General features: G+C 60.9%; 37 protein-coding genes and 2 pseudogenes. 20 read left to right on the top strand and 19 right to left on the bottom strand.

From position 1 onward, the window contains the following. From EK16_RS12605 to ccoS, 10 genes and pseudogenes are all read left to right on the top strand, one after another. A pseudogene (locus tag EK16_RS12605) lies at positions 1-279 on the top strand (hypothetical protein); the annotation flags it as partial. A gap of 718 nt (positions 280-997) precedes the next feature. Next, positions 998-2,599 carry a cytochrome-c oxidase, cbb3-type subunit I gene (gene ccoN / locus EK16_RS00335; protein WP_038033446.1) on the top strand — a complete coding sequence of 534 codons (1,602 nt, stop codon included), beginning with the start codon at positions 998-1,000 and terminating at the stop codon, positions 2,597-2,599. Between the two features lie 20 nt (positions 2,600-2,619). Then, the gene (gene ccoO, locus EK16_RS00330; RefSeq protein WP_038033445.1) at positions 2,620-3,378 is read left to right on the top strand and encodes a cytochrome-c oxidase, cbb3-type subunit II; all 759 of its coding nucleotides are present in this window, start codon (positions 2,620-2,622) and stop codon (positions 3,376-3,378) included. Positions 3,379-3,388: 10 nt separating this feature from the next. Next, positions 3,389-3,562: a cbb3-type cytochrome c oxidase subunit 3 gene (locus EK16_RS11765; protein WP_081910100.1), complete on the top strand. Its 174-nt coding sequence runs from the start codon at positions 3,389-3,391 to the stop codon at positions 3,560-3,562. After that, on the top strand, positions 3,555-4,466 hold the full coding sequence (gene ccoP, locus EK16_RS00325; protein ID WP_038033442.1) for a cytochrome-c oxidase, cbb3-type subunit III: 912 nt from the start codon (positions 3,555-3,557) through the stop codon (positions 4,464-4,466). Before EK16_RS11765 ends, ccoP begins: the two co-directional genes overlap by 8 nt. 719 nt (positions 4,467-5,185) lie before the next feature. Beyond that, positions 5,186-6,712 (top strand): cytochrome c oxidase accessory protein CcoG, encoded by a 1,527-nt coding sequence (ccoG, locus tag EK16_RS00320; RefSeq protein WP_038033439.1) that lies wholly within the window; start codon positions 5,186-5,188, stop codon positions 6,710-6,712. A gap of 380 nt (positions 6,713-7,092) precedes the next feature. Further along, positions 7,093-7,434, top strand: a complete 342-nt coding sequence (locus EK16_RS12085; RefSeq protein WP_156098395.1) for a hypothetical protein — start codon at positions 7,093-7,095, stop codon at positions 7,432-7,434. 395 nt (positions 7,435-7,829) lie between these two features. Beyond that, positions 7,830-8,321: a FixH family protein gene (locus EK16_RS00315; protein ID WP_051928696.1), complete on the top strand. Its 492-nt coding sequence runs from the start codon at positions 7,830-7,832 to the stop codon at positions 8,319-8,321. Positions 8,322-8,354: 33 nt separating this feature from the next. Continuing rightward, on the top strand, positions 8,355-10,646 hold the full coding sequence (locus EK16_RS00310) for a cation-translocating P-type ATPase (protein WP_081910099.1): 2,292 nt from the start codon (positions 8,355-8,357) through the stop codon (positions 10,644-10,646). Continuing rightward, complete coding sequence (ccoS, locus tag EK16_RS11760) at positions 10,643-10,801, top strand: cbb3-type cytochrome oxidase assembly protein CcoS (protein WP_081910098.1); 159 nt, start codon at positions 10,643-10,645, stop codon at positions 10,799-10,801. Before EK16_RS00310 ends, ccoS begins: the two co-directional genes overlap by 4 nt. Positions 10,802-10,825: 24 nt before the next feature. Here the strand turns inward: ccoS and EK16_RS00305 are convergent, their stop codons facing one another. From EK16_RS00305 to aprB, 4 genes are all read right to left on the bottom strand, one after another. Then, positions 10,826-11,347 (bottom strand): SH3 domain-containing protein, encoded by a 522-nt coding sequence (locus tag EK16_RS00305; protein WP_081910097.1) that lies wholly within the window; start codon positions 11,345-11,347, stop codon positions 10,826-10,828. A gap of 308 nt (positions 11,348-11,655) precedes the next feature. Then, complete coding sequence (locus EK16_RS00300; protein WP_051928695.1) at positions 11,656-12,714, bottom strand: YkgJ family cysteine cluster protein; 1,059 nt, start codon at positions 12,712-12,714, stop codon at positions 11,656-11,658. A gap of 1,617 nt (positions 12,715-14,331) precedes the next feature. Further along, entirely contained in the window at positions 14,332-16,335 is a 2,004-nt protein-coding gene (gene aprA, locus EK16_RS00295; protein WP_051928694.1) for an adenylyl-sulfate reductase subunit alpha, read from the bottom strand. A 158-nt stretch (positions 16,336-16,493) separates the two neighbouring features. Next, positions 16,494-16,952 carry an adenylyl-sulfate reductase subunit beta gene (aprB, locus tag EK16_RS00290; protein WP_051928693.1) on the bottom strand — a complete coding sequence of 153 codons (459 nt, stop codon included), beginning with the start codon at positions 16,950-16,952 and terminating at the stop codon, positions 16,494-16,496. 440 nt (positions 16,953-17,392) lie between these two features. Here aprB and EK16_RS00285 point away from each other — a divergent pair, with 440 nt between their 5' ends. Continuing rightward, a complete protein-coding gene (locus EK16_RS00285; protein WP_231573545.1) occupies positions 17,393-17,839 on the top strand; it encodes a nucleotide pyrophosphohydrolase in 447 nt (148 codons plus the stop codon). 120 nt (positions 17,840-17,959) lie between these two features. Then, complete coding sequence (locus EK16_RS00280) at positions 17,960-19,483, top strand: tetratricopeptide repeat protein (protein ID WP_038033427.1); 1,524 nt, start codon at positions 17,960-17,962, stop codon at positions 19,481-19,483. Positions 19,484-19,814: 331 nt separating this feature from the next. On the opposite strand, the gene EK16_RS00275 is transcribed toward EK16_RS00280, so the two are convergent. After that, complete coding sequence (locus EK16_RS00275; RefSeq protein WP_051928692.1) at positions 19,815-20,627, bottom strand: metallophosphoesterase; 813 nt, start codon at positions 20,625-20,627, stop codon at positions 19,815-19,817. 141 nt (positions 20,628-20,768) lie between these two features. On the opposite strand from EK16_RS00275, the gene EK16_RS00270 reads away from it, so the two are divergent. Further along, positions 20,769-21,326 (top strand): hypothetical protein, encoded by a 558-nt coding sequence (locus EK16_RS00270; RefSeq protein ID WP_038033425.1) that lies wholly within the window; start codon positions 20,769-20,771, stop codon positions 21,324-21,326. 73 nt (positions 21,327-21,399) lie between these two features. On the opposite strand, the gene EK16_RS00265 is transcribed toward EK16_RS00270, so the two are convergent. Beyond that, a complete protein-coding gene (locus tag EK16_RS00265) occupies positions 21,400-21,732 on the bottom strand; it encodes a hypothetical protein (RefSeq protein WP_038033424.1) in 333 nt (110 codons plus the stop codon). A 634-nt stretch (positions 21,733-22,366) separates the two neighbouring features. Between EK16_RS00265 and EK16_RS00260 the strand changes: the two genes are divergently transcribed. The 4 genes from EK16_RS00260 to EK16_RS00245 all read left to right on the top strand — a co-directional run bounded on the left by EK16_RS00260 (position 22,367) and on the right by EK16_RS00245 (position 27,040). Further along, on the top strand, positions 22,367-22,987 hold the full coding sequence (locus tag EK16_RS00260; protein WP_038033423.1) for a hypothetical protein: 621 nt from the start codon (positions 22,367-22,369) through the stop codon (positions 22,985-22,987). A gap of 612 nt (positions 22,988-23,599) precedes the next feature. Further along, the gene (locus tag EK16_RS00255; RefSeq protein ID WP_051928691.1) at positions 23,600-24,283 is read left to right on the top strand and encodes a rhodanese-like domain-containing protein; all 684 of its coding nucleotides are present in this window, start codon (positions 23,600-23,602) and stop codon (positions 24,281-24,283) included. Further along, positions 24,280-25,005 (top strand): LysM peptidoglycan-binding domain-containing protein, encoded by a 726-nt coding sequence (locus tag EK16_RS00250; protein ID WP_038033419.1) that lies wholly within the window; start codon positions 24,280-24,282, stop codon positions 25,003-25,005. Before EK16_RS00255 ends, EK16_RS00250 begins: the two co-directional genes overlap by 4 nt. A gap of 148 nt (positions 25,006-25,153) precedes the next feature. Then, positions 25,154-27,040 carry a LysM peptidoglycan-binding domain-containing protein gene (locus tag EK16_RS00245; RefSeq protein ID WP_038033415.1) on the top strand — a complete coding sequence of 629 codons (1,887 nt, stop codon included), beginning with the start codon at positions 25,154-25,156 and terminating at the stop codon, positions 27,038-27,040. 46 nt (positions 27,041-27,086) lie between these two features. Here the strand turns inward: EK16_RS00245 and EK16_RS00240 are convergent, their stop codons facing one another. The 4 genes from EK16_RS00240 to EK16_RS00230 form a co-directional block, all read right to left on the bottom strand. Next, a complete protein-coding gene (locus EK16_RS00240; RefSeq protein ID WP_038033463.1) occupies positions 27,087-27,314 on the bottom strand; it encodes a FeoC-like transcriptional regulator in 228 nt (75 codons plus the stop codon). 87 nt (positions 27,315-27,401) lie between these two features. Beyond that, positions 27,402-27,752 (bottom strand): hypothetical protein, encoded by a 351-nt coding sequence (locus EK16_RS12600; protein ID WP_369793064.1) that lies wholly within the window; start codon positions 27,750-27,752, stop codon positions 27,402-27,404. Between the two features lie 167 nt (positions 27,753-27,919). Then, complete coding sequence (feoB, locus tag EK16_RS00235; protein WP_369793063.1) at positions 27,920-29,812, bottom strand: Fe(2+) transporter permease subunit FeoB; 1,893 nt, start codon at positions 29,810-29,812, stop codon at positions 27,920-27,922. A 31-nt stretch (positions 29,813-29,843) separates the two neighbouring features. Next, on the bottom strand, positions 29,844-30,248 hold the full coding sequence (locus EK16_RS00230; protein WP_038033410.1) for a FeoA family protein: 405 nt from the start codon (positions 30,246-30,248) through the stop codon (positions 29,844-29,846). 753 nt (positions 30,249-31,001) lie between these two features. On the opposite strand from EK16_RS00230, the gene EK16_RS00225 reads away from it, so the two are divergent. Next, positions 31,002-32,108 (top strand): efflux RND transporter periplasmic adaptor subunit, encoded by a 1,107-nt coding sequence (locus tag EK16_RS00225; protein WP_081910096.1) that lies wholly within the window; start codon positions 31,002-31,004, stop codon positions 32,106-32,108. Next, complete coding sequence (locus tag EK16_RS00220) at positions 32,105-35,452, top strand: efflux RND transporter permease subunit (RefSeq protein ID WP_081910095.1); 3,348 nt, start codon at positions 32,105-32,107, stop codon at positions 35,450-35,452. Before EK16_RS00225 ends, EK16_RS00220 begins: the two co-directional genes overlap by 4 nt. A gap of 3,059 nt (positions 35,453-38,511) precedes the next feature. Here the strand turns inward: EK16_RS00220 and EK16_RS11225 are convergent. From EK16_RS11225 to EK16_RS00175, 8 genes are all read right to left on the bottom strand, one after another. Further along, positions 38,512-39,252 carry a DUF302 domain-containing protein gene (locus tag EK16_RS11225; RefSeq protein WP_051928689.1) on the bottom strand — a complete coding sequence of 247 codons (741 nt, stop codon included), beginning with the start codon at positions 39,250-39,252 and terminating at the stop codon, positions 38,512-38,514. 168 nt (positions 39,253-39,420) lie between these two features. Next, positions 39,421-40,395 carry a hypothetical protein gene (locus tag EK16_RS00210; RefSeq protein ID WP_156098393.1) on the bottom strand — a complete coding sequence of 325 codons (975 nt, stop codon included), beginning with the start codon at positions 40,393-40,395 and terminating at the stop codon, positions 39,421-39,423. Positions 40,396-40,562: 167 nt separating this feature from the next. Beyond that, positions 40,563-40,958 carry a hypothetical protein gene (locus EK16_RS00205; RefSeq protein ID WP_038033408.1) on the bottom strand — a complete coding sequence of 132 codons (396 nt, stop codon included), beginning with the start codon at positions 40,956-40,958 and terminating at the stop codon, positions 40,563-40,565. Between the two features lie 638 nt (positions 40,959-41,596). Continuing rightward, positions 41,597-42,922 carry an OmpP1/FadL family transporter gene (locus tag EK16_RS00195; protein ID WP_051928688.1) on the bottom strand — a complete coding sequence of 442 codons (1,326 nt, stop codon included), beginning with the start codon at positions 42,920-42,922 and terminating at the stop codon, positions 41,597-41,599. A 609-nt stretch (positions 42,923-43,531) separates the two neighbouring features. Continuing rightward, a complete protein-coding gene (locus tag EK16_RS00190; RefSeq protein ID WP_038033402.1) occupies positions 43,532-44,848 on the bottom strand; it encodes an OmpP1/FadL family transporter in 1,317 nt (438 codons plus the stop codon). Between the two features lie 428 nt (positions 44,849-45,276). Next, positions 45,277-45,510, bottom strand: coding sequence for a sulfurtransferase TusA family protein (locus EK16_RS00185; protein WP_038033395.1), 234 nt, complete (start codon positions 45,508-45,510; stop codon positions 45,277-45,279). Between the two features lie 119 nt (positions 45,511-45,629). Further along, positions 45,630-46,142, bottom strand: a complete 513-nt coding sequence (locus tag EK16_RS00180) for a sulfur carrier protein DsrE2 (RefSeq protein WP_197059554.1) — start codon at positions 46,140-46,142, stop codon at positions 45,630-45,632. A 341-nt stretch (positions 46,143-46,483) separates the two neighbouring features. Continuing rightward, a complete protein-coding gene (locus tag EK16_RS00175; RefSeq protein ID WP_038033392.1) occupies positions 46,484-47,566 on the bottom strand; it encodes a YeeE/YedE family protein in 1,083 nt (360 codons plus the stop codon). A gap of 435 nt (positions 47,567-48,001) precedes the next feature. Between EK16_RS00175 and EK16_RS00170 the strand changes: the two genes are divergently transcribed. Then, entirely contained in the window at positions 48,002-48,346 is a 345-nt protein-coding gene (locus EK16_RS00170; RefSeq protein ID WP_038033390.1) for an ArsR/SmtB family transcription factor, read from the top strand. Between the two features lie 141 nt (positions 48,347-48,487). On the opposite strand, the pseudogene EK16_RS12595 reads toward EK16_RS00170, so the two are convergent. Beyond that, positions 48,488-48,760, bottom strand: a pseudogene (locus EK16_RS12595) (hypothetical protein); the annotation flags it as partial.

The following is a 48,760-nucleotide window of genomic DNA, read 5'->3' as shown; positions in this document are numbered from 1 at the left end:
TTCAAGTGGTTGAAGCAAAATCTGAAGGTCAAGCGTTTCATGGGCGAAAGCCGCAACGCCATTCTTGTACAACTGTGGGTGGCGGTGATCGCCTGGCTTCTGCTGCGTGAATATCACCGCCTGGTCACGAAAGCAGATACCGCAAGTGGTGCAATGAGGCTCAAGGACATCCGCGTGCTCGTGGCCGCACCCTTTTTTCCCCCGCCGCCAAAACCGCCACGCGCCACACCCCACCCCACCACTTCCCTGCCCCTTTTCGAGGAGCTCCTCCCATGCTGAACTTTCCTTGGACACCAGTGGGCTTTCGCCGGTATGACGAAGCAGGTGTCGTGTAGTGCGTCCTTATTGCAAGGTGAAGTTGGTTGTATTTGTTCTTGCTACCCCACTGCGTCATGGCCTTATCTTGTATTGGTTATCTAAAGAGGGCTGGCCTGAAGGATGAATGCCCCCCTGACAGGGGGAGGTCGGCCCCGCAGGGGCCGGGAGGGGGCGGGCCACAGGCGCATAAGCCAAGTTGCCTGGCAACGCCTGAACGGCCCGGACCTTTACGGGAAACAGCCCGGCATTTGCGGAAAGTCTGGCTCATGATCGAACGCAGGGACCGGAGCCGAAAGCTGCTTCGGAGCTGATCTGGATCAATCTGGCGGGGGCAGACGCGCCGAAAAATGTGGACAAGGTGCGCAAACTGTCGCAGGACAAGATGATCCAGGTCAATGACCAAAAATTTATGTTAAAGGAATGATCTGGATCACGGACGGAGATTCCGCCCGGTCTGCGTTCGCCCGGGTCGGGCCGCGGTGCAGGCGGCCCCGCACCCACCGGCGGACGGAAAAAGGCGGCCCCGGCATGCCGGCCTGACACATCAGCGTGAAGGGCGCATGCAGGAGCCGCAACGGAAGAGACAAGATGACACAAAAAGGGCCTCCGCCCTTTCGGGGAAACGGGGCGGGCGGCCGCAGAACCTTAAGGGCAACCATCTAACGCGAGAGAGGGAAAGATGGGGGTTTCAGTCAGACTGGCACAGATGGGTGTGCTGGGGCTGTTCGCCATCCTGTCCATCATCATGATGGCCAACGCGGCGGACACCAACTACGCCATCCATGCTGGCATCTTCCTGATCGCCACCGTCCTGGGCCTGATTTACCTGGCCCGCTCCGCCTTCAAGGAGAAGCCGGCGGACGAGGGCGAATACATGGATTCCGTCGTCCGGGCGGGTGTGATCGCCACGGTCTTCTGGGGGGTGATCGGCTTCTTCATGGGCGTCTATGTCGCCTCTGAGCTGGCCTTCCCGTGGCTGAACTGGGATCTGCCGTGGACGAACTTCGGCCGTCTCCGCCCGGTGCACACCTCGGCGGTGATTTTCGCCTTCGGCGGCAACGCGCTGATCGCCACCTCCTTCTACGTGGTGCAGCGCACCAACCGCGCGCGGCTCGCCTTCGGCAACCTCGCCTGGTTCGTCTTCTGGGGCTATCAGCTCTTCATCGTGCTGGCAGCCACCGGTTATGTGCTGGGTGTGACGCAGTCGCGCGAGTATGCCGAGCCGGAGTGGTATGTCGATCTCTGGTTGACGGTCGTGTGGGTGGCCTATTTCCTGGTGTATTTTGGCACCATCGTCAAGCGCAAGGTCTCTCACATCTACGTGGCGAACTGGTTCTATCTTTCCTTCATCGTCACCATCGCCATGCTGCACATCGGCAACAACCTTGCCGTGCCGGTGTCCTGGTTCGGAACCAAGAGCTATTCGCTGCTCTCCGGCGCGCCGGATGCCATCACCCAGTGGTGGTATGGTCATAACGCGGTGGGCTTCTTCCTCACTGCCGGCTTCCTCGGCATGATGTACTACTTCGTGCCGAAGCGCGCCAACCGGCCGGTCTACTCCTACCGGCTGTCCATCGTGCACTTCTGGGCGCTGATCTTCACCTACATCTGGGCCGGCCCGCACCATCTGCACTACACCGCCCTGCCGGACTGGGTGCAGACCCTGGGCATGGTCATGTCGGTCGTCCTGTGGATGCCCTCCTGGGGCGGCATGATCAACGGCCTGATGACGCTCTCCGGCGCCTGGGACAAGCTGCGCACGGACCCGGTGCTGCGCATGATGGTGATTGCCGTGGCCTTCTACGGCATGTCCACCTTCGAGGGTCCGATGATGTCCATCAAGTCCGTGAACGCGCTGTCGCACTTCACCGACTGGACGGTCGGTCACGTGCACTCCGGCGCCCTTGGCTGGGTGGGCATGATCACCATGGGCTCCCTCTACTACCTGGTGCCCAAGCTGTGGAACCGCGAGCGGCTGTATTCCGAGACGCTGGTGAGCTGGCACTTCTGGCTGGCCACGCTCGGCATCGTGCTCTACGCGGCGTCCATGTGGGTGTCCGGCATCATGCAGGGCCTGATGTGGCGCGAGTATGACGATCAGGGCTTCCTGGTCTACTCCTTCGCCGAGACGGTGGAGGCCATGCATCCCTACTATGTCATCCGCGCCCTCGGCGGTGTGCTCTATCTGACCGGCGGCATCATCATGGCCTACAACTTCTGGCAGACGATCCGCGGTCGCATCCGCGCGTCCGAGCCGGTGCTGGAAGCCGCCAAGGCCTGACGTGAGGGAGGTGAGTGACTATGGGACTGATCAACAAGCATGACAAGGTCGAGCGGAGCGCCACGCTCCTGCTCATCCTGTCCTTTCTCGTCGTCACGGTCGGCGGTCTGGTGGAGATCGTGCCGCTCTTCTGGCTCGACAACACCATCGAGAAGGTGAAGGGCATGCGGCCCTACACCCCGCTGGAGCTGGCCGGGCGCAACATCTACATCCGCGAGGGCTGCTATCTCTGCCACTCGCAGATGATCCGCCCCTTCCGTGACGAGGTGGAACGTTACGGCCACTATTCCCTGGCGGCCGAAAGCATGTACGACCACCCCTTCCAGTGGGGCTCCAAGCGCACGGGGCCGGATCTTGCCCGCGTCGGCGGCAAGTACTCCGACAAGTGGCACGTCCAGCATCTGGAGGATCCGCGCTCCGTGGTGCCGGAGTCGGTCATGCCCGGCTATCCGTTCCTGGCCAAGACCGAGCTGAAGTTCGACGACATCGCCGATCATCTGCGCACCAACGCCCTGCTTGGCGTGCCCTATGACGAGGACATGATCAAGCACGCCAAGGAGGACCTCATCGCGCAGGCGACGGGCGAGAACACCGAGGGCCTGATCAAGCGCTACGGCAAGGAGCGCTGGGGCAGCGCCACCGAGGTGAAGGCCCGTGACTTCGACGGCAATCCCAAGAAGATCACGGAGATGGACGCCCTCATCGCCTACCTGCAGATGCTCGGCACGCTTGTCGACTTCAAGACCTTCGACGAGACCGACGTCGAGAACCTGAGGTAAGGAGCGGACGATGTCCTATGAGAGTGTGGCAGGCTGGGCCGGCACCATCGCCACGGTGCTTTTCGGGCTCTTCTTCCTGGGCATGCTGATCTTCATCTTCCGCCCGGGCTCGACGAAGACCTACGAGGAGCTGGCCCGCCTGCCCCTCGAGGACGAGGAGGACAGGGAAAGGAACAATGGCTGAGCGTGAACGCGACGAGGTGACCGGCACGGAAACGACCGGTCACGAATGGGACGGCATCAAGGAGCTGGATACGCCCCTGCCGCGCTGGTGGCTGTGGACCTTCTACGGCACCATCATCTGGGGCATCATCTACATGATCCTCTATCCGGCCATCCCGCTGGTGAGCACCAACACCAAGGGGCTGCTCAACACCACCAACCGCGCCGAGCTCAAGGCGGAGCTCGCCGCCGTGCGCCAGCAGCGGGCGGAGAAACTGGCGAAGCTGGAGAAGCTCTCTCTCGACGAGATCTGGAAGAACGACGATCTCCGCCAGTTCGCCATCCGCATGGGCGCCACGTCCTTCAAGCTCAACTGCGTGCAGTGCCACGGCTCCGGCGCGCAGGGCGGCTTTGGCTACCCCAACCTGAACGATGACGACTGGATCTGGGGTGGCGGCCTGGAGGACATCCACTACACCATCACCCATGGCATCCGTTACAACCCGGATACCAACGAGGAGACCCGTCAGTCCGACATGCCCACCTTTGGCGGGCCGGATGGTCAGTTGACACCTGAGCAGATCGACGCCGTCTCCGAATACGTCCTCAAGCTGGCCGGGCTGCCGCATGATGCCAAGAAGGCGGAAGAGGGCCAGAAGATCTACATGGAGGACGCCGGCTGCAACGGCTGCCATGGCGACAAGGGCGAGGGCATCAAGGACGTGGGTGGCCCGCGTCTGGCCGACAAGATCTGGCTCTATGACGTCGGCGGCGATCCCAAGGCCATCAAGAAGATGGTCGTGGAGCAGGTGACCAAGCCGCGCCATGGCGTCATGCCGGCCTGGAAGGGCCGTCTGGACGAGGCCACCATCAAGGCGCTGACCATCTACGTCTACTCGCTGGGTGGCGGTGGCGCCAAGTCGTGACGGAAAGGGGGATTTCAGGCCGCCCAATCCCTTGCCTGGCGGCGTGAAGCCCACCGATCCCGAAAACGTAATGAAAAGACACACGAAAGGGAATGGCGCTTCATCAGGGCGCCATTCCCGCCCTTCTCCGGCCGTGCCGCCGGCAGCGGGAAAGCCCCGGGCAGGGCAGAAAACCTGTGCGGTAGCATCCGCCCGTCTTGCCCGGCGCTTTTTGCAGGCATCGGGCCTTGCGCACGGGCAGGGCCGGATGGCGCCAAAGGAAGAAGGCATGGCGCGCTGCGTGATCGGCGATGCGTCCGCCGGGAAGTGTACCCGTTGCGAAAGGGCCTGGTGATCATGCCTCGCCACATGGCGAAATTCCCGTTCGTGAAAATGCTTTTAAGTGACATGATCACGGACTCTTCCATAAATTGAAGACTAACAGGACAAACGGGCAGAAGGCCCTTGCAACAGGCGCCGTTTGGCAAGGGCGCACAGCTTTGGGCGCTGCATGCGCAGGAACATGCGCAAGAACAAGCAAGGCGTTGAAAAAGCCGTGCCTTTGATTGGGTGATCCGATTTGATGAGGTGATCCGAAAGGCGAAACCGGCCTTACACGAGGATAAGGGCAGGGACGCTGACAAGAACTTCAAGCTGCGGCGATCAGGCGCGATTGAAAGGTTTTGCAGGCATCAGCGACCGCTTCATGCGCGGTCGGCACAGGTGAACAGGGTCGAACGATGGTGGAAGTGCTCAACACCGTGGACAAGGCGGCCAGAAAGGCTTCCGATGACAACCGCGACACCTCTGCTCAGGCAGGCGGCGGCAGGCCCAAGAAGCTCTATGCCGCCCGCAAGAAGGTGTACCCCAAGGCCGTGACCGGCCGGTTCCGCCGCCTGAAGTGGATTCTCGCCACGATCTTCCTCGGCATCTATTTCATCACCCCCTGGATCCGCTGGGACCGCGGCCCCGGCCTGCCCGATCAGGCCGTGCTCGTCGATCTCGCCCATCGCCGCTTCTACTTCTTCTGGATCGAGATCTGGCCGCAGGAGTTCTATTACGTCGCCGGCCTGCTCATTCTCGCCGCCATCGGCCTGTTCATCGCCACCTCCATGTTCGGCCGCGCCTGGTGCGGCTATGCCTGCTGGCAGACGGTGTGGACGGACCTGTTCATGCTGGTGGACCGCCTGGTCGAGGGCGACCGCAATGCCCAGATCAAGCTGGACAAGGCGCCCTGGACGGCGGAGAAGATCTTCAAGCGCGCCGTGAAATTCGGCATCTGGGCGCTGATCGCCTTCGCCACCTCCTTCACCTTCATCCTCTATTTCGGCAACGCGCCCGATGTCGCCTACTGGTTCTTCACCGGCCAGGCGCCCTTCGTGGCCTATTCCACCGTCGCCATCATGGGCGCCATCACCTATATATTCGCCGGCCACATGCGCGAGCAGGTGTGCATCTACATGTGCCCGTGGCCGCGCATTCAGGGCGCCATGGTGGACGAGGACACCCTCATCGTTACCTACAACGACTGGCGCGGCGAACCCCGCGGCTCCAAGCGTGACCGCAAGAAGCACCCCGAGATCCAGTATGGCGACTGCATCGATTGCGGCCTGTGCGCCGCCGTCTGCCCCACCGGCATTGACATCCGCGACGGACAGCAGCTCGCCTGCATCACCTGCGCCTTGTGCATCGATGCCTGCAACAGCGTCATGGAGAAGATCGGCAAGCCGCAGGGCCTGATTTCCTATTCCAACGTCAACACCTACAACGCCCATGTCACCGGTCAGGCGGTGAACTTCACCTGGCGCAGCTTCATCCGGCCGCGCACCATCGTCTATCTCACCTTATGGACGCTGATCGCCGCCGCCATGTTCCTGCACCTCACCTTCCGTGACCGGCTGCAGATCAACGTGGTGCACGACCGCAACCCGCTTTACGTGACGCTTTCCTCCGGCGAGATCCGCAACGGCTACACCTTGCGCCTGCTCAATATGGATCTGGAGCCGCGCACCTTCCGCGTCTCCATGGAAGGGCTTGAAGGCGCACGCATGCGCGTGGTCGGCATCAAGGCGCCGGAGGGCCGCAGTGTCGAGATCGAGGTGCCCGGCAACAAGGCGCGCACCGTGCGCGTGTTCGTCACCGCCGATCCCGCCAAGCTCAAGGAGCGCCGCGAGACCTTCTACTTCCGCATCGACGCCCTGGACAAGGACGGCAAGGTGACCGAATCCGCCCGCAAGAAGGCCGTCTTTGAAGGGCCGAAGAAATAAGCCGGATACCGGGCCCGCCCGGTATGCTGAAGGGGGCAGAGGCGAAAGCCCCGGCACACGCCCGTGCCGGGCTTTCGCTCCCTTCCTCCCCGGGTGTGAGCAGCCTCTTAAGGCTCAAATGAGCAGAAGGCGCCATTCCGCGAAACATGCATCGTCATACCGTAGATCAGCCGGTATCTCAGGCCATTGACGCATGCGTTTGTGGCCCGAGACTGGCTTTCGCCCAGTCGTGTCCAAGTAAATTCAGGAAGCGTGCTGTAGTCGTCAAATCGACCGAGGAAAATAGACTTTCCATGAGCTAGGGGTTTGTTATTTAACTCATTGATAAATCACAAGAAAACGTCATTGCCGGGCCTTGTCCCGGCAATCCAGGACCAAGGATGAGGCGTTTTTGGTGGGCGGTGATGCTCACCAGCAGGCTTGATCTGAGCCGTATGCAAAAAAATGCCGGAACGGGATTGTATCCCGTTCCGGAACATTTTGGCGGGGTATGTTACCCCGCCGGTCATGCCTTAGGCGGGGTAGAAAACCCCGCCGAAAGGTTCCGGAAGGATATACAATATCCTTCCGGCGGTAAGAGCTTGAGCCCCGAAGAACCGCTTTTGACCGCCATTACTGCATGCTTAAATCGCCCCTGGATGCCCGGGACAAGCCCGGGCATGACAAAAAAAGTGTGCGAACTCAATGCTTTAACAATGATCTCCTTTCTTGTTGCAAGATGAGATTAGTGGTGTTTGGCATTACTCTCCCACTACGTCACGGCCTTGTCTTGTCTTGGTTGTTGAAGGGAGGGCTGGCCTGAAGGATGAATGTTCCCATCCTCTCCCTGATAGGGCAGGATCGGCGCGAAGCGCCGGGAGGGGGGTCGGGCCACGAACGCATGCATGCATTTCCCGATCTCCACCCTGCCTCTTGTTTGTTTAAATTGGGCCATGTTTGCAAGGATGCAGCCCAAAAGGGCAGGGGGCTGCGGCCTGATGCGCAAGCGGCAAAAGACCTCATGACAGCGCCCGCCGTGGCCTGATACATTAAGCAAGAGGGGAGGGACTGCCGTGCTGTTGGGAAAAGGCCGGCAGAGGGTGCCGGTTTTGAGGCAACGAGCGAAAGAGCACGGACCATGAGCGACAGCAAGAGCGAATTTCGCCTGACAGGCTGGCATGTGCTGGCCATGCTGGTGGCCTTCTTCGGCGTCGTGTTCGCCGCCAATTTCTACATGGCCTATCTCTCCCAGAAGAGCTGGACCGGCCTGCTGCCCGGCAACGGCTATGAGGCCTCCATCAAGTACGACAAGGAAGCCGCCAAAGTGCGGGCCATGCTGGCCAAGGGCTGGAAGACCCATCTCCTCGTGCGCTCAAACGGCATGGTCGCCATCAAGGTCGAGGACAACAAGGGCCGGCCCGTCACCGCCCTGAAGGCCACCGCCCAGCTCGGGCGCCCGGCCAGTGACCGGGAGGACCGCACCGTCATGCTGAAGGAGACGAAGGTGGGCGTTTATGCCATCGACGAGCCCCTGAAATCCGGTGCCTGGCGCATGCTGGTCACCTTCACGCGCGACGGCAAGGAAGTCTGGCGCGCCCATGCGCGGTTCATGATCGCACCAAAGGGCTGATCGGAAAGACAAGCGACAGGGAGGGTCGCCGGCATGGGCTGCTGTGGCATCCGCGGCGAAAACGAATGCATCGCGCCGGGCAGCGCCGCCCTCTGGATGCGCGAGGACGGCGAGGGCGGCTATGTACTGCATCTGCTTGTCCCCGGCATGGAGGGGCTTGAGGACATCCGCGCCATCGAAAAGGGCCTGAAAGCCCTGCCGGGGGTGACGGAAGCGCGCGTCAACTATACCCTCAAGCAGGTGAAGGTGCGCTGGCGCGATCCCGCCTTCGATCCCGATGCCATCATCGACACCCTGGAGGGCCTGGGCTTTTCCGCCCGTCCCTTCGATCCGGATGAGGCCGGCGTTGGCGCCGAGGACAGGGAAGGGCGCGAACTGCTGCTGGCGCTCGCCGTGGCCGGGTTCGCCGCCGGCAACATCATGCTGCTGTCCATTTCCGTCTGGGCCGGGGCCGAGGGCGCCACCCGCGATCTCTTTCACTGGATCTCCGCCGCCATTGCCCTGCCGGCCATCGTCTTCGCCGGCCGGCCCTTTTTCCGCTCCGCCTGGGCGGCGCTCTCCCGCGCCCGCCTCAACATGGACGTGCCCATTTCTCTGGCTGTGCTCACCGCGGCCATGATGAGCCTTTATCAGACGGTCAACCATCAGCAGCATGCCTATTTCGACGCCGCCGTCTCCCTGCTCTTCTTCCTGCTCATCGGCCGCTATCTCGATCATCGCATGAAGGTGCGCGCCCGCTCCGCCGTCTCCCAGCTCATGTCGCTGACCGCAACCGGCGCCACCGTGCTCGATGAGGAGGGGCGCCGCCGCTTCCTGCCCATGGAGAATCTGCAAAAGGGCATGAAGGTTCTGGTCGCGCCCGGCGAGCGCATCCCCGTGGACGGCACGGTCATTGAGGGCGCCTCCGATGTCGATCTCTCCCTGATCACCGGCGAGAGCACGCCCGAGCCGGTCAAGGAGGGCAGCCGCGTCTATGCCGGCGCCATGAACCTCACCGGCCCCCTGATCTTGCGTCTGGAGGCCCACGGCGAGGACACCTTCCTTTCCGAAGTCATCCGCCTGATGGATTCCGCCGAGAAGAGCCGCCATGCCTATGTGCGCATTGCCGACCGGCTCGCTGCCCTTTACGCCCCGGTGGTGCATGTCCTCGCCGGCGGCACGCTCCTGGGCTGGCTCTTCATCACCGGCTTTAACTGGCCGGTCTCGCTGCTGCATGCCATCGCCGTGCTCATCATCACCTGCCCCTGCGCGCTTGGCCTGGCGGTGCCGGCGGTGCAGGTGGTGGCGGCGGGCGTGCTCTTCCGCAACGGCATCATGCTGAAAAGCGGCAGCGCCCTGGAGCGCCTCGCCGAGATCGACACCGTCGTTTTCGACAAGACCGGCACCCTCACCCTCGGCCAGCCGCGGCTGATGGACACCGGCCCCGTCTCCACCGAGGCCCTCGCCGTGGCCGCCGGTCTTGCCCGTGGCTCATCCCATCCGCTCTCCCGCGCTCTTCTCGCCGGGGTGGAGGCGCGCGGCATCACGCCGGAGCCTGTCCTGAATGTTGTCGAACATCCCGGCCGCGGGCTTTCCGGGCGCTGGCGCGGGGTTGAAGTCCGTCTGGGCTCGCGCGCGTTCTGCGGTGTCGGAGAGGAGGTGCCGGAAACGGACATGCCGCAGATCGCCCTGGTTATTGAGGGCCAGCGCCCCGTGCTCTTCACCTTCGAGGACACCCTGCGCCCCGATGCGCGCGAAACCGTGGCCCGTCTCAGGCAGGCGGGCCTGCGCGTGGAGATGATCTCCGGCGACAGGGAAGGGCCGGTGCGCGCCATGGCGCAGGCTTTGGGCATCGACGTCTGGCGCGCCGGCTGGACGCCGCAGCAGAAGCTGGCCTATGTCGAAGGACTGGCCAAGGCCGGTGCCAAGGTGCTCATGGTCGGCGACGGCATCAACGACGCCCCGGCCCTGGCCGCCGGGCATGCCTCCATGGCACCGTCCACCGCCTCCGACATCGGCCGCACCGCGGCTGACATCGTTTTCCTCGGACAGTCGCTTTCCGCCGTCTGGCTTGCCCGCCTCGTTGCCTTGCGCGCCCGCCGGCTGATGACGCAGAATTTCGTCATGGCCCTTATCTATAACGCCTTTGCCGTGCCCGTTGCCGTGCTGGGCTATGCCACGCCCCTGTTCGCGGCGGTGGCCATGTCGGCATCCTCCCTGGTGGTGGTCAGCAATTCCCTGCGCCTTGGCCTCATCGACCGGCGCCTGCGCCGCGGCTTTGCGCTGAAGGACGGCGCGGCCGGCCGGCAGGAGGCGCATGAGAAGAAAAAGAGAGAGGCGGCATGAACGTTCTCGTCTTTCTCATCCCCATCGCCCTGTTTCTCGGACTTTTGGGCCTGGGCGCCTTCATCTGGGCCCTGCGCTCCGGCCAGTTCGAGGACCTGGACGGCGAGGCCCTGCGCATCCTCGATGACGAGGACGACAAGCCCCTGAAGGATTGACCATCTCGGGCGAAAGCGCCCGAACTACCAGCCGAGATAGCGGCGGTTGACCCATCCCGTCATCCCCCGCCAGCGCACGCGCCACCAGTTGCCGACGGCGCGGAAGGGACGAATGCGCACATCGCAGGCATCCGGCGGAATTATCGCCACCACCGGATAGGACACCCCCGGGCCCGCCCGCATGTTGAGCCCATCCCACGGCGCGACCCGCACCACACAGGCGGTGTCGTCATCCGCATCCGCCTCCTCGCTGATGTAGCGCATATGCACGAAGCCTTCGCGCCCCCGCCAGCGCACCTTGCACCAGCGGCCGCGGCACGGCCAGGTGATGCGCACGCCGCAGGCATCCGGCGGAATTGCCCCCACGATGCGATGGCGCACGCCCGGGCCCGCCCGCATGTTGAGCACATCCCAGGACGGCACGTTCACCACACAGGCGGCCTTGGCCGAAGGCGTCAGCACCAGCGCCGTCAGCCCGCCGGCCGCGAGAGCGGCCAGCCACCTGAAAAAACGCACTCCGCCATGCCTGAAGCCTGTCCCGGGCATGATTCCGCCTCCCTGAATGGTCTTGTGGTCTCATCGTGCTCGGAATATGCCGCACGGGCCCTTGCCCTGCCCTGAACACGCCATTCATCGGCCGTTCAGCAAGAGAAGAATGTCCATTGCCGAGGTTTCCGGGGGAGGATATCGCATGGCCTGCCAAATCAGTATGGCGGTAAGTGCAATCCCGCCTTTCTTGCCATGCCTGGTGTCATGAAATGGCACCGCCGAAACGCCCCGGAGCGGCTCACGCGCCCGCGCCGGCGGCTGTTTCGGCGGTGCCGTAGAGGATCTATGAAGTGTCGTCCGGTCTGTCAGGCCGAAGAGGCGGAATCGTCAGAGGCAGATTTTTCCGCCCCATCGTCCGATTTTTCTTCTTTCTTCTTGCGGCCCTTGTATTTCCAGGTGTTGCGCAGCTCGCCGTATTTCATCCAGTTGTCACGGGCCTCGGCATAGGCATCGGCGAAGACCTCATCCTTGAGCTTGACGGTCTCCTCGCCGAAGATGACGTGCTTGAGCCAGTCGAAGCCGAAAAGGATGAGGGTTTCGTCGCTCTTCTTCAAGGCCTCCTGCACATCCTCGGGCACGTCGTAGCGCTCCAGGAACGTGCTTTCGAAGATGAATTCGCGGAATTTGTCCACATCGGTGCAGATCATGTAGAACATCTGCAGCATGGGCTTGGGGATCGCCTTGCCGTACGGCCCGCCGACGGAGCGCCAGGAGGCCGCCTTCATCAGGATTTCCTCCCAGCGGGCGTTGAAGACGTCATAGGGCTCAAGCCCCTGCTGCTGCAGATACTTCTCCACCGTCTGCTCGCGCGGCTCCTCGTGGCCCTTGCAGTAGTCCTCGCGCACGAGGAAATACATGTCGGTGCGCTGCTCATGGCCCTTCATTTTCATGGCCGCGCGCCCCAGCGGATAATAGCGGCAGGTGGCCGGGCGCGCCTCATAAACCTTGCAGCCCTCCTCCTCGTCCAGGAACACGCAAGCGCCCTTGCCCTCCTTGCCGCGCATGATCAGCTTGGGCACGGGCATGCCCGAAGCCTCGTGAATGGCGGGCACGGCGAAATCGGCCACGATGTCCTTCGGCCGCACGGAAAAGAAGCGGGCAAGCTGCAGAATGTCATAGGGGGTCAGCGTGATGTCGGCGCCGTGACAGCAGCTGTTCCAGCAGGACACCCCCTTGTGACAGCGGAAGCGAAAACGCGTGTCGGGCTTCAGCTCCACCGGCTGAATGGGGCTGTCTGTGTGCAGGCCCTCGAACACGTTCATGCGCTGCCCGACGCCTTCGGCCATCCAGCCGTCCTCTTCCGCCTCCGGCGGCGAGAGCACGGAATCATCGTCGAGCGGATCGTAATCCTTCTGATCAGACATGGGTGACACACTCTTTCTCGTTTCGGATCAAACGGCTCCTGCCTTGCGTCGTTTCAAACGGCTCCCTGCATTCTCCCCCGCCCCCTTCGCCCGCACGCTCAGGCATCAGCATCGGGCCGGAGGAGAGGCCGGCCATTCTTGCGTCTGAAAACGGCGCAACGGCCTTGAAAAGGCAAGATGCACAGGATCACACGCCTCGTTTGTTTTTACGCGCACGGGGCGGATGCGCGAAGTCTCCGTGGCCCTCTTATACCCTTCATGACGCAGAAAGGAAAACGTCTTGTGCAAAAGACGCGCACCTTTTCTGGCGCCTTTTCGCCGTCCGGGCCTGCCCCGCGCAGGCATGGACCGCTTGTGATGACAGCAGGGCCAGGCCATCCCGCTTGCAGATGCCTTAACACCAGGCGCCTTGCGGATTGCCCTTACCGCCGGAGGATTGCGCCTGGTGTTTTGTTTGCCCGGGCCTTTCACGCATCGCGTCACAGTCTTGCCTTGCCTGTTCCGGGCCTGAACCGGGATCCCGGCAATCCAGGGTCTCGGACTGAGGCAGTTTTGTGGGCGATGGCGCCCGCCAGCAGGCCATACTCCACGACACACACACACACATATCGTCATACCGGCGAGAGCCGGTATCTCAGGCCATTGACTCATGCGTTTGTGGCCCGAGACCCCGGCTTTCGCCGGGGTGACGAGAAAGATGGAAACGGTGTGTCGTGTAGTGTGCCAGCAGACTTGACCTGACCGTATGAAAATAACATGCCGGAACGGGATTGTATCCCGTTCCGGAACGTTTCGGCGGGGTATATTACCCCGCCGGCCATGCTATAGGCGGGGTTAAAAAACCCCGCCAAAAGGTTCCGGAAGGATGTACAACATCCTTCCGGCAGTAAGAACTTGAGCCCGGAAGAGCCATTTCTGACAGCCATCACCGCATGCTTAAACCGCCCCTGGATGCCCGGGACACGCCCGGGCATGGCGTTTTCCCATGGTTTTTCAACGAATTAAACAAACACTTGTTGTCAGAAGCTCAATTGGTCCCTGTGCAGCGGGCAACAGGCAGAAAGGGCGCATGGTCCTAACCTCCCCCTGATAGGGGGAGGTCGGCCCCGCAAGGGGCCGGGAGGGGGGCGGGCCGCAGGCTCATGAGGTTGCCGCCCGACCCCCTCCCTGCCCCTCCCCCTACCAGGGGGAGGGAAAAGCGATGCTTCATGTATGGATAGGATATCAAGGGCAACTGAGTTGATGGCGCTTTTCTATGGTTTTTCAATGGCTTAAGCAAACGCTTGTCGTCAGAAGCTAAATTGGTCCCAGTGCAGAGGGCGGCAGGCAGGAAGAGCGCATGGTCCTAACCTCTCCCTGATAGGAGAAATCGGCCCCTAAGGAGTCGGACCGCAAACGCATGAGTTAATGGCATGAGATACCGGATGGTCTACGGTATGGCGATGTGTGTGTCGTGGGGTGGGCGTATAGAGTCCATCCGGTTCAGGCCGTTGGGGGAGATGTGATCAGGCGAGGCGGACCGGAAAGGGGAAGGGCGCTGCCCCCTCTGTGGGAAGCAGCGCCCTTGCCGGTTCGTGAAGCGTGTGGGATGCCTCGTCCTTCTGCCGAAATTCCGGATCAGACGTTGGCGGGCTTCTGCGCCTCGCCCGGGCCGGAATCGCCCGCCTTGAAGTTGGTGGCGGGGTGATCGACGAGGGCCACCCATTTGACCTTCTTGATCTCCCACTCGCCCGTCTCGGGGTTGTAGCGGGAGTTGACGAAGCAGTGCCAGTTCTCCTCGTCGAGGTTCGGATAGTCGGCGCGATAGTAGAAGCCCGGATAGCGCGTCTCCTCGCGGAAGAGGATGTGACGCAGATGGGCCTCCGCCGCCCAGATGCGGTGATAGTTCTCCCACGCGCGCAGCAGCTCGTGGAGATCCTTGGCCCGCATCTTCTTGGCGTCCTCCTTCAGCATCAGGAGGTATTTCAGGCCTTCCTCGAGCAGGGTCTTGTTGGTCTGATAGTAGGTGGCCACACCCGCCACGTACTCGTCCATGATCTTCTGCAGGCGCAGCTGCAGCATACGCGGCGTGATGTAGTTCGGGTTGACGTCGATGGCCGTGGTCTTGTCCTTGTGCTCGAGGAAGTTGCGCACCGGACGATAGATCTCCTCGACCAGCTCGTCCACGGACTTGGACAGCTCCGGCTTGAAGTCCTTGTGATCGCGCACAAAGCGGACCATGGACTTGCCGGCGATGCGGCCCTCGGCGTGGGAGCCGGAGGAGAACTTGTGACCGGAGGCACCGACACCGTCACCGGCGGTGAAGAGGCCCTTCACCGTGGTCATGCGGTTGTAGCCCCAGTGATAGTGATCCGGGATGCCCTCCAGATCCTCCGGACCGGAGACCCAGATGCCGGAGCAGCCGGAGTGCGAGCCGAGCAGGTAGGGCTCGGTCGGCATCAGCTCGGACTTGTCACGCTCCGGACGGATGTTCAGGCACGCCCACAGCGAGGCCTGGCCGATGCACATGTCGAGGAAGTCCTCCCACGCCTCGGCCTCCAGGTGCTTCACCTCCTGCGGGGTGAGGGTCTGCTCCAGCTCCTTCAGAGCGGTCGGCGTGTCCATGTAGATCGGACCACGGCCCTCCTTCATTTCCTTGAGCATGGCGTGGTTGCGCAGGCAGGTGGGCACCACCGCCGCCTTGTCGTAGGGCGCGAAGTCCTTCAGCATGTCGGCGTTCTTGACGATGTAGTCCTCGCCGAAGCCGTTCTGCGCCTTGGACTTGAACAGCAGGAACCAGGCACCCACCGGGCCGTAGCCGTCCTTGAAGCGGGTGGGCACGAAGCGGTTCTCCATCATGGTCAGCTCGGCGCCGACCTCCGCGGCCATGGCGTAGGTGGAGCCGGCGTTCCACACCGGATACCACACGCGGCCCATGCCCTCGCCCGTGGTGCGCGGACGGAAGATGTTCACCGCACCGCCGGCCACGTTGAGGATGGCGTTGGCGCGGAAGATGTAGAGCTTGTGCTCGCGGTTGGAGAAGCCAATGGCACCGGCGACGCGGTTGGGCTCGTTCTTGTCGAGCACGTACTTGATGATGAAGACGCGCTCGTAGATGTTCTCCATGCCCAGAGCCTTCTTGGCCGCCTCGGCAACGATGACCTTGTAGGACTCACCGTTGATCATGATCTGCCAGCGGCCGGAGCGGACGGGCTTGCCGCCGTCCTTGAGCATCTTGCCACCCTTCTTCTGCCAGGTGGCGCCGTCCACGCGGGTGCCGTCATCGAGGGTCTTCCAGATGGGCAGGCCCCACTCCTCGAAGAGATGCACGGAATCGTCCACGTGACGGCCGACGTCGAAGACGAGGTCGTCACGCGTGATGCCCATCAGGTCGGCGTGGACCATGCGGACATAATCCTCGACCTCGTTCTCGCCGATGTAGGTGTTGATGGCGGACAGACCCTGCGCCACGGCGCCGGAGCGGTCCATGGCCGCCTTGTCCACCAGGGTGATCTTGATGTCGTCGCCGGCCCAGCGCTTGGCCTCGAACGCCGCGCCGCAGGCGGCCATGCCGCCGCCGACGATCAGGATGTCGGTATCGATTTCGACAATTTCAGGATTGCCGAAGCTGGGTTCACTCATCGTCTGTTTCCCTCATGCAAACAGTTATCGGTCACCACTCCCTCGGGGCGATCAGGCCCGCTCATGCATCGCGGCCCCTTCATTTTGCCATGCGCCTCAAAGCGACGCGATCTCGCCCCTCGTGACGGTTCTTCGTGATCCTTGCTCCCCCGGGCCGATCAGGCGCCGCGCGACGGATCCACCTGCTTCACCTCGGTCTCGGTGAACAGGCGCGGGCTGTCGAGATCGGCAGGATCGGCCTCCGGCTTGTTGCCGTAGGGATCGATGGAGCCCACAGGCGTGGTGCGGATCGGGAACTTGAAGCGCTTCAGCTCGCCATCGCGGAACTTGATGGTCCACATGATGGCCTGGTCGGTGCGCAGCGGAATGGCCGTGCCGCCCATCGGCGCCCAGTCCGCGAAGGGACGCAGCTCAATGGCCTGCTGCGGGCAGTGCTTGGCGCAGCACAGGCACTCCCAGCACTGATCGGGCTCCTGATTGAAGGCCTTCATCTTGTGGCCGGTGAACTCGCCCTCAACGTCCAGCTTCATCAGGTCGTTCGGGCAGATGTACATGCAGACGGTGACCTCACCGCCCTTGCAGCCATCGCACTTTTCGGTGTGAACGAAAGTAGGCATGCCTCTCCTCTTTCTGGTTGGCGTGAACCTTATCGGGCGTCGCGAAAAACGTCCCGCGCGAAGGCTCGGTTCAGTGCCCAGGCGCGACACGCCGTCACGAAAACGCCCTGCACAGCGCACCCCCTCCCGCACCGAAATGGGGAGAGGATGGACATCCCTTCAGGGTTTTCCTTTTCGGACCCCCTGCAGTCGGTTCCCTCTTCCCATGCCGGAGGGTGACCCCTCCAACATATTCATGATCGTGTAAATCAAATTTGTCTGATATACAAGCGCCCGCCTTCCCGCAAGGCGGATGTGGACAACAGGGTGCGGCATCTTGCCCCCCGTTGACGATGCTGCCGGCATCGGGCAACCGTCATGTCGGTTCGTGTGCCGCGCAAACGGACGCACGATGGCATTCTTTCAGGAACGGGCGCGAACGGCAAGAGGCGACGGCGGGCATGGATGAGGCAATGCGCGCAAGGAGCGATGCAGAAGGCAGCGATGCCGGCGGCGATGATGCGCTGGCGCGGCTGACGGCGCGGCTGATTGCCTTTCGCGACGCGCGGGACTGGAAGCAGTTTCATTCATTGAAGAATCTGCTCATCTCGCTCAATCTCGAGGCGGCGGAGGCGCTGGAGCTCTGCCAGTGGATCGATGAGGCGCGCTTTGAGGCCATGGCGCGGCCCGGCGGAGAGCGGCATGAGGCGCTGCGCATGGAATGCGCCGATGTGCTGCTCTATCTGCTGTTGATCGCCGAAGCCGCCGGCTTTGACCTCGCTCAGGCGGCGGAAGAGAAAATCGCCCTGAACGAACAGCGCTACCCCGCCGAAAAGGCCCGCGGCCGCGCCGATAAGTATACGGCCTATGCCACCACGCCGAACCCGCGGCGGAATGAAAAGACGTGATCTTTCTTCTCATTCCGGGCAGAGAGATCCTCGCCCCGGATGTTTCTGGTTGCATTTCCTGAATAATTTTCTATCATCGCGGGAGTGTGATTGATCCCATGAGATGGAATGCGGCACAGGATGATCAGGAAAAGCGCAAAAGATGCATTCGCCCGGCTTGTTTTCATGTATTGGAAGAAAAAAGGGCTTTGCGCCGCGCTCATCAACATTTTCACCCTGATCATCGCGACGGGAAGTGCCTTTGCCCTGGAAAGCCAAATACATGATTTTTCGTCCCGCACGCATCAATACCAAGAGAAAATGGCATTTTATGTGGATTCTCCGAATAGCCCCGGTTTAGAACGCCGAAGAGGCATACTTCAGTGTTCTGAAAAGAAGAACAACAAACCCGATATTGAAGGGAATGCTGAACTGAAAAAGTTTTTGGATCGATTAAAGAGGCGGACAGAAACGCATGATACGCTCGAATCGGCCCAGGCGGCCGTGGCCAGATATCGCGAGCTGGCCAAAAAGGATCCTGAAGAATATTTGCCCGATCTCTCCAGAAGCCTGATCGACCTCCATCATCGTCTGGCCGAGCGGGGGCGCAATCAGGAAGCGCTGAAGGCGCTCAATGAAGCGATTCTGATTGAAATGGACGGGCTTGCGGCCAATCCGCAATTTCACGGGCGAAATCTGATTGATTACCTGAAAATACTGGAAAATCATTATAAGAAAATGAACAAGAAAAAGGATGCCCTTAAAATAAAAGAACAAAGAGTGACGATGCTCAAGAATTTTTATCAAAAATTTCCACTTCAGTTTGGAGGAAAATATATTGATGAGTTAAAGCATTCCATATACGAGCAATTAAATGCCGATAACCATAAAGACGCGATACAACTTCAGAAAGAAATTGTAAAAATATTGCGCAAGCTATCCCTTATACATCCAGAAAGCTATCTATTTCCATATGATGTCGAACTTGGCAATCTTGCGACAATGCTTCAAGAGGCTGGAGATTTTCATCAAGCATTAGATATGATTCAGAAAGCCCTTCTCATGGATCAGATGCTCAGCAAAAAAATAGAGGAGGAAGTGGCCCTTTTCCTCAAATCGCACAATCTCATTATCAAGGCGGCGATCCTTTCCAAATTGGGCAAGAAACAAGAAGCCCTTGCCGATGCAAAGACTGCCGTGGAAATAATTCGCAAACTCTCCAAGAAAAATCCTGATTTTTTTGCAAAAAATCTTCCACCGGCCCTTGATGAACTGGCCTTGCGTCTTGACGAAAATGGAAAACAACAGCAAGCTCTCGAAACGGAAAAGGAGGCCATCTCTCTTTATCGCAACATGGCGCGCGAAAATCCCTTTCATCTGTTGTCCCTGGCCAATGCCCTGGGCAATTTGGGGCGCATTCACATGCACGCCGGACAGCCGGCGCAGGCATGTCGCAGCTATGCCGAAGCCCTGCGGACAATTGCGTTGGCCGTGCAAAAGTCCTACATCCCCCCATCCCGTACGGAAACGTTCCTGGATCGCTATGTGCAGACCTGCAAGATGGTTGGGAAGCAGCCAGACGAAACGTTGATCAAACCGATCAGAAAAACCTTGCAGGAAATCAGGAGCAGGAGCGAGAACAAAGCTGCTGTTTCAGCAAAATAACTGCTGTTTTATAAAGGGTCTGTCCAGGATAAATAAATCAATTTTGCTTTATGTTATTGAGATCGTGGTGATTTTTCAATTTCTCAATAGCATGATTTTTCAGGGCTGAGAGAAGCGCCAATGGCGATTTTTCGCCATTGGCGCTTCATGACCATTCTTTTCGCAACTCATTGAATGTCAAGCATGAAACCGCTACGCGGCGGCCCACAGGGCCGTGCTTGACATTCAATGAGTTGTGGAACAGCAAAACCAGTTTCCAGGACAGCCCCTAAACTTAATCCTGAAGAGGCCCCTTCCTTCAAAAAGAGCCACCGGGAGCCCCGCAAGCTCGTCAGCACTCGCTGGCGGCCGGGAGAGGGGCGGGGGCAGGATCGGTCTTGCCCTGTATGAGCCGCGTTTCCTGCCAGCGGCCGTTGGCGGTGAAATCATGCATGAGGATGGCCGGGGCCTCGCCCAGGGCGCGGGCTGAGCCTTTGCGGAGATCATGGGCGGCGGCGGGCATGGTGAAGGCCGGGCGCTTAGCGATTTGCCCGCGGGCGAAGCGATGGGTGTGGCCGGTGATGATGAGTTCCACGTTCGGATGGCGAAGGAGGCAGGCCTCAAGCGCGCGCACGTGGTCCCAGTCGGCAAACTGGCGGGAATCGCTCATCTCAGTAATCACGAAAGGCGGATGATGCATGGCGATGACCACCGGCGCGCCGCCCGCTTGCGCAAGCAGCGAATCGAGCCGGGCCAGGCGCTCTTCATCCATCCAGCCCTTGTTGGTGCGCGGGCCCTTGCTGTCCATGCCAATCAGCAAAAGCGGGCCCAGCTGCACGGTGAAAATCAGCGGCGCCTGCGCATCGCCTTGCGCATTGTCCTGCTTCTCGATCCAGGGCAGACCGGCAAAGGCCGCGCGCATGCGCGCCCGCGAATCGCGGTTTCCCGGCACGATGACCCAGGGCATGGGCAGGCGCGCCATCAGCCGGCGCAAAACCGCATATTCCTCCGCGCTGCCGGAATTGGCGGCATCGCCGGTGTGCACCACGAGATCGGGCCGGGGATCGAGCGCCAGAATGGCATTGATGTGCCGTTCAAGATCGGCCTCGCGCGCGGCCAGAGGCGGCACGGCGATGTGGGTGTCGGTGATCTGCGCGATGCGCATGGGCCTTGCCTTCGCGTTCCGGTTTTGTGATCGATTCCGGGAGGTGAAACTGCGAATGCTTCACATTCGTGCTGGCGAGGCATAAAGTGTGAGGGCGCTTTTGGCAACCCTAGCGCCCAAACGGATCACTTCGGAAGCACGATGTCCCTTTTCCGCACATTGTCCGCCCGGGAAAAACTGGCGCGCATCAACGCCATCGTGGAGATGCAGGAGGCGGGCGAGTCCGTCTCCTATGTGGACAACGCGCGGCGGGAGGTGGAAAAGTGGCAGCTGATCGTTGATCTTCTTGAGGCCCATCCCTTTCCCACCCGCGAGCGGCTGAAGCGCTCCGATCAGTGGCGCGAGGCGCATGCGCTGGTGCGCGATATCCGCGATCGCGAGTTCAACGACTGGATCCTGCTGCAGGTGGAGGTGGCGGCCAACATCGAGCGCGGCGTGCGCGAGATGCGGCCGCGCAAGCCCGGCCCCTGTCATCCGCAGATCCTCGATTATGCGCGCCAGCGCCTGCGCAAGGCGGAAAAGATCCTGCATTTCGCCGAGGCCGGCGAGCGCGAGGGCGGCATCAACGCCGTGGACGGTGATTGGCATCAGAAGACCACGGAAATCCTGCGCAAGGCCAGACGGCGCTATCAGCCCTATGATCACGGCGGCCACGAGGACATCCCCTGGCCCACCTCCGCACATGAAGAAGAAGCCTAAACGGCCGGATGATTCATTTATTGATAAGGAGGCGCCCCTCTTTCGGGACCGGAGGTGCCACGGGCGCAAGGGCTCAGTCGTTGTCCGCTTGGGCCTGAGCAGGCACGGAAAGCGTGAAGCGTGCCGGAATGAGCAAGGCGGGGCGTTTGCGCGGTAGCGGCGGCGCAGTGACAGCCGTGGTCTGTGCCAGAGCGGAGGGTGAGGGCTGAACCGGCAGCGATTTGAGCGTATCCGTGCGCTTCACCGGCAGGATGCGAATACCGACCCGGAATTGCGCCACCGCCTGCGCCGCTTCGGCCGGCAGCGCCCCGTATCCGAGCCCGAACAGGGCGAGCATCACCGCCCTGGCGATCACCGCCCGCCGGCCACGCCCGAACACCACTCCGCTCACACCCGCACGCTGCACGTGCCCAGTCTCCCCTTCCCATCAGTACGCCTTTTCATCCGCCTGCATGGCAGACCGGGCGCACCATCAGCCTAAACAGCGTATGCCACCGGCGCCATTGCCTGATCCGGCATGAAACGCCTGCACACAGCCTTTCCCGCCGATGCAGGGCGCATGCCAGCGCCGCCTTTCAGGGCGGGCCCGCAAGCGGCGCACCTGATGAAAGGGTAAACAAAAGGTTGATGAAGAGTCAAAAGCTGAAACACCACACGTTTTCCGGCCTGGCCTCTTTCAGGCCGCACACATGCCCTGCCATGCGCCACAACCGGCACCAGAATGCGCGCCCGCCAAAGCACAGATGCTCACTCCAGAACACCCGCTTCAGATGCCTCCTGAAAAGTGATAGACACTTGCGACAACCTGCCTCACCCATATACGCTTTCATATATTTGAATATGAGTATATAAAACGGGCCGTGCCGCCGGCCGCCTTTTCTGGCTGCCCGCCGCATGCCGCTTGCATGGTTGTTCAAAGCCGGCCGGAAGAGGGCGCGCCATCGCAGAAGGGTAGGGCGCCGGCTGAAGAGGGAAACGCCAGTTATCCGGTTGCGTGGACGGATCATCCGGATACATCGAGGCATCAAGGAAGGGTTGACATGAAAAAGACACTGCGCGCTGCTGCCGTGGCGCTGGGGCTTGCCCTGGTGGTCACGCCGACCATGGCCGAGAAGGCCGCATCCGACATGGCGGGGAGCCTTGCCACCTCCACCGAGGATTGGGCGAAGGCCATGACCCAGGTTCTCGATCCGAAATTCATGACGGATTGGATGAACCTGATGCTCAATCCCGCCTATGTCGAGATGATGATGAAGATGGCGGATCCCAAGCTCATCGAGGGCTATGTCAGGATCATGACGGATCCGCGCTACATCGAAATGATGATGAAGATGGCGGATCCCAAGCTCGTTGAGAGCTATGTGAAGATCATGACCGATCCGCGTTACATGGAAATGATGGCCAAGATGGTGGATCCCAAGGTCATCGAGCCCTACATCAAGATGATGACCGATCCCAAGTATGTCGAGGCCATGATGAAGTGGGCCGATCCCAAGATCATGGAGCCCTACATCAAGATGATGACTGATCCCAACTACATCAACGCCATGGCCAAGATGATGGATCCCAATCCGTGGATGAAGATGATGACCACCTGGATGGATGCCTTTGCCAAGATGGGCACCTCCATGACGCCTTCCACCGGCGGCAACAGCCGCTGAACGCGCTGACCACGAGCGGCCAACCCCGTCAGTCCGTTCGTCTGTGCAGGACTAAAGGACGGATGTGAGAAGCCGGGATGAAAGTCTTTTGCCTTTCGCAACCGGCAAGGCCAAGGCGGTCCTGACCTTGCGATCGTGAGTGCGTTTATCCTCCCTGGACTTGACCCGGAAAACGGCCCCTCGCGGCCTTTTCCGGGTCTTTTTTGCCCGCCATCATGTGTGGCCGCTGATCATACTACACGACACCCCCATCGTCATACCGGCGAAAGCCGGTATCTAAGGCCACAAACGCATGAGTTTGCGGCCCGAGACCCCGGCTTTCGCCGGGGTGACGAGAAAGATGGCAACGTTGCGTCGTGTAACGTGGCCGTTGATACTGCCTGGCATGGAAGCGTCTGAATGCGTTCGCAATTTGGTCATACTGCCGCATTAACCTTATATAAAGAAATTGCTGACCTGCCGCGTTTGACGCCGCTATCATCGCCCGGCAGGCGGGGCGTGTGTTGTGGTGGCGTATGCGCATGATGCCGGTGCGGCCCGCGCCGGATGTGCGCAAACGGGATGCACCGCAGCGCTCTATGACCAGGGGGGCGCAAGGCGGAGTGACGAGCCATGTTCGTGTCAGGTGGTGTGCGTATATTCAAGAGTGTTTGGCGTATCATTGCTCTGTCGGCGCTGTTCGGCCTGGCTGCCGTTCAGGTGCAGGCGGCCGAGACGCGCAAGGTCAACATCGCGCCGGGCATGCCCTATGTGGATGTCAAGGTTGGCGGCAAGACCATCCGCATCGAACGCATCCAGGATACCAAGCACAGGCTCACCAACAGCTATACCAAGACATCCCGTCCCTGTCCGCCGTTCTGCATTCAGCCGATGACGGCGGCCCCGGGCGTGAACACGGTGGGCGAGCTTGAACTCATCGATTTTCTCAAGAAGAAGGTGGAAAAGGGCAAGGGCGTTCTCGTCGATGCCCGCATTCCCGCCTGGTATCGCAAGGGCACCATTCCGGGCGCCGTCAACATTCCCTTCACCCTGCTGGCGCCGGACAATCCCTATCGCGACAAGATCCTGCTCGTGCTCGGCGCCAAGAAGCTGGAGGACGGCACCTGGGATTTCGGTGGCGCCCGCGAGCTTTTGCTGTTCTGCAACGGCCCCTGGTGCGGTCAGTCGCCGCGCGCGATCCGCAACCTCATCGCCGCCGGCTATCCGCCGGAAAAGCTGCACTATTACCGCGGCGGCATGCAAAGCTGGCAGCTTCTCGGCCTGACCACCGTCAAGCCGCAGGGAGGCAGGAAATGAAGTGGCGCGGGCGGCATATCCAGATGTTCAAAGGCGCAAGCGGCCTTGTTCTGTCGCTGGTTCTCGCCATGGCCACGGGGCTGTTGCCCGCGCCGCGGCCCGCGCTGGCGCAGCAGGCCCCCGCCGAGGTGGAGCCGCTGCCCATGCCGGACTCCGGCGCTGACGTCGAGGAGCTGAAGGCCCTTACCGAAAAGGTGATCGAAAGCCTCACCGCAGGCGAGGGCAAGGCCGCCGCGGGCGGAAAGAACACGGCCGCGGGCGGGCAGGATTTCATGCAGGCGCTGCAGGCGCTTGTGAACAAGGCCACCGCCGAGGGCAAGAGCACCGAGGACGTCTTGCAGCTGTTGCAGGAGGCGCTGGAAGGCCGCGGCGGCGGTTCTCTGGAGGAGCTGCTTGCCCGTCGCGGCATGGAGCCGCGCGCCTTGCTGGCTGAGCTTGTGCGCCGCGCCGAAAAGAAGGCCGCGCCTGAGGATGCCTACACCCGCGCGCTGAAGGCCGAGGGCGAAAGCACCACCGTGGAGGCAGACACGGCGGGCCGCGCCGAGCAGCAGGCCGCAGCCGCGGGCAAGACCGTAGTCGTGCAGCCCGGCGATACCCTGGGCACCATCGCCCGCCGCGTTTATGGCGATGCCGCCATGTGGCGCAAGATCTACGAGGCCAACAAGGACCGCCTGAGCAATCCCGATCTGCTCTACGTCGGGCAGAAGCTCAGGCTGCCCTGAAACAGGCCGCACTTCAGCGGCCAATTGCCCGGCGGCAGGGCGAAGCAAGGGCGGCGGTGAGAAACAGGAAGAAAGGAAGACGGGGCGTTTCGCGCGCAATGTGCGCCAAAGACAGGACCGGGGGGCGAAACGGAAAGGACGGAAGGTCATGACCAAACCTCTGTTTCCCGATCGACTGCAGGGCCGGCCCGCCGGCACGCCAGCAGAATCCGCCGAGGCCGTGCTGCAAAGGCTGCGCCTGCGCGCCGGTGCCGAGGCCGTTCCGCCCATGCAGAACAGGGCGCCATTGTCTGGCCAACATAACGGTGCCACAGCGCACCCCGGCCCGGGCACCCGGACAGCCCCGGCCGCATCTGCCACGGGCTCAGGTCACGGACACGCGCCCGCGCATGGCGGCGGCGAGGCCCTTGCCGATCTGCCGCTTGACGGGCTGGAGGATGAAGGCGGCTGGCGCGCGCATTTTCCCATTCTCGCGGCCATTTTCGTGGTCTCCGCCATCGCCGGCGGCACGCTTGCCGGCCTGCTGCTTGCCGCCCGTCCGCCCGCCACGCCCCAGCATGCGGGCGTGGCCGCGGTCCGCGACACCACGTCTGTCGCGCAAAAACCCCGCAGGAACGAGACCATCCTGCGCCCGGTGCGCCCTGCCGCAGGCGCCAAAAACACATCCGAAAGCACAAAGGCGGCTGTAATAGCGACGGCGGCGGTGACGATGCCATCCACCGTCAAGGCTGAGGCAAATGCTGAAAAGCCTGAAAAGGGGAAGGCCATGCAGAAGAAGCCTGCGCCTGCGGCCGTGTCGCCTGTACAGGCGCCGTCCGTTGTCGCAGCCAAATCTGCGTCCGATGACAAGGAGCGCATCCGCAAGGACGAGGAGCGCATCATTCCGGCTGCGGAAGCGCCCGCAACACTGGCTGTCATACCTGCGTCGTCCGCACCGGCAAAGGGCGCCGGTGAGATGAAGGAGAAAGCGAAGGAAAAATCCGCCCCGGCGAAGGGCACGGAGCAGGCCGCTGTGGATACGCGCCTGGCGCTGGCCGCCGTGGTGGGTGAGGCCATGGCCGGCAATCCCGGAAAGGAGGCCGCAGCCCCGCAGAATGAATCGGCCGAGAAGGCAAAAGGGCCTGAAAGGAAGGCCGCCAGGGCGGCCGCCGCATCGCCTGCCGAGCCGCCGGTGAGCATGGGCGCGGCCAGCAGGAAGGACATGCAGGCCTTGACCGAAAACGTGGTGGCGGCATTGCAGAACATCACCCGCGCCGGCACCGCCGTCACGCCGCGGCAGACCGCCGATCTGCGCAGCGCCTTGGCCGCATTGGTCGATCGGGCCCTGGCGGAGGGCCGCAGTCAGGAGGATGTCACCCGGCTTCTGGAACGCGCGCTGGACGAGACCGGCCAGACCGCCATGCCCGCCGCCCTGCGCGGTGCGGATGGCAAGGTAGATCTGCGTCTGCTGCTGGCCAGCATCATTCCGCCGGATGCGGCCGAGGCCGGAAACGCCGGTGAGCAGGGCTATATCGAGGCCTTGAAGCGCGAAGGCGCGCACACGAGCCTCGCCGCGGGCGCGGCGGCCGATTCCGGGCGCTTCTATATGCGCAACGGCAAGCGCTATACCCGTGTGCGCCGCGGCGATACCCTAAGCCGCATCGCCTTTGAGGCCTATGGCGATGTGCTCGCCTATCCGCTCATTCTTCGCGCCAATGCCGATCGCATCGCTTCCGTGCGCAACCTCAAGCCCGGCACGGAGCTGCTTATTCCGGAAAAGAGCGCCGCGGCCGCCTTCACCGGCCCCATTCAGCTGGCGCCATTGCCCGCCACGGGCAAGGGCAAGACCGTGCGCAAGAAGACGACGGCGAAAAAGACCCGGCCCGCACAGCGCCGCAAGAAGGCGCGCCGCGCCCGGCTTCGCCCGCGCAAGACGGCCAATGCCAAAAAGGCGCCGGAGCAGCCAACGCCCACAGCCCAGCGCTCGGTGAAGACCAACTTCTTCTCACGCTTCACCGCCCCGCCACAAACAGCCAGTGGCGCCTCCGCCCAGTGACCGGGCCGGGGCAGGCCGACGCCTCAAAACCGGGCATAACCCGCGTTCATTCGGCCTGATCCTGCCAGGTCCAGACCGTGAGTGCGGCAGGGTCACAGCGGGTGCAGCCGCCGCAGGCGCGGGTGTCTGTCTGCGCGCGTGCAATGCGCCCCTTGCTTTCCAGAAGCTCCAGCATGGGCAACACGGCCTCGGCCGGTGCATTGACGGCCTGGGCGATATCGGCAAGACAGGCCTGCCTGTGGCGCTTCAGATATGTCTGAATGGCATCCAGCATGAGCCTTTCACCGTCATGGCCGCAGCGGGGTTCCTGGGGGCTGACCGATGTGGCCGCAAATGTCTACGAGCACCATTCCCTTCAGCATCATTCCGCCGCTGCCGGCAATGAGGAGGGCGTGCCCGGCTTCTGCCGGCTGATGACGTGCAGAAGGGCGATGATCCCGGCCATGACCGCCGCCAGGGCAATGAGCCACAAGGCGGAAGAAAGCGGATGCCGCGGCAATGTGGCCGCCTGATAGAAGGCCACGGCCACGGACCAGCCCAGCCATGAGCTCCATGCGCCGGAGAGCACCGCCCAGCGTAAGCCCGCCTCGCGGGCAATGGCCGCAAAGGTGGCCGCGCAGGGGAAATAGAGCAGCACGAAGAGCATGTAGGCAAAGGCGCCGATCTTGCCGTCAAAACGGCTGCGCATGGCGGCGAAGGTGGCCTCGTTCACGCCCTGATCGGTCTTGACGGCTTCGGCATCGCCCGTGGCGGAAAGGCCGAGCGGATCGATGAAGGCCTCGCCGAGATCTTTGAGGTTTTGCGGAATGGAGGCGAAGGCCGCCGCGATCTTTTCGCCGATGCCGGGGCTCTCTTCCTGTTGCGGGCGGGCGCCGGCGTCTAGGTGGCATAAAGGGCATTGAGCGTGCCCACCACCACCTCCTTGGCGAAAACGCCGGTGAATAGCCCAACCGTGGCCGGCCAGTTCTCCTCCCGGATGCCCAAGGGCGCAAACACCGGCGTGATGGCCTTGCCCGTGGCCGAAAGCATGGAGCGCTCCGTGTCCGCATGGCCGAAGCTGCCGTCCGTGCCCATCTGATTGAAAAAGGAGAGCACGGCAACAATCACCACGATCACCTTGCCCGCCCCGAAAACAAATCCTTTCAGCCGGTTCCAGGCATGCAGGAACAGATTGGACAGCCGCGGCAGGCGGTAGGGCGGCAGTTCCATGACGAAGGGCGTGGCCTCGCCTTTCAGCAAGGTGCGCTTGAACAGCAGTCCGGTGAGGATGGCGGCGGCAATCCCGACGAGATAGAGCAGGAAAACCACGTTCTGCCCGCCCTTGGGGAAGAAGACGGCGGCGAAGAGGGCATAGACCGTCAGCCGCGCCCCGCAGGACATGAACGGCGTCATCAGGATGGCCAGCGTGCGCTCGCGCGGATTTTCCAGCGTGCGGGCGGAGAGCACCGCCGGCACGTTGCAGCCGAAGCCGACGATCAGCGGCACGAAGGCCTTGCCCGGCAGGCCGATGGTGCGCATCAGGCGGTCCATGAGAAAGGCGGCCCGCACCATATAGCCGGAATCCTCCAGCAGCGAGAGCACGAGAAAGAGAATGCCGATGATGGGAATGAAGGTGGCCACCGTCTGGATACCGGCGCCCAGACCATCAGCAAGAATGACGATCAGCCATTCCGGTGCGCCAAGGGCGGAGAGGATCTGACGCGTGCCGTCCACGAACAGGGCCTGCGCGAACAGATCGAAGAAATCGACGAAGGCGCCGCCCACATTGATGGTGAGCAGGAACATCAGATAGATGGCGAAGAGAAAGATCGCCGGCCCTGCCAGCCAGTGCAGCACCACCCGGTCGATGGCATCAGACGCGGAAGCCGCCAGTTCGCCCCGCCGGTGCACCGCCCGCTGTGCCGCCGCATGGGCAAAGGCATAGCGCGCATCGGCGATCACCAGATCCGGATCCTCGCCCAGCGCCTTTTTCAGCTTGGGCAGGGCCCGGCGCAAAACGCCCGCCGTCTCCTCACCGGCCAGCTTGAGCGCCAGGTCATCGCCCTCAATCAGGCGCACGGCCAGCCAGCGGGGGGATACGCCCTCCTTTTGGGCGGTATAGGCAATCACCGGCTCAAGCTCGGCGATCAGGCGCTCCACCGGCTCCGGATAAACAACCGTACGCTCAGGCCTCTTCCCCTCGCGCGCCACCGTCCTGATGGTGCGCACAAGATCGGCAAAGCCCTCCGCCTGCCGCGCCACCATCGGCACAACCGGCACGCCGGTTGCCTCTTCCAGTGCGGCCGGATCGATGGCCAGCCCCTGCCGGCGCGCCTCGTCCATCATGTTCAGCGCAATGACCACCGGGCGCCCGGTTTCCACCAGCTGCGCCAAAAGATAGAGATTGCGCTCCAGATTGGTGGCATCGACCACGTCCACCACCACATCGAACGGATCGCGCACGATGGCATCGCGGGCGATCTTCTCATCCAGCGACTGATCCTCGCGGCCGGGAATGGGGCGCAGGGTATAGACCCCCGGCAGATCGATGATCTCCAGCGTGCCCTCATCATCGGCAAAGGTGCCGCTCTTGCGTTCCACGGTCACGCCCGGCCAGTTGCCGGTGCGCTGGCGCGCGCCGGTGAAGAGATTGAACAGCGTGGTCTTGCCGCAGTTGGGATTGCCGGCGATGGCAACGCGCAGGGTGCGGCTGAGGGGTTCGCCGCTGTCCTTGCCGGTGGCGCCCGTGCGTCCTTTCGGATCGGGGGCGGCGTCGGTGCAGCAGGCTTTCATGGCGCGCTCCGGAAGAGAGGATCAAGGCATGTCAGCGCCGGGGGCGGCCGGGGCAGGGTGTCACGAAAATGTGCCGCCCGGCCGCCGGGCTGATGGCCATGCGCATGCCGTCCAGACGCACCACAACACCGGCCGGGTTCTTATGCACGATCTCGATGGGAATGCCGGCACGCAAGCCCAGATCCATCATGCGGCGCAAAAAGGTTGGGCTGCCGGCAACAGAACGCACGCACAGCCGTTCTCCCGCCCTGGCCTCGGTGAGCGGGGACAGGCGATCGGCCGCATGATGCACAGCGGTGAGCGGATCAGCCTTGCGGTCCTGCGCATTCATCGCAGCGGAAGAGACTTGCGCCGTTTGCGCCGGCACAGCCCCGTTCTCGCCGGGCGTTTCCTGCTCTCTCAAGGCGTGCGCATGAAGGTCTGCCTGCAAGGTCATGATCCGTCACTCTTTCCCGATATTCGCCACTGCCTCACCGTTTTCGCAATTGCGGATGCATCCTTATGCATCCCGCCGCTGCCAAGTCATCCCGCACCAGACGCATCCTGCGCCCTTTGGCCTTTCAATCCCCAGACACCATCGGAGCATCGCACCGGGGCCTCATTCTCCTGCCGCTACCGGTCCGGCAAAGGGCGGGACGGGGCGAGATGCAAACGCGCATGCAAATCACTCGCAACCATCTCTGCCACACTTTCGTGAACATGTATTTGATCTGGATCAAACCAATTGCGAATGATTTGCAAGTGCAGCTTTCACGTAGGCCGTCATCGTGTCTCTGTCAAGAGCGGCGATTGCCGAAAAATGGGTGAATGCGTCAGGCCGCATGTCGCATGCCGAGGCAAACAAACTCTGGCTGCGTCGGAAACCTGACCTTTTTATGCCTTTCAGGTCCGAAGATAAGGATACAGACCCCTGCACGATGATGTTGCCGTCCCACCAGGCGGGAGAGAGAGGCAAAAGAGACCCGATGCGCATGCGCGCCATTGATATATTAGATTTTGCTAATATATTCCGCCATGACAAACCGGCGGGGGCACGCTTGCGGTTGGATGGCGAGCGCCTACAATGTTCAAGGCGAGGTGGCGATGAATCGGCCCGGTGCCTTGAAGAAAACGGAGCGCCGCCTGGGGGTGCCTTTCGCCAAGATGGGTTAAGGCGTACGGCCGAAACGATCCAGACAGGGGAACGACCATGATACGGGGCATTTTCGCGGCAATTGGCCTTGGGCTAGTGCTGGGCGCATCTCTCACGGGCGGTGCGCTGCCCGGTGCAGATCCCGCCCATGCCGAAGAGGCGCTGCCGCTGAAGACGGCGACGGTCAAGCGCATCGAGGCCGAGCGCGAGCGGTTCTTCGAGGGCGTCATCGAAGCGGTGAAGGAATCCACCATCGCCGCGCAGACCTCCGGGCGCATTCTCAAGATTTATTTCGATGTCAACGACCGGGTGGAGAAGGGCGCCCTGCTGATCGAGCTGGATGACACCCAGCAGAAGGCGCAGCTGGAACAGGCGAAAGCAGCCGTGAAGGGTGCAGAGGCCCGCCTCTTGGCGGCGGAGCAGGATTTCGCCCGCGTATCCCGCCTCTATAAGCAGGGCACGGTGCCCAAGGCGCGCTTTGATCAGTCCAAGGCTGAACTGGATGCGGCCCGCGCCGGCCTGGCCCAGGCGAAGGCGGCCCTCAAACAGGCGGAGGAGCAGCTTTCCTACACCAAGGTGCGCGCGCCCTATTCCGGCATCGTCACCGCCCGGCATGTGGAGGTGGGAGAGCTGGCCGCGCCCGGCACACCGCTGATGAGCGGCTATTCAACGGAAGAGATGCGCGCGCATGTGGACCTGCCGCAGCGTTATGTGCCCGTCATCCGCAAGAACCGCAAGGCCGCCGTGGTTCTCGATCTGGCCGGGCGCGTGCGGCGCGAGGTTTCGCGCATGGTCATCTTTCCCTATTCCGATCCGAAGACCAACACCGTCACCGTGCGCCTCTACATGACCGACAAGGGCAAGGGGCTGTTTCCCGGCATGCTGATCAAGGGCGCCTTCATGGTCGAAAAGGCCAGGGTCCTGGCCGTGCCCGAAAAGGCGGTGGCGCGCCGGGGCGAGCTTGCCGGTGTCTATCGCCTCAAGGGCAAGGAGATCGAGTTTCTGCAGGTGCGCACCGGCCGGCCGCTGGGCAACGGCCTGGTGGAGGTCCTCGCCGGCCTGCAGGAGGGCGATGTGGTGGCGCTCGATCCCTTGAAGGCCGCCATTCTCCTGAAGGAACAGCATGCGAAACATGAGGCCGCGGCGAAGGAGGCGCAGGAATGAGCGCGAACAACTCCACGGGTGCGCCCGGTGCACCGGGGCCGAACAGCGGCAGGCTGGGCATCTCCGGCATCATCGCCAGCGCCTTCGTGCGCAATCAGGTCACTCTTCTCATCCTTATCGCCACGCTGCTTTCCGGCGTGTTTGCGGTGCTCATCACCCCGCGCGAGGAGGAGCCGCAGATCAACGTCACCTTCGCCAACGTGTTCATCGCCTTTCCCGGCGCCTCGGCGAAGGAGGTGGAGCAGCTGGTCACCACGCCGGCGGAGCAGGTGCTGGGCGAGATCGAGGGACTGAAACACATCTACTCGGTCTCGCGCCCCGGCATGAGCATGATCACCGTGCAATACAAGGTGGGCGAGCCGCGCACGGATGCCATCCTCAGGCTCTATGACAAGATCTTCTCCAATCTCGACTGGCTGCCGCAGAACCTCGGCGTGGCCCAGCCCATCGTCAAGCCGCGCTCCATCGACGACATTCCCATCGTCACCTTCACCTTGTGGGATCCTTCCGGCAAGCGCACCGCCCATGACTTGAAACGCATCGCCCACACGCTGGAGGCGGAGCTGAAGCGCATACACGGCACGCGCCAGGTGCGCACCATCGGCGGGCCGGAGCGCGTGGTCAACGTGGCCATCGATCCGCAGAAACTGGCCGCCTATGGCCTGGCGCTCGATGACCTGCGCAAGGCGCTGCTGGCCTCCAATGCCTCCACCGACCGGCAGAGCATCATCTCCGACAACCTGAACATCCCGGTGCGCGCCGGCACCTTCCTGTCGCGCCCGGAGGAGGTGCAGAACCTCGTCGTCGGAGTCTTTGGCGGCAAGCCTGTCTATCTGGCGGATGTGGCCACCATCACCTACGGCCCGGATACGCCCAAGAACTACGTTTCCTACTGCACCGGCCCGGATGAGCTGAAGAAGGGCGCACCCGCCGGCTGCTTCCCGGCGGTGACCATCGCCGTGGCCAAGCAGCCGGGGCAGAATGCCGTGGTCATCGCCGACAAGCTCATCCGCCACATCGAGAAGATCAAGGGCGTGTTCATCCCCGACGGGGTGAAGCTCACCGTCACCCGTAACTACGGCAAGACCGCCGATGACAAGGCGAAGAAGCTGATCATGAAGCTCATCTTCGCCACCGCCTCGGTGGTGCTGCTGGTGCTGTTCACCATGGGCTGGCGCGAGGCGGTTGTTGTGGGCATTGCCGTGATCTCCACCCTGGCGGTGACGCTGTTCGCCTCCTGGGCCTATGGCTTTACCATCAACCGCGTCTCGCTCTTTGCGCTCATCTTCTCCATCGGCATTCTGGTGGATGATGCCATCGTCGTGGTGGAAAACATTCACCGCCACCTGCAAATGGGCGATGGCCGCAAGCCCTGGGTGCTCATTCCGCAGGCCGTGGACGAAGTGGGCTCACCCACGATTCTGGCCACGCTCACGGTCATCGCCGCGCTTCTGCCCATGGCCTTCGTCACCGGCCTCATGGGGCCCTATATGCAGCCCATTCCCATCAATGCCTCCATGGGCATGATGCTCTCGCTGGCCGTGGCCTTCATCATCTCGCCGTGGCTTGCCTATCGCCTGATCGTGCGCGGGCACAAGCACACCAAGGAGGAGGAAAAGGAGCTCAAGGCGGAGCTTACCTTCGCCCGCCGGGTCTTCAACCGCGTGCTCGGGCCCTTCCTGCAGCTCGGCGCCTGGGGCCGCACCAAGCGCTATCTGCTCATCTTCACCATGATCTTCCTGCTCGGCGCCTCCATGTCCTTGGGCGTGGTGCAGCTGGTCATTCTCAAGATGCTGCCCTTTGACAACAAGTCCGAGTTCAAGATCGTGGTGGACATGCCGGAGGGCACCGCGCTGGAGAAGACCGAGCGCACGCTCAAGGCCCTGGCCGAAGTCTTAAAAGAGGTGCCGGAGGTGAAGAACTGGCAGCTCTATGCCGGCACCGCCTCGCCGGTGGGCTTCAACGGCCTGGTGCGTCAGTATTACCTGCGGCAGGAGCCGCGCTTCGGCGACATTCAGGTCAACCTCATCGACAAGCACGAGCGCGACCGCAAGAGCCACGAAATCGCCGCCGATGTGCGCAACCGGCTGCTTGAGCGCTTCAAGGATGCGGACTTCACCTTCAAGGTGGTGGAAGTGCCGCCGGGGCCGCCGGTGCTCTCGCCCATCGTGGCGGAGATCTACGGGCTGGACTATGACGGCCAGCTGCGCGTGGCGAAAGAGGTGCGAAAGGTCTTTGAAACCACGAAGGATATCGTGGACATCGATGACACCATCGCCAGCGGCAACCCGCGCATCATCGTGCGCGTGGACCGTCAGCGGGCGGCGGCGCTGGGCGTGCCGCAGTCGGCGGTGGCGCAGGCCATTGTCACCGCGCTGGGCGGCGAGGATGTCAGCTATCTGCACACGCAGGCTTCCAAGTATCCCGTGCCCATCCGCGTGCAGCTGCCCGCCTCTGAGAAGGGCTCGATCGAGGACCTGCTGAACCTGAAGGTGCGCGCCGTCACCGGCAAGCTGGTGCCGCTGTCCGAGATCGTCATCCTCGAGCGGGACCGCGTGGAGCAGGACATCTATCACAAGGACCTGCTGCCGGTGGTTTATGTCATGGGCGACATGACCGGCAAGATCGACAGCCCGCTCTATGGCATGTTCGAGATGTATGCCACGCTGAAAGACGCCAAGGATCCCGTCACCGGCCGGTCGATCGAGCAGCACTTCATCAGTCAGCCGGAGGCGCCGGTGAACTTCGCGCTGAAATGGGACGGCGAGTGGCAGATCACCTATGAGACCTTCCGCGACATGGGTATTGCCTATGCGGTGGGCCTCATCGGCATTTACTTCCTCATCGTGGCGCAGTTCGGCAGCTATCTCGTGCCGCTCATCATCATGGCGCCCATTCCGCTCACCATCATCGGCGTCATGCCGGGCCATGCGTTGTTGGGCGCGAAGTTCACGGCCACGTCCATGATCGGCGTCATCGCGCTGGCCGGCATCATCGTGCGCAACTCCATCCTGCTGGTGGACTTCGTCAATCAGCAGTGCGCCTGCCGCGTGCCGCTGCGCGAGGCCATCATCCAGTCCGCGGCCGTGCGCGCCCGGCCCATCCTGCTCACCGCCATCGCCGCGATGATGGGCGCCTTCTTCATCCTGGACGATCCCATCTTCAACGGGCTGGCCATCTCGCTCATCTTCGGCATCTTCGTCTCCACCATCCTCACTCTGGTGGTGATTCCGGTGCTCTACTTCAGCTACATGCGCCGGAAGCTGAAGAAGATGGGCTACGGCCCGGACGATCCGGTGGACTGGGCGCATGAAAAGGAAGAGGAGCTGGAGAAACTGGCATAACGCCATTGCCATGACCATGACCAAAGGGCCCCGCAGCCGCTTGCGGGGCCTTTTCATCTGACAGGCGTGCCCGTGTGCAAAATGAACAGGCAGCCCCCCTCAGCAGTGTTCAACCTCTCGCACCGGCATTCCAATGTCCATACGGCTCAGGTCAATCCTGCCGGCGAACGTCGTCGTGCTCCATACCCGCCTCATTCCTGGCCCCGGATTGGCGGGATTCCGGTTCAGGCCCGGGACAGACTGGGGTCCGGTGATGATGTTTTCTTATGGTTTGTCATTGAGTTAAGCAGCCAATCCCTGGCTTCATGAAAAGTCTTTTTTCGGTTGTTTTGACGGCAGCATCCTGTTTTCTGAGTTTTCTTGAATAGGCCTGGGCTATGCTGGGAATTTAAGGCCATGGATATGTGCGTTTGCGCCAAGGTGCATGACAGGACACGGGCAGGCGCTCCGGCAGGGACAGGCGTAAAATGATCTGGAATATGTTCCCGATGGAGAGGAATTGACGAAAAATGGCGAAAAAAAGGGGGCTGAATGGAGATCGGCATGAAAAGCCGCGTGGTTGCCGAAACATCAGGCTGCCCCCTGCATACGCCTGTTCCTGATGCCCCGGCCAACCACACGACCATGGCGTATATTCACACTTTTGACACGCTTGGCAAGAGTTGCCTGTTCCTGCGGACAGAGACGCGAGGGAGATATGCATCGGATGTGTCGAGGGAAAATTTTGGGCTGACGCCAGGGGCACGTCTAAATGGATGAAAAGAGAATCCCCGATTAAAAGTAGAAGATCATGAAATTGGAATTGTGAGCAAAATCATGAATTCCACAAATTAGAAAAGATCAAATCTGTCTTTCTCAATGCAAATATGAAATCATGCACTTTCTTCTTGCAATCTTAACCGTTTTTGAATATTCCTCTGTCACCTTTGGCTATGCTCTTCCCCTGTGATTGTGCAGCACAACCGGCGGGGCCTCCGAAAGAGGAAGGGCCTGCCGGTGCAGAGTAGGGAAGAAGAGCCGGTCCAGAAACATTCGGTCAGGGCTCTGTTCCCGAGGCGCCTCTCGCCCCGTAACCTGCCCCCATGACAGGTGCCCGTGGGAGCAGAGCCCGTTTTTCCCTCTCTCCGATGCGATACCGACAGGCCCTTCATTCTGGCCGGGCATGCATGGCATGGGGCCTGTTCAGACCCGCCCCCTTCAAGTGTGCGTGCTTATGCTGCCATGAGCCTGCCCGGGTCTCCATGGGCAGAAGTTACACTTGACAGGATCGTTCCGCGAAAAAATGCCCATGACCACACGTATCATGTGAACATGATGGCGAGGGCCGATGTCTTGCGCCGCAGGGGCTGAAACTGAAACGGGACCGCAAAGGCCATCAGGGGAGATCTATCATGGCAGGATGATCACCCGGCCAGTCCCATTTCGGCAATCGAGCTCGGAAGAATCGCTCACGATTGCCTTTGCCGCATATACAAGCTGCCCCTGGATGCCCTGGATAAGCACACGACGCGACACAGCGCTGCTATCTTACTCGTTACCCCGGCAAAAGCCCAGTCGTGTCCAAGAAAATTCAAGAAACGTGTTGTCGACGCCAATCGACCGAAGAAAAAAGACTTTCCAAAAGTTGCACACTACACGACACAACTTTGCCATCTTTCTCGTCACCCCGGCGAAAGCCGGGTTCTCGAGCCACAGGCGCATGCGTAACTGGCCTTAGATACCGGCTTTCGCCGGTATGACGGTATAAATGTCATGTAGTGTGCATAAGTTGGGTTGTTGCTTAACTCATTGATAAAGAAAAGAAAACATCATCACCGGACCCCAGTCTGTCCCGGGCTTAAATCGGGATCCCGGCAATCCGGGGCCAGGAATGAGGGGAAGTTGGAGAACGACAACATTCGCCGACTGGCTTGGTTTGTGCCGTATGGATATAAAATGCCGGAACGGGATTGTATCCCGTTCCGGAATGTTTTGGCGGGGTTTGCAACCCCGCCTAAGGCGTGAATGGCGGGGTAATATACCCCGCCGAAACGTTGGATAAGGATATGCAATATCCTTCCGGCGGTAAGGGCGTTTTTGGTAGGTGATGGTGCTCACCAACAGGCTTGATTTGCGTCGTATGCTTTTTTGATGGGAGGTTCCTCTTGAAGGGGAGAGTCCTGAAGAACCAATCTTGACTGTCATCACCGCATGCGTAAACCGCCCCTGGATATCCGGGACAAGCACCCTACGCGAAACAACGCTGCCATCTTACTCGTCACCCCGGCGAAAGCCGGGGTCTCGAGCCACAGGCGCATGCGTAACTGGCCTGAGATACCGGCTTTCGCCGATATGACGATATAAGGGGCAAGTAGCATGCGGGACACGCCCGGGCATGACGTAACTTGTTGATATTCCACACAAAAACAACAATCTCCAAGTTCGGGCGATGGTGGGAGAATGCCTTGGTAAAAGCATCTATGGTGCATGTGAGTGCTTACACTCTTAATGATGAAAATCATTCTCAACGCATAGAGTAATTTAGTTGGATACAAATGGGCGAAAGCCTCAGGTCTCGTGCCATAAACTCATGCCTTTGTGACCTGAGATACCGGCTGATCTAAGGTATAACGATTTGGGTGTCGTGTAGCAGGAAAGATGTTCTCGGAATTCAATCAGAAGTGATGGCGAACTTCATGCCACCTTGTGTGGTGTCAAGGATGGGTGCCAGATATAAGCCAGTGTTTTTGTGCAGAAAAAAGGGCTCCGTTCCTGAGGCGCTCGTCATGGGGGCAGGATAACGGGGCGAGAGGCGCATGAGGAACAGAGCCCGCAAGAAAGCTCTTGCACTTTCTTGTATCGTTTACAACTTTATTTAGATAAATGGATATTGTCAACAACCGGTATGCGTTTCATGAGAGGGGCGCGTGTGGTTTTCCACAGGTTCTCCCCAAAGTAAGGGCTCTTTTTGGTGTTTCCTGGCCCTGGCGGAAGAATTCCCGATGCCCGGATCCGGCCAGTCGACACGCGGCCGGAGGGGGCCCGGCCGCGCCTTGTGTCATGAACAGTCACGCAAAGGATCACAGATCGCCGTTGGCGCCGGCTTCCATGATCTTTTCCAGCCGCTCGCGCACGGAGATCGCCCGCTTGCGCAGCTCATCGGAGATGCGGTTGGGGTTGGGCGAGGTGTCCATCCAGCGCACGTCCCAGTCAAGGGTGACAAGCCAGATGTCGCCGTTTCTGTCTTCCATCACCGCGATCTTGCAGGGGATGAAAACAATGAATTCCGGCACGTATTCGAGAATGTAGGCGAGTGTCTGCAGATCACAGAAGGAATAGATCTCCACCCGTGGATAGTTCTTGTCATAGATCTCGCGAATGATCTTGTAGGGCGTGGAGACGCCAACGAACTTCATGTTCAGCTCGTTGGCCTTCATTTTCATCGATTCCACAACCTCATCGAAGGAAAGCCCCTTGGCGGCCTTTTTCTTCGCCGCCATGAAGTTGATCATCTGCTTCAGCGAAAAGGGATTGTAATACATCAGCGACTGCATCGCCTTCATCTTCGCTTCCGCGGAGATGGGCGGCATGAACTGATGCTTGATGAATTTCTCCTTCGGCGGCGTCGGAATCTGCAGCCAGCCCTTCTGCTCCGGCAGGCGTTTCGGTATCGGCGGCGTGCCGTGATAATAGCTCTTGGCGTTCATCTTGGCCGTTTCCTCGTCCATCTCCTGGGCGAGAGCCGATCCAGGCCCGCCGGCACTTCCCAGGAGCAGAACAGAAAGCCCTGCAGCCAGCAGCAACTGAAACCCGTTCTTCATGGCGCTTCGTTCCCCATCCAACGCGATTGGTCTTGCGGCCCAATGGCGCACCCGCCTCATCGCTCGGCATGTTTGAGATAGGGGTGCGGCCCGTGGCCGGATCCTTTCATTTTCTTTCGCCCGCTTTCGGAATGTGTCCTTCTTGTCCGGGCGGACATGGAGCGAACCTCATTTCTTCTGCATCTGGCTCGGCGGATTGATCCCCAAGGCCTCTGGCGTGGCGTTCATGATGGCCAGGCTTGCGCGCATGAATTGCACCATGAGGTTCGGATCCATCATCTTCATCATGGAATCGAGCATTTCCGGCTCCATCATCAGCTTCATCCACTGCTGCATGAGGGCCGGATCGACCATGGCCAGCATGGTGGAATACCATTGCGGATCGAACATCAGCTTCAGAAAATCCGCATAGATGTCGGTATCGGCGGCCAGCTTGCTCATGTTTTCCATGAACTTCGGATCGGCGACGAGCTTCATGTAGGATTCCATGATCCTGGGATCGACCATCTTCGCCGCCGCCTTGAGAAACTCCGGGTTGGCCATCACCCGCATGTAGCCTTCCATCAGCTTCGGATCGGCCAGCTTCATCACCCCGTTGAACATCTTCGGATCGGTCATGATCCGCATGTAGTTCTCGACAAGCTTGGGGTCGGCCATCTTGATCATGGCCTTAATAAAGCTGGGATGGGTCATGATCCGCATCATCGGTTCCACGATCTTCGGATCGCCCAGCTTCACCAGCGTTTCCAAAAGCCGCGGATCGCCCAGCATGTTGAGATAGTTGCCAAGCAGGGTCGGATCGCCCAGCTTCAGCATGGCCTCGAAAAAGGCGGGATTGGTGGCCAGCTTCATCCATTCGCTCATCAACTCCGGATCGGCCATGGTGATCATGCTCTCCATCATCTTCGGATTGGAGAGGATCCCCATGAAGGCCGTGATCTGATTGGGCGAGGGCGTGGCCGAAAACAGGTTGGTCCATTTCGGATCCTTCAGCGCCTTCAGCCAGTCCTGCGTGGAGCCGAAAGAGGGCAGGGAAAGTCCGGGCGAGTCGGTCTGGGCGGCAAGGCTCGCCGCAGGGCTAAGTGAAAGCGCGGTCATCAGCCCCAGGGCCGGCAAAGAGAGAAGCGAGCGCAATGCGGACATTGGGCGTTCCTCGATGTTGTTGGCATTCTTGGAAAAGAGCGGATTGCAATACATACCGGATCGGCCGGGATGCGCCGCCGGGACGATGCGGCGAGAAGCGACACACCCCGGCCGCCTCGCGCATGGGATTCATGGGCGCGAGGATCCGGTCGTGATCCAGGTGCCGCTCAGTTGGCGTCCTTCTTCTGCTTGGATTTCTGATAGGCCTCGAGCGCCTTTTTCAGCTCGGCATCAGAAAGCTTCTTGTGCACGTTGGGATCGAAGGACTCGCCCAGCTGGTCATAGATGTTCGACAGCGGGGCGTGGCAGGCCGTGCACCATTCGCCATAGTCGCCGAAAATCTGCGACATGGACGACCACATCGGCTTGGTCGTCTCGTTGTACATTTTGAACATGGCGCTCATCATGAGCATCATGGAATCGGTCATCGCCTTGGCGGCATCCCCGTAGGCCTGGGCAATGTCGCCGCCGGTGCTCTTGGCTTCCTCCGCCGACGTGACAGGAGCAATGGCAAGAAGCGCGGACAGCGCAGATATGGCGATGGCACCCTTGATGATCTTCATGGTCTCCCTCCTGGTTGGACGGTTTTGCGTCAATCAGCGGGCCGATGCGGCGTTTGTCTTTTCGCCTGTGCCCGCCGGCTTTTTCCGCAAAGCCGCCCCATTTCCTCCCGATGCGCTCTTGCCGGCGCTTGTCGTTCTTAAGTTGTGGGGAATGCGGCGGGTTTCATCCGTCTTGTTCTCCGCCTTTTCTCCCTGCACGCCAAACGTCCGCAAGCCCTGCCAGGCAAAAAGCGGAAAAAGTCGGACAGGAGAAAGGCCGGAGAAACACCGACAGATGAAATGTGTCGCCTCCGTTCCCCGCCAGACATATAGCATATTTTGAATATTATATACAATCACTTTCTGCCAATAACCGGCGTCGGAATGCACAAAAAAGCATGACAAATGGCCGGAGCGGGCGCTGGACCCGTTCCGGCCTCTTTTGTTGGAATGGAGATATCGAATGAGAGACCCTCCGCCAGAAGAATATTGTACATCCTCACCCAACGTTTCAGCGGGGCACACGACACTCCCAACGTCACACCGTAGATCAGCCGGTATCTAAGGCCACTTACTCATGCGTCTGTGGCTCGAGACCCCGGCTGATCTACGGGGTGATGAGAAAGATGGCGACGTTGTGTCGTATAGTGTGCCTGACTTTAGCGGGCGCGGGCGGAGCCGTTGCCGAAATTGTAGGTCCAGCCCAGGGAAACCTCGAACTGATACATGGCAAGCCGAGCATGTCCGCCGCCGTATACACTGGGCACCGGGCCTTTTTGCTTTCCTGTCGGGGCGATCATGAAGGCGAAATCCAGATCATTGTGCTTGTCGATGCGCCAGGTGGCGCCGCCGGTGAATTCATGCCGGATCACGCCGGGCGAGATGATGTTGATCGCCACCTGCGAGGAGGGCACCGGATTGGGCCAGATATAGGCATAGCCGGCCCGCAGGATCAGGTCATTGCTGAACTGATATTCGAGGCCCAGCTTGATGGTGTTGCTGTCCTGCCAGCCGAAGCCGGGGCCGCTGTCTGTGCCGAATTTGTCGGTGCCATTATAGATGCTGCTGCGCCCGATGGCCTTCACCCCGTCATAGAAGATGTGGCGATAATCCAGCATCAGCCGCAACATATCCGTAACCTGCCAGGCAATGCCCACCTGCAGATTGGCCGGGATGTCGAGATTGCCGCGCTCGGCGAACAGGCCCTTGTACTTGTCAAGCCGCGTCATCCACATCTTGCTCTGATAGGACGCGCCGAAGCTGAATGCATCGGTCACCTGCCAGGTCAGGCCGACGCGGAATCCCCCGCCCACCGACCAGTCATAGCCATTGCCGGAAAAACGCGAAGGATAGGCCGACATCCCAGAGAACCCTGCGCCGTTGTTGCCCAGGCCATAGGCGCGGAAGCGCTGCACGGCGAAGATGGGGGCGATGCCAAGCGAGAGCCGGTCGGTCACCCGCCGGGCATAGGCCGCGGAGACGAACATCTGCATGAGATCCACGCCGGCCTTGCCGAAGCAGAAGGCGCCGCCGTTTGCACAGCCCAGGGAAGAGCGGAATTTCTTGTATGTGGTATTCATGCCGCCGTTGCCGAAAATGGAAAAGGCAAAGGCGGAATCCGCATCCAGCTGGCGCACATAAGCGAGGGTGGGCGCCGGCCAGACATTCCCCGTGCTCTTGTGCCGACCGGATGAGATCCGTGTTGTGTTCCACGCGCGATATTCGCGAAACGGCATGAAAATGCTCATGCCCAGATTGAACTGATCGCCGATACCGACAAGCCCGGCCGGATTGATGGAAATGCCGGTGCCATCCTCCACCGCCGCAACACCGGCACCCGCCAGTCCCTTGTGCCGCAGGCCATAGGCATGCTGAAACATGCCTTCCGTGGCCCATGTCGCCTCCGTGCCGGCAAGAGCCGTGATGGCAAGTGCCAGAAAGGCCGTCTTTTTCATCTTTTTGAGGCCAAAAGCCAAAGGACGCATCACTCCCCTCCCTCATGTCCTCTCTGTTCCGGGCCTCCCCCCGAAGGCCCGCATTGCATTTGCCAACGATTCGCATGTGAGAAAAGTCTCATATTAGAAAAATATTGTATAAGTAATTCCTCATATTAATCATGAACACATCTCGATGCGTTCATATACAGGTTCGCATGCGGGGTGTCTAGCCTTCTTTGTGACGGATAATTGTCTGAAGGATTTGCAATAATCTTGCAAAAATTATTCTAATGGTTGTTTGATAATTCTGATTAATGCCATTTTTATGTATGTATTTCCCTTGCCGATAGAGGTTTATACCCTCTTGAAGAAATATTCGGCGGAAAACACGACACATGCATCGTCATACCGGCGAAAGCCGGCATCTCAAGCCATTTACTCATGCGTTTGTGGCTCAAGACCCAAGGCTTGCGCCGAGGTGATGAGAAAGGCGGCAACGGTGTGTCGTATAGTACGCGCCCTTACTCAAGCCTAACCCCCTGATTTGGTCAGTACGCATGAAAAAACGCCATGACCGTGATGGTCATGGCGCTTTTGTGTGAAAGCCGCTGTCGCGTTCCCGAGTGTGCGTGTTTTATGCGAGCAGCTTGCGGATGTTCAGCGCGCCCGTGTGGATCCGGCGCCGAAGTTGTAGGTCCAGCCAACAGAGAATTCGAACTGATACATCCAGTCCTTGATGGTATTGCCCGTGGAGGACCCGGACCCCGGATTGATTTCTGGACCAGTCACTGACGTCTTGGGTGCGAACATGAAAGCGAAGTCAATGTCATTGTTGGAGTTGAGCCGATAGGTTGCTCCGCCGGTGATCTCATGCTGGATCACGCCTGGTGCCAGAATATTGAAGATTACAGCTCTCTTGCGAACGGGATTTGGAAAGGTATAAGCATAGCCGGCGCGCAGGATGAGATCGTCGCTCCACTGGTATTCGAGGCCGACCTTGATGGTGTTGGTATCGCGCCAATCGAAACCACAGCCATCACTGGCCCCCAGTCGTGTCGAAGCAGTGGTGCACACGCCTCTGTTAGCGATGGCTTCAACATCGCTATAGAAAATGTGGCGATAATCCACCATCAATTTCAGCGCATCCGTGGGTTTCAGGGCAATGCCGACCTGCAGGTTGGCCGGAATGTCGAAGTCGCCGCCCTCGGCGAACAGCCCCTTGTACTTCTTGAACTTCGACATCCACATCTTGGTCTGGTAGGACGCGCCGATGCTGAAGAAATCGGAGGGTTGGAACAGCACGCCCACACGCACGCCGCCGCCCACGGAATAGCTGTAGCCCCGGTTGGAAAGATTGCCGGAGCTTGTAGACAAAAGACCGAAACTGCTGATGCCGTAAGCCTTGAAGCGCTGAACGGCGAACAGCGGCGCAACACCGATGCTGAAGCTGTCTCCGAACTTGCGGGCGTAAGCCGCGGAGATGAACATCTGCATGAGATCGACACCGGTTTCACCGCCGCCGAACGGGCCGCTCTTGTTGCTTCCCGAATTCGCCTTGTAAGTGGTGTTCATGCCGCCATTGCCGAAGATGGAAAAGGCGAGAGCCGAATCGGCATCCAGCTGACGCACATAGGCGAAGGTGGGCACGCCGAAAAACTTGCGGCCGCTCTTGTAATCACCAGTGTAAGCATTTGCGGCTGGTGGCGTGGCACTCCCGGTTGATTTGAACCCGCGAATGGGAATGAACACGGAAAGCCCAAGATTGACCTGATCACCGATGCCGACCAGGCCAGCCGGATTGATGGAAATGCCGGTGCCGTCCTCGATGGAGGCCGCACCCGCGCCCGCCAGCGCCTTGTGCCGCAGACCATAGGCATGCTGGAAATAGCCTTCCGTGGCGAACGCCTCACCGGCCAGGGCCAGTCCGGTGGCCAGGGCCATCGTCGATACAGCCAGACGCAGTGCCTTGCGCATGTCCTTCGTTCTCCCCTCTCGAGCTTGCATCACATTCTGTCGCAACATCACGGCAATGGGAACTTTCCTCAACTGACCCATCGCCGCCTGTTCGTCACGCCGGGCGCCATTTAAAAAGGCGCCCTCTCATCCCCCGTGTCCTGCCTGATGAGAGCATCATGCCCTCATCCCACGTCAACCGATGCCACACAGGCAAAAACGCCTTTCCGCATCGGTTACAATCAAAACATATCAAAATTTTCTAATATAAATGAATAATACTCACATTCATGGTTTTGCAAATAAACACATTGTTGCCACGCTGTCCAGATTCCCCGGCGGTAATGGACATGAAAAAGGCGCCATGCGCATGGGCATGGCGCCGATTTCGTGATCGTCTGTTGTCTTTGCGCAACAGATCTGGCTGCGGCCTGTGCCGCAGGATCGAATCAGGCGTCCGCCGTGTGCTTGATCTTGAAGACGTAGACGTCGCCGTCCTGGGAGGATTCGACCAGCTCGTTGCCCGTCTGGTTGCAGAAGGCGGCGAAGTCGGCCACGGAACCCGGATCGGTGGCGTAGACCACCAGAATCTCGCCCTTGGGCACGGACTTCAGCATCTTCTTGGCCTTCAGGATGGGCAGCGGGCAGTTCAGGCCCTTGGCGTCGAGAACGTGTTCGGACATCTTTCCTCTTCTCCTTGCCTTCTGACGTTGCTCCTAGTGCCGGGGAGGGAAGGGCGCAGGAGCACCTGCTCCCCGGTACGGCGGTGTCACCGGGATGTCCCTGCCGAGATCCCGGATGATCAGATGAACATGTTGATGTGGCACTTGGAGGCCACTTCGAAATAGGTGGCCGCACCACCCAGCTCGATCTCGTCGATGAGATCCTCGCGCTTGTACTCGAACAGATCCACCGTCATCTGACAGGCGATCATGCGCACATCCGAGAGGATGGCGGCCTCGCGCAGCTCCTCCAGCGAGGCCACGCCCTTTTCCTTGATCATCTTCTTCATCATCGCGCCGGCGATGGCGTCCACGCCCGGGATCATGGCCATGAAGTTCGGCATGGCGATATGCGTGCCGAACATGGGCATCTCCATGGCGGCATTGCCCAGCACCGTGAACTTGGGATCCAGCTTCTTCTTCACCAGCTGCAGGCCATAGAAGGTGAAGAACAGCGTCACCTCATAATCGAGCGCCGCCGCGGTCGTGGCCAGGATGAAGGGCGGATAGGCCCAGTCCAGCGATCCCTTGGTGACGATGATGCTTAAGGACTTGGGGTTGATGGCGGTTTCGGCCCCGTTGCTTTCGGTCATCGGACTTCACTCCCCTCCTTGACGAACGGCCGGCGATGATTCCGATCCTGTGCTTTGCCCCCGGCTGTCCTTGCGGAGTGATTTGTCCGTTTCCGCAAGAACAGTCTCCGGAAATAGCTCGCCGAGCCTCCATGCCACGGACGTCTTCTTGTCATATTAGCGTCATTGAATGCACCGAAGCCGGCGCAGGGTCAAGGCGAAACTGCCTGTCACGCACAACCCGCCTCGCGGCCTTCACCGCTCCGTCCTGACAAGGTGACGGCCACAAGCACCCTGTCAACCCTGCAAGGGAGACGCTGCTTGGCCATCGGGCAGCCGCTTGCGGCTTTACGGCCCGGGTTTCAGATATCCAGCACCTTTTCCATGTATTTCACGCCCGCCACGCCACCGGCGATGATCGACAGCGTTGCCAGGATCGAGCCGGCCGCCAGCGTGCTCATGCCGGTGATGCCCTGGCCGATGGTGCAGCCCAGCGCCAGAATGCCGCCAAAGCCCATCAGCACACCGCCCAGCATGTTGCGCACGGTATCGGGCGTGTCCACGAAAGTGGAGAGATGGAACGACCCCGTCAGCTTCGAGCTGATGAACGAGCCGAGAATGGCACCGAAGACCGTGGCGATGCCGAACTTGATGGTCGAGCCCGTCCACGTCATCAGATACTGAAAGGCATCGCCCGTGGGGGCAATGAAGGTCAGGCCCGTGATCTGCACCGGCTCGAACTCGTCATAGCCGAGAATGCCCGTGGCCGCCCAGGCCGCCACCACAAGCCCGCCCAGCAGCAGCCCGGCCAGCACATGCCGCGGCGAGCGGCGAAAGCCCGCATCCTTGAAGGCGAAGCCCGCCAGGCCCGCTGCAAAGAGGAAGGCCACCACCGGCCCCGTCACCGAAGGCGAAAGTCCGGTGAGACCCGAAACGATGGTGGCAATGCCCTGATCGCTCAAGCCGAAGCTGGAGAGATTGACCGCCAGCAGATCACGCAGCCAGATGCGGGGCATGGCCAGAATGCCGCGCATGGCCATGTAGCCGGCCCAGCCGATGAAGAACAGCACGACAAGCGCCTTCAAGTCGCCGTTGCCCACGCGCATGAGGTTGCGCCCCGGGCAGCCGCCGCCAATGACCATGCCGAAACCGAAGATCAGCCCGCCGATGATGATGCCAAGCCAGGGAAAGGCGCTGTTGAGATAGATGGAGCGGGTGAGATCGATGAGCCCCATCAGATGCAGCGTCTGCGCGCCGGCAATCGCCGTGGCCATGGCCAGCATCCAGGCCCGCATGCGCCGCCAGTCGCCAAAGGAAATGATGTCGGAAACCGCGCCCATGGCGCAGAAATTGGTGCGATGCGTCACCCACCCGAAGGCGATGCCGATGATGAACCCGGTAATGCCCATGAGGGTGGAAACTTCAAGCTCTTCAAGACCGGCCATGCCCCTTCTCCTCCCGTTGTGCCGTTTCCTCCTGAAAGATCCTTCGTGTGTTGGCCGCTGCCCTTCTCGCCGTTGCGGTCGTTTTCCCGCATGGTTGAGCAGGCGAGGGCGGCACCGGCAGGCGTCTTTATGCCTTCACGTTTCCAGATATTCAACTGTTTGAATGTTTGAATCCGCCTGAAAGGGCATTTTTCCCTGCCCGCGGCCTTGAAAAAGCCTGCCGCAGGGGCTCTCGCCGTTGTGAAAGGCGGCAGACATTTGTCGTCTTGCGCATATGTGAATATGAGCATAAAAAGGACATCCGGAACGAAGTGGACAGCCGCCCGCTCTCGGATCGCAACGCATTGCAGGCCCGGCGGCATCCCGTCTGGGGGCGAATGCCGGGCATCTCTGTCAGGGAATGAGGGGCGGCCCTGCCGGAAGGGGTAAGTCGGGATGGACATCGCCAAGTTGCAGGACAACGCCTCCAAGGCCAGCGTGCTGCTCAAGACCATGGCCAATGAATGGCGCCTGCTGATTCTCTGTCACCTGGCGGAGAAGGAGCGTTCGGTCAGCGAGCTGGAAAGGCTCATCGGTCTCAATCAGTCCGCCCTCTCCCAGCATCTGGCCGTCCTGCGCCGGGAAAACCTGGTCAAGACCCGGCGGGAGGCCCAGTCCATCTATTATTCTCTCGCCTCCGAAGAGGCGGCCAAGATCATGAGCACGCTCTACACCCTCTACTGCGCCACCCCCGGCGAGGAGGGCGAGCCGCTGTGCAAGGGCCCGGCCGCCTCCGGCTGAGAGCGTCGGACCAGGTTGCCGCTTCGCCCATTCCTATCCGGAGGTGGACAGCAATCGCTGCGTCGCCGGCATCCACTGAATCACGCTACACGACACATGCATCGTCATACCGGCAAAAGCCCACTGGTGTCCAAGGAAAGTTCAGCATGGGAGGAGCTCCTCGAAAAGGGGCAGGGAAGTGGTGGGGTGGGGTGTGGCGCGTGGCGGTTTTGGCGGCGGGTGGAAAAGGGTTGCGGCCACGAGCACGCGGATGTCCTTGAGCCTCATTGCACCACTTGCGGTATCTGCTTTCGTGACCAGGCGGTGATATTCACGCAGCAGAAGCCAGGCGATCACCGCCACCCACAGTTGTACAAGAATGGCGTTGCGGCTTTCGCCCATGAAACGCTTGACCTTCAGATTTTGCTTCAACCA

Origin of the sequence: Thermopetrobacter sp. TC1 (genome assembly GCF_000746275.1) — a bacterium.
Taxonomy (GTDB): Bacteria; Pseudomonadota; Alphaproteobacteria; order Rhizobiales; family Aestuariivirgaceae; genus Thermopetrobacter.
The sequence above is the reverse complement of the archived record's forward strand: the minus strand, read 5'-3'. Positions and strand labels throughout refer to the sequence as shown.

Excerpts from the sequence above, each read along its gene's own strand:
- ccoN (WP_038033446.1), top strand. The coding sequence starts at position 998 with ATGGGGGTTTCAGTCAGACTGGCACAGATGGGTGTGCTGGGGCTGTTC.
- ccoO (WP_038033445.1), top strand. The coding sequence starts at position 2,620 with ATGGGACTGATCAACAAGCATGACAAGGTCGAGCGGAGCGCCACGCTC.
- EK16_RS11765 (WP_081910100.1), top strand. The coding sequence starts at position 3,389 with ATGTCCTATGAGAGTGTGGCAGGCTGGGCCGGCACCATCGCCACGGTG.
- ccoP (WP_038033442.1), top strand. The coding sequence starts at position 3,555 with ATGGCTGAGCGTGAACGCGACGAGGTGACCGGCACGGAAACGACCGGT.
- ccoG (WP_038033439.1), top strand. The coding sequence starts at position 5,186 with ATGGTGGAAGTGCTCAACACCGTGGACAAGGCGGCCAGAAAGGCTTCC.
- EK16_RS12085 (WP_156098395.1), top strand. The coding sequence starts at position 7,093 with ATGAGGCGTTTTTGGTGGGCGGTGATGCTCACCAGCAGGCTTGATCTG.
- EK16_RS00315 (WP_051928696.1), top strand. The coding sequence starts at position 7,830 with ATGAGCGACAGCAAGAGCGAATTTCGCCTGACAGGCTGGCATGTGCTG.
- EK16_RS00310 (WP_081910099.1), top strand. The coding sequence starts at position 8,355 with ATGGGCTGCTGTGGCATCCGCGGCGAAAACGAATGCATCGCGCCGGGC.
- ccoS (WP_081910098.1), top strand. The coding sequence starts at position 10,643 with ATGAACGTTCTCGTCTTTCTCATCCCCATCGCCCTGTTTCTCGGACTT.
- EK16_RS00305 (WP_081910097.1), bottom strand. The coding sequence starts at position 11,347 with ATGCCCGGGACAGGCTTCAGGCATGGCGGAGTGCGTTTTTTCAGGTGG.
- EK16_RS00300 (WP_051928695.1), bottom strand. The coding sequence starts at position 12,714 with ATGTCTGATCAGAAGGATTACGATCCGCTCGACGATGATTCCGTGCTC.
- aprA (WP_051928694.1), bottom strand. The coding sequence starts at position 16,335 with ATGAGTGAACCCAGCTTCGGCAATCCTGAAATTGTCGAAATCGATACC.
- aprB (WP_051928693.1), bottom strand. The coding sequence starts at position 16,952 with ATGCCTACTTTCGTTCACACCGAAAAGTGCGATGGCTGCAAGGGCGGT.
- EK16_RS00285 (WP_231573545.1), top strand. The coding sequence starts at position 17,393 with ATGGATGAGGCAATGCGCGCAAGGAGCGATGCAGAAGGCAGCGATGCC.
- EK16_RS00280 (WP_038033427.1), top strand. The coding sequence starts at position 17,960 with ATGATCAGGAAAAGCGCAAAAGATGCATTCGCCCGGCTTGTTTTCATG.
- EK16_RS00275 (WP_051928692.1), bottom strand. The coding sequence starts at position 20,627 with ATGCGCATCGCGCAGATCACCGACACCCACATCGCCGTGCCGCCTCTG.
- EK16_RS00270 (WP_038033425.1), top strand. The coding sequence starts at position 20,769 with ATGTCCCTTTTCCGCACATTGTCCGCCCGGGAAAAACTGGCGCGCATC.
- EK16_RS00260 (WP_038033423.1), top strand. The coding sequence starts at position 22,367 with ATGAAAAAGACACTGCGCGCTGCTGCCGTGGCGCTGGGGCTTGCCCTG.
- EK16_RS00255 (WP_051928691.1), top strand. The coding sequence starts at position 23,600 with ATGTTCGTGTCAGGTGGTGTGCGTATATTCAAGAGTGTTTGGCGTATC.
- EK16_RS00250 (WP_038033419.1), top strand. The coding sequence starts at position 24,280 with ATGAAGTGGCGCGGGCGGCATATCCAGATGTTCAAAGGCGCAAGCGGC.
- EK16_RS00245 (WP_038033415.1), top strand. The coding sequence starts at position 25,154 with ATGACCAAACCTCTGTTTCCCGATCGACTGCAGGGCCGGCCCGCCGGC.
- EK16_RS00240 (WP_038033463.1), bottom strand. The coding sequence starts at position 27,314 with ATGCTGGATGCCATTCAGACATATCTGAAGCGCCACAGGCAGGCCTGT.
- feoB (WP_369793063.1), bottom strand. The coding sequence starts at position 29,812 with ATGAAAGCCTGCTGCACCGACGCCGCCCCCGATCCGAAAGGACGCACG.
- EK16_RS00230 (WP_038033410.1), bottom strand. The coding sequence starts at position 30,248 with ATGACCTTGCAGGCAGACCTTCATGCGCACGCCTTGAGAGAGCAGGAA.
- EK16_RS00225 (WP_081910096.1), top strand. The coding sequence starts at position 31,002 with ATGATACGGGGCATTTTCGCGGCAATTGGCCTTGGGCTAGTGCTGGGC.
- EK16_RS00220 (WP_081910095.1), top strand. The coding sequence starts at position 32,105 with ATGAGCGCGAACAACTCCACGGGTGCGCCCGGTGCACCGGGGCCGAAC.
- EK16_RS11225 (WP_051928689.1), bottom strand. The coding sequence starts at position 39,252 with ATGAAGAACGGGTTTCAGTTGCTGCTGGCTGCAGGGCTTTCTGTTCTG.
- EK16_RS00210 (WP_156098393.1), bottom strand. The coding sequence starts at position 40,395 with ATGTCCGCATTGCGCTCGCTTCTCTCTTTGCCGGCCCTGGGGCTGATG.
- EK16_RS00205 (WP_038033408.1), bottom strand. The coding sequence starts at position 40,958 with ATGAAGATCATCAAGGGTGCCATCGCCATATCTGCGCTGTCCGCGCTT.
- EK16_RS00195 (WP_051928688.1), bottom strand. The coding sequence starts at position 42,922 with ATGCGTCCTTTGGCTTTTGGCCTCAAAAAGATGAAAAAGACGGCCTTT.
- EK16_RS00190 (WP_038033402.1), bottom strand. The coding sequence starts at position 44,848 with ATGCGCAAGGCACTGCGTCTGGCTGTATCGACGATGGCCCTGGCCACC.
- EK16_RS00185 (WP_038033395.1), bottom strand. The coding sequence starts at position 45,510 with ATGTCCGAACACGTTCTCGACGCCAAGGGCCTGAACTGCCCGCTGCCC.
- EK16_RS00180 (WP_197059554.1), bottom strand. The coding sequence starts at position 46,142 with ATGACCGAAAGCAACGGGGCCGAAACCGCCATCAACCCCAAGTCCTTA.
- EK16_RS00175 (WP_038033392.1), bottom strand. The coding sequence starts at position 47,566 with ATGGCCGGTCTTGAAGAGCTTGAAGTTTCCACCCTCATGGGCATTACC.
- EK16_RS00170 (WP_038033390.1), top strand. The coding sequence starts at position 48,002 with ATGGACATCGCCAAGTTGCAGGACAACGCCTCCAAGGCCAGCGTGCTG.